Here is a 52182-nt window from a genome sequence, read left to right as displayed (position 1 = left end):
GCGTCGTCGGCGGCGAGCGCGGACAGTTCGCGGCGCAGTTCGTCGAGGGGCCCGCGCAGGGAACGCCCGAGCAGGGTGAGGAGCTGGTCGTGCCGGCCGGCCAGGGCCTCGTACCGGTCCTTCTCGCGCTCCCCGAGGGCGGCGTACCGCTCCTCGCCGGAGGCGATCTCCTCGTCGTGCCGCTCCTGGAGCTCCTCCATCTCGGTGATGTGCTTCTGGCGCAGCGCGGTGAGTTCGGAGGCGTGCTCCTCCTCCAGCCGCTCCAGCTCCTCCGCGTGGGCCTTCTCCGCGGTGGACTTCTCGTCGGCGAGGGCGTCGTAGGGCCGCCGGTCGGTAAAGGTGAGCACGGCGCCGACGAGCTGGTCGCCGTCGCGCACGGGTGCGGTCGTCAGGTCGACCGGGACCTTCTCGCCTTTCTTCGACCACAGCACCTGGCCGCGCACCCGGTGCTTGCGCCCGGAGCGCAGGGTGTCGGCGAGCGGGGACTCCTCGTACGCGAAGGGGGTGCCGTCGCCGCGGGAGTGCAGGATGAGGTCGTGGAGCTCGCGGCCGCCGAGGTCGCTGGCCCGGTAACCCAGTATCTGGGCGGCGGCCGGGTTGACGAGCACGATCCGCCCGTCGGTGTCGGTCCCGACGACACCCTCCGAGGCGGCCCGCAGGATCATCTCGGTCTGCCGCTGCGAACGCGCCAGCTCGGCCTCGGTGTCGACGGTCCCCGTCAGATCCCGTACGACGAGCATGAGCAGTTCGTCGCCGCTGTAGCCGTAACCGTCGTAGGCCTGCTGGCCGTTCTCCAGGTTGGCGCTGGTGACCTCGACGGGGAACTCGGTGCCGTCGGTCCTGCGCGCCACCATCCGGGTCGGCTTGGTTCGCCCGCGCGGGTCCATGTGATCGGGCCGCCGCATGGAGCCCGGGATGAGCCGCGAGTCGAACTGCGGCAGCAGATCGAGCAGCCCCCGCCCCACGAGAGCCGTCCCCGGCGCCTCGAACGCCTCCAGGGCGATGGTGTTGGCGTTGACGACGGTCCCGTTGGCGTTGACCAGCACCAACGCGTCGGGAAGCGCGTCGAGTATGGCTGCGAGGCGAGCAGCGCCTCGGGATGGCCTGCTGCTCACGAGACGCTTCCTCCCTGTTACCGCACCTTGCCGACCGCTCGGGCCATATTGCCAAGGGGCCCGCGACGTGTCACGCGAGGGAGTCTAAGCGCAGCGCCTGCGCGGGGGTGCCGGATGAGAGGGAGGTCGCACGACGAAGTGAAGTAGAACGTGTGACCGCCTCTCGGGGGCTAGGTGCCCATGCTGGGCAGGAGCGGCACGAACCGGTCCCAGCGCGCGGTCTCGCACCCGTTGCTCCGGTCGAACCGGGCGTCCACGGGGCGTCCGGCCCAGGTCCCCGTGACATGGGCGGTCGCGGGACCGCCGTAGAGCATCGTGCAGACGCTGCCCTCGGGGACGGGGGAGAAGGTGTCGCGCCCCCACCGGGTGTTCCGGTCCAGGACGGCGCACGCGCCCGCGGGGTCGGGGTGGGTGCCGCGCGCGGGATGGCAGTCGACCTCGTAGGTCCTTTCGGCCCGGTCGGCGCCGCTGCCCGCGTCGCGGACGGTGACGGTGAGGTGGTCTCCGGTCTCGGTGTACGCCGACGCGGGGACGGGCGCCAGGGCGGCGAGGAACAGGGGGAGCGGGCTCAACCGGGCGAGCCGGCCGATCCGGGTGACGTATGACATGCCCTGACTAACGGCGGACGCGGCCGTACGTTGCGCGGATGCACTTTGCCCTGCGCCCCGCCCGCCTAGTACCGTGGGAACCGATTGGTGGCGCGACCTTCGGCTGTGTCATCATCTGCACGCACCACTCGCGCTCGCGCGGGCGGCTGTGCTGGAGGCGTCGCCTAGTCCGGTCTATGGCGCCGCACTGCTAATGCGGTTTGGGACTTAAATCCCATCGAGGGTTCAAATCCCTCCGCCTCCGCCACCTGACCAGGGAGTTCGGCCCAAACGGGCTGGGCTCCCTGAGTCGTTCTCAGGGCCACTTTTAGCCCCCAGATGGCACGGTGATGGCACCAACCGCGGAAAGGCGATTCTGGCGCGGAATGAAGGCGGCAATTCGGCGCGTGGCGTCCTCGGACAGTTCCTCGGCGACGACCGCGTACACGTCCTTCGTGAAGGACACCGACGCATGGCCGAGCACCTCCGAGACGAACTTGTCGTCGACCCCCGCGGCGATCAGCATCGTTGCCGCACCGTGACGCAGATCGTGGAAGCGGATCGGCGGCAGCGTCAGCCTGAGCGCCACCTCGACGGCCGCCTCGGTCGTCCGGTACTTCCGGGCGATCCGCTCAGCCGGCCACCCCTCGGCGGCGCGGGCGCGGATGTTCGCGTGCCGGGCAAGCATCATCCGGAAGCGGCTCGACAGGTACTCCGTCTTCAGCGCCGTGCCGTCCTCGTAACAGAACACCCGGCCGGCGTCCTTGTACGCCTCACCCCACTGCATCCGCTCCTCCAGCTTCCGCTTCCGCCACGCCTTGAAGACCCGCACGGTCTCGTCGTCGAGGGGGACTTGCCGATAGCCGGCCTCGGACTTGGTGTCGTCGAGCTCGTCATCGGCCTGCGCCTGAAGGATGTGCAGCCGCTTCCGTTCGAGGCTGAGGTCTTTCTCCTCGGCGCCGACTAGCTCGCCGCGCCGCGGCCCGTAGTAGGCGTCCAGATGGAAGGCCGGGTACAGCCGCTCACCCTCGGCCTCGGCGAAGTCGAGGAACGCGCCGCACTGATCGGACGTCCACACCATCACCTTCGCCGGGACGACCCCGGACTTCTCCCACGCCTCGACCCGCTCGGCCGTCCACAGCAGGGGCTTCGCGCGGCCCTGCTTGCGCTTGCCGCCCTTGGACCGCCAGACCCCATCAGCCGGGTTGTCCACCCGGATCTTCGACAGCTTCACCGCGTCCGTCATCGCACCGTGCAGCACGGCGTGCACCCGCTTGATGCGGGACTCGCCGATCGGACGGGAGTGCAGCCGGCGCCCGTCGCGGGTGGCCCGCGCCTCCTTTAGCCGACGCAGGATCTCGGAGCGGTCGCCCTGCTCCGCCTCGCGGTTGAGCTTCCGCATGGCCGCGTACAGCTCACGGAAGTGCTCGTCGGTGAGGTCCACGACCTTGATGTGACCGAGCCCCGGCTTCCCGTACAGGTCGATGGCCTCACGCTCGGCTTCGAGCGTCGACTTGGCCAGGCCCTCGCCGGTCTCTGCCTCCGAGATCCGCCAGGTGTAGCGGCGTTCGAGGTACTCGCCGAACGTGGTTTTCCGCTCGTCGTGCGCCTTCGCGCTGGCCGCGGTGCCGAGCACCTTCGCCAGCTCCTTCTTACACTCCGTCTCGGTGGCGAACGGCCCGATACGAGGCTGCCGCCGGCCGCCCTCCGCGGACTTGGGCGCCTCGTAGCGGGCGTACCAACCGCCGTGACCCTTCTTGCTGATGCTCGGGCACTTCTTGCCGAGGAGCCGCTTCGTCTCGGGATCTCGGCACGAGCAGGACTTGTAGGGCTTCAAGTGGTCTCCCCCTTCGTTTGATCTGGCTCGATGTACTGCGCTGCGGCACCCAGACTGGGCGGGGTCAGGCCGGCGGAAAGCATCTGCTGGCGCAGGAGAGAGATCGCGTTTCCTGCGCCCCGCAACGCGTCCGCCTTGAGCTCGATCATCCGGCGGGTGATGTCCTCGCTGGGCGCCGTACCTGCCTGAAAGTCGTCCAGCCAGACACGGCCTTCGGTCCCGAGACTGATCTCCAAGTCCTTGCGCCTGGTCCACCAGTCAGCGAGCAGCTGGTCATGCTGGCGGTACCACTGGACTGTCTTGGCGTCCTGGGATGCCTCGCTATCGGCAGGGAGCCTGTCGGCCTCCCCTGTGAACCACTTGAGCGCATCCCAGCTGTCCGTGGAGACACCAGGGAGTACCTCGATTGCCTCCTGGCCGCCGAGGTCAAACAGAAGGTCGACGGGCGGAACCCGTAGGGCGCGCGCGAGCACGATCACTTCGCCGACCGTGATGGTCTGCCGCGTCCCCTTCTCCAGCTTCGCGATGACCGTGCGGTCCATCGGCATTCCCAGGCTGGTGCATCGGTCAGCCAATGCTTGAGCAGTGATGCCCGGCTTCTCCTTCTCTCCGGGCGTCTGTGCCCTGTAGTGCGCGACTCTCCGGCCAACCCTTTTGGCGATCTCGGCCGCCCACTCATTCGAGCTAAGTGCCATGACGGCACATTATCGCGACACGAAGCGACTTGACCACCCACGGCGCGACATGGATACTCAGCCCTATCAACCGACCGTGACGCTCGATTGAAGGAGGTAAATCGACTGTGACAGCACACAAGTTGACCAAGCTGCAGACGGCTGAGCTGCTCGAAATCAGCGTCCGCACGCTTGAGCGCTGGGGTCGGGCCGGGTACGGGCCAAAGCCGCAGAAGCACGGCCCTCGCCTAGTCCGCTACGACGCGGACGAGGTCATGGCGTACCGGCGTGAAGGCGAACGGCAGGTGTCGGCCTGATGAGCGACTGGACGCGCGCACAGATCGAGGCCCTCGGCCCGACCACTGACGTCCCCACGACCGCATCGATCTTCGAGGTCGACAAGGACACGATCTACGACGCGATTCGCCGCGACGAGTGGACGATGACGCGCGTCCTGCGCCTCGGTCGGCGCATCAAGATCCCCACCGGGGACCTGATCACGCTTCTGTACGGCTCCGCCGAGGCATACCCGGCAGTGCCATCACAGTGCCAACACGACGTGTCCGCGCAGGTCACAGCGCATCAATCGCAGTCTCAATGCGGTTGCACCCCCACAGTTTCCGGGGTCGTGCACCAGCTGCGGGGCGCATAGAAGCGGCCCCCATCAGGACGGCGCGTCAACGCCGGCCGACAGGGGCCAGGCACCGAAACCCCAGGCATGACGAAACCCCGGGCAATCCGCTCGCCAGCAGACCCGGGGCCACATCACAGAAAGGAACGACGCCAATGACCACAGTGCCACAACCTGGCCAGACGTACACCATCACCGAGCCCCCGCACGATCCCGCCTGCACCGACCAGGGATGCCCGCTCGACCGGCCGGACATGCTCTTCCCCTACATGGACCTGCTCGGCAAGCGCGTCACCGTCACCGAGACCGGCCACACCCTCAACGGACACCCCGCCGCCAAAATCACCTGCGGTCCGGTCGACTGGCACCCGAGCGTCATGGTCACCCTGACCACGGAGCAGGCGGCATCGCTCGGCATCATCCCCACCCCGGCCGCCGGCTACTTCATCGTCGGAAAGATCTGGGCCGCCGACTCCGCCGACATGCCGATCCTGCCCGCCGCGGACATCGACGACTTCCCGATCGAGATCGCCAACCCGGTAGAGATGCCCAAACAGCGCACCGAGATCATCCCCGTCAGCTGCCTGCACGATCCGACGGTCAGCCGCGACGAGAAGCGGCGCGCAGATCGACTCAGGAAGATCGCCAAGACTCGCGGGCTGAAGTTGAAGCGGATGCGCGGCCAGGTCTCCCCGCGCTCGACCGGTCCCTACCTGCTCGTCGACGCCACGTTCGAGATGAGGGCCGTGGCTGGCAGCTGGTTTGGGCGTGCCGGTCTCAACCTCGACGAGATCGAGACCGTCCTGAACAAGCAGCAGGAGCGGCAGCCGTGACCCCGGCCGCGTCCACCCGGGCGCGGCACCAAGACCCATATCGCGAGGCCGCCCTCACCAAGAGGGGGAAGCACCACAACCCGCACCGGTCTCCGTCTCGCGAACGGACCAAGAACATGGCGACACGAGAGAGGGGCCCGGAGCTCGCCCAAGCTCCAGACCCCAACGCAGCACCCGCGAAGGCGCCGACTTCCTCAACCCCGAGTGTAGTGCGGCCCGCGATGCGACTACCGGGCGAACAGCCCGACATGCCCGACGCCATGCACAGCGGGCCCCGGGAGCAGCTGAGCGAGCAGTGGATGCGGGAACGCGCCCGCCGCGAACTCGTCACCGACAGCCTCCGGGCACACCTCGCCGAACAGCCCAACCCGCGCGCAGTACGGGCCTGTGCGCGCCGCTGGTGCACAACCGTCAACTACCTCGCGGACGGCGTCATCGCCGTCCTCAACAGCACGGAGAACGAAGAGTGAGTATCGCCTTCAATCGCCTCGCGGACGTCCTCCGCGACCGTGGCGTCCCGACCCGTTACCAGGGCGGAGCGCTGCGGGCACAGGGCATCTGCCACGACGGCGACTCTCCCGACACTGTTGCGATCCGGCGAGGCAACAACGGCGGCGTGGTGATCTTCTGCCACAAGTGCCAGGGCAACCGGGAGTTCCTCGCCGCGATCGGTTGGACCGAGTCCGACCTGTACGACGAGCCGCTCGAACGGCAGCAGGACCGACCAGCCGACGACACCTGGATCCCCTGCCGGGAACGCGGACACAAGCGGGTCGCCCAGTACCTGTACCGCGACGAGAGGGGCGGCATCGTCCACGGCGTCACAAGGTGCGATCACAAGTGCTTCGCCCAATGGCGGCCCGACAACGGGACCAAGTCAGGGCGCCGCTGGAGCCTCAACGACAAAGAGGGGAACCGACTCGTCCGCGTGGTCCCCTACCGCCTCCCCGACATCCTCAAGGCCATCGCTGCGGACCGTGTCATCTGGATCGCCGAAGGCGAGAAGGACGTGCACGCCCTCGTCGACCACGGGCTACAGGCGACATGCAACGCGGCCGGTGCCGGCAAGTGGACCGACGAACACGCCCAGTTCCTCCGCGGCGCAGACATCACCATCGTCGCCGACCGAGACATCCCCGGCCGTCGGCACGCTGAGCACGTCGTTGAGACCCTCCGCAACGTGGCCCGCTCTGTGTATGTAGTCCAGGCCGCCACCGGCAAAGACGCTGCCGACCACTTCGCAGCCGGACACACCGACGCCGAGTTCCTCAAGGTGTGGACGCCTCTCCCGTACCCGGGAGATACGGCGGCGACCGCATGAACAACAACCCTCAATGGGCGGACGACGTCAAGGCGGAGAGTGACGCCCACGCCGAGGCTGAGGCCAACGACGAAAGCGATGAACTGCCTCAGTCGTTCATGTCCGGCGGCTCGTTCGTCCTCGACGTCCCCGACACCCCGCCCGCCATCTGGGGAGCAGGTGGTGAAGTCCTCTGGGCTGAGGGGGAATCACTGATCATCGCCGCGCCGCAGGGCGTCGGTAAGACGACCGTCGCCTTCCAGCTCGTTCGCGCACGGCTCGGCCTTCAAAGCGATGTCCTTGGCTTCCCCGTAGCGAAGGGGAACCGCGTCCTTTACCTGGCCATGGACAGGCCCGCGCAGGCCCAACGCGCCGCCAACCGACTGTTCGCCAAGGACAGCCGGGAAGTCCTCGACGAGAACCTCGTGGTCTGGAAGGGGCCGCCCCCGTTCGACCTGGCCAAGCGCACGGACATCCTCGCCGCCATGTGCGAGCGCGCCAAAGCCGACACCGTCATCGTCGACAGCCTCAAAGACGCAGCGATCGGCCTGTCTGAGGATCCCGTCGGAGCAGGCTGGAACCGGGCACGGCAACGCGCCCTAGCGGCTGGTGTCCAAGTTCTAGAGCTGCACCACAACCGAAAGGCTGGAACCAACGGCGGCGAGCCGAACACCATCGCCGACGTGTACGGCTCCGTGTGGATCACATCCGGAAGCGGCTCGATCGTCTCCCTCTACGGCGAACCCGGCGATCCCGTCGTCTCCCTTCGCCACCTGAAGCAGCCCATGAACGAGGTCGGCCCGTTCCGTGTCGTACACGACCACCTGACCGGCATCTCGACCGTGCAGCACACGACCGACCTGTTCGACCTCGTTCGCGGCGGAGGCCCCGATGGGCTCACGGCACGGCGCGCAGCCGAGTCCCTGTTCGACACGAACAAGCCGAGCGCAGCACAGGTTGAGAAGGCCCGCCGGAAGCTGGAGACCCTCCGGGAAGCGGGTCACCTGATCCGGCACGACGGCCCGTCGAAGACCAGTCCGGCGACCTACTACCTCCAGTTGCGGCAGGCGTCGTGAAGCGGGCGGGCAGCTTCACGAACTGCTTCACGCGGCCATTTCGGCGTGAAGCCTCACGCACCTCACACGCGCTTCACGCTCAGAACGTTTCCGCAGTTCACAGCTTCACGCCTTCATTCACGCGCTTCACGCTCCCAGCTTCACGTTTCCACCCCCCTCTAAAGAGGGGTGGAACGTGAGCGCACCCCCCACCTCACCTATCCCTGCACGTCCCTTAGACCCACCCCGCCGCTCCATGCCCAACCAGGCTTCCGTCCGCACGACGGATGGAACTGCGACTCCCACCGCAGGAGCCGCAAACGACAGGAGACCCAGTGACCGAAGACCTGCCCCAGTCCCACCGACCGCTCACCCGCATCCGCACGGATGTCGTCGTCCTGCTCGTCGAACGAGCCACCCGCGCACTCGCCGCCGTCGAGCTGGCCCTCGCCGCCACCGCGACCCGCGCCGAACTGCGGGCCGCCGCAGACATCACCGCCCGACTCCTCGACGAGGAACGCGAGCACATCGCCGGCCTGACCCGCATCCGGGAACTCACCGCGCCCTACTTCGCGACGCTGCCCGCCGGGGCGACGTTCGGCGACGTCATGCCGCTGATGACCGACATCGAGCGAACCGAACTCGCCGCCATCACCCGCGACCTGCCCACCGACGGGGACGTCATCGTCCCGCGCACCGCCTGAAGGAGCCCGCAATGACCACCGCAAAGACCGCCCGCCTGGCTTTCACCCGGGCGGCTCGCCTCACCCAGTCGCTCGCCGCACTCCGCGACCTGTACGGCGTGCACCCGCAGATGACCGTCACCCCGGACGCCGTCTTGGTGGCAATCCCGTGGACCGTGGGCCGCGCCGACATGCGTGATGCCCTCGCCGGCGACATCGCCCTGCTGCTCGGCACCGAGCTGACCGTGACCGGCAGCACGGACGCCGACGACGAGTGGATCGGCATGGCCGCCGACGGCGAGTTCAACGGGGCCGCGGTCCGCGTCGTTCTCACCTTCCCGCCCGCACCCATCGAGCCCGCGCACAGCTGACGTCACCAAGGAGAACCAGTGACCACGACCATCGAGCAGCTCGCCGAGTCCATGGAGACCGGCCAGCCCGACGTCATCCTCGTCACCGAGGAGCAGGACATCATCCCGCTCAACCTGCCCGCCAACCCTGAGAACTTCGCCGAGTATGCGGCGGCCGTCCTGCGCTGCAGCCTGGTCGAACACGTAGGCCTGCCTGGTGGCTGGGACCTTTGGTGCGACGAGGAGGCGCTCGGCGAGCGGCCGCACAACGAACTGGCGACCCAGCTCCTGCAGTGCCACACCGACGACCCGCCCACGCTGCACATCCACGGCCCGGTCCTCATCACCGGCAGTCACGGCGGAAAGGTCGAACCGCTCTCAGGCCGCCACTACCTGTTGGCGTCCACGGCGCTCCGGCAGATCGCCCGCACCATCTGACCCGCACAACACCGGCCGGGCCCGCGGGAATCGGGCCCGGCCGCGCCCCGGAACTTTACGGGATCCCGTAAAGACCCAGCTCACAGCGAAGGAACCAGCCATGACCGATCGCACGCTCATCCAAGGCCCGCTCACCGCGCTCGCCGACGACGTTCGGGACCACCAGTACGCCATCCTTCAGACCCGCATCGAGCGGATCCCGGGGCTCATCAGGGGCCTCACCTGCCAGGAGCCTGACGGCTGCACCGAGCCGGCGACCCTCGCCACCCTCGCCGTCGAGAAGGTTGTCGAGGACGACGGGCCGCTCGGCCTCTGCCTGGCGAAAGGCGAGGACGACAACCCGCTGTGCATCGTCGTCTGCGACGAACACCGCAGCGAGGCCAGCCACGACCTGTACCGCGACCTGACCGGCCGCATGCGACCCGACGGCATCCGCGCCTTCGACGCACCCGGCCAGCACCTCAACTGGCACTGACCCGGCTCCCACAGGCATCCGGGACCCCATGCAAGCCCCGCTTTCCCGCCGACCCCATGCACGGTCCTTCCCGCGACCCATGGAAGCCCCCGAAAACAGCCGACCCATGCAAGCCCCGACAACCCCCCACAACAACGTTGAAGGTGAAACGGATGAGCCCACGACGCGGAGGACCAACCCCCTACCTGCGCCTCGACTACACCATCAAGGTCGACCAGGGCGTGGCCGTCATGCAGCTCGTCCTCGGCGACCGCCTCACCTTCCGCCAGGCTGCCACCGCCCTCGACATGAGCCTCAGCACCGCCTGGCGCCGCTTCTGGTTCGTCGTGGACTGCACCACCCCGCAGCGCCACGGCTGCAAGCCCGGCCCGCTCCCCCCGCAACGCGGCACCAAAGCCTGCCCCCGCGGCCGGCCATGGATGCCCACCTACGACGGACGACCGGCCGCCACCCGACCGAAGGGAAGCCCAAGATGAGCGCCACTACCCCCGCGAGCCGCAAGGTTTCCGCGCTGCTGCACCTGGCCGGAGGCCAGTCCAACCGGGTTGCGGCTCAGGCCGCCGAGGTGAGTCCGTCGACCGTGGCCGGCTGGAAGCGGAACCCCGTGTTCGCGTCCGAACTCGCCGCAGTGAAAGCCCTCTACGAAGCCAACCCGCGGGACGCGCAGGCTCTCCTGGCGCGGCTGGACGAAGCCGAGGCGAAGCTCAGGCCGAACGGCCCGGTCGTCGCCGAGGGCGGCACCGTCCGCGTGCAGGTGAGCATCCCGGCCGGCCTGTCGCCTGCGAAGGCGGAGCGGGCGACGGCGTGGGCGATCGCCCGTGGGCTGCGCGTCCTGCGGGAGGGTCGATCGTGACTAGCCATGTCGAGGCCGCGATAGCCGCGCGCATTGCCCGCGTCCGCGCCGAGGAAGAACGCAAGCGGCAGGAGCGCGAGGAACAGGCCACGCGCCGGGCCGCCGGCCTCGCCAAGCGGCACGCCGCGAAACTCCGCGCCCTCGGGCGGCAACTCGCCCCCACCCTCGACCCCTTCACCAACACCAGCCCCGCCGCATCCGGCGCCTGAACACCAGGAGATCCCAATGTCCTTCAACGGCAGCACCGTCCAGATCACCCCGCCCCAGCACTCCCCGCACAGCATCGAGGTGCCGCACGACCGCAGCACCCTGCCGCCGCGCATCCTCGAAGCCCTCGACCAGGCCCTCGACGCGCAGGAGAAGCACCACAAGGCGTTCGCGAAGATCTCCACCAACCGGCCCGCCGTCGAGAAGACCGGCGACGCTCTCACCGAGGCGTGGAACAACCTCACCGACACCGCGTTCGCGACCTCCGAAGCCAACCAGCAGCACCATCGCGAGGCTTACACCTACGCCGCGCGGAAGCTGGAGCGGGCCATCGAGGACGCCAAGGCGGCCGTCCACAGCCTGGGGATTCACGCCCACCTGTACGACACCGCGGCCAACAGTCCCGCCCGTATCGGCATCGACCGCCAGACCCGCGCCAAGGCTGTCGCCATGCTGCGCTGCCTGCAGGAGAGCCTCGACGCCCTGCCGCCTGTGCCGCCCATCGACGCCTGACCGACCGGCCACACCGCAAAGGGGTCCTCACCAATGAGGACCCCTGGCATCCATCCAAGGAGAACCGCATGCCCAGGCCCCTCACCACGATCGGCGTCAGCCGCCCCCTCAACCCGCCGCTGCGCATCGAACTCAACGCCGCACACCTGCCCGACAGCGTCCGCCAGGCGCTCGAAACCCTCGGACAGGCCGCCACCGCCAAGGCGACCATCGACCAGGCGCTGCGCAGCGCAGCCCCCGCCGACAAAACCCGCCTGCAAGACGAGGCCGACCAGGCGCAGGCCGCCATCGACGAAGCGCTCAGCGCCTACGGAAAGATCGGCGGCAGCTCGACGACCGCCATCCGCGACTCGGCCGCCAGCTCCTTCCACAACGCCGTGGAAGCCGCCGCGGCCAGCATCCGCCAAGCCGCCGACCACCTCGCCGAAGCCGGCCAGGCCGCAGCACTCCACGCGTCAACCAAGCCCGGGAAGGCGCCCGTCAGCCTCGACAGCCGCGCCGCCGCCGAGGCCCCCATCAAGCAACAGCTCGCCATGCTCCGCGGCTACCTCCGCGACGCCCTCGACGGCCTGCCCGAAGGCATCGACTAGCCGGCCCGGTACGGGCGCCGCACCACGGCTTCGCGGAGCGCGGGGTCAACGAAAGGGAGATCTGACATGAGTGACTGGGCCGAGAAGGTTCTGGCGGGGATGCGTGAGCGCCAGGAGCGCCGCCGGGAGGCTACGGAGGAGAGGGAGGCCGAGTTGGGTGCGGCGGAGGCGGGCCAGATGACGGCCGCCGAGCGCCGTGAGGCCGCACAGGAGGCGCGGGACCAGGCCGAGCAGGAGCGGGCCGAGCGGATCGCTGCGACCATGCAGAGCGCCCGTGTACGGCGTGCGCAGGCCCGGCCGCCGCTGTCGGAGTACGACCGGCAGATGGCGGCGCAGGCCCTCGGGCCCGAGTGGGAGAAGGGGCACGCGGATGCCTGAGAAGCCGAAGACGAGGAAGGCGACGGCCGCGGAGCGCCTGGCCGCGCGGGCGCTCGGGAAGCCGGAGCCGGATGAGGTCGAGCTGGAGACGCGGTCGGCGGCCGAGCAGCGCCGCGCGCGCCTCCTGGCACGCCAGCAGGCCGCCACGGGCCCGACGACCGCCCCCGGCTGGGGCGGAGAGGACAGCCCGCCCGCGGCCTGAATTCCTCACGCGATGATTTACGCCCGGCCTTCACCCCCACGGAGGCCGGGCGCAGTCATGTGCCCTGAGGGTCCGTCACGGTACGGAAACATCCGCATGCCCCCGTTGCCCGGCTGTCACCGTGTTCGCACGACTACGCACCACCAAAGGGGGGCCCGTGCGCCGCGTCATCATTCCCATCGCCGCCATCCTGCTCGTCAGCGCATGCAGCAGCAGCAAGCCGGAGAGCAGTGAGCAGCCCAGCGCCACCACCTCGGCGCCGAAGCCGGCCGCCAGCAGCAGCGCCCCCAAGGGGCTCACCGGGGGCGTGCCCACACTGTCCGGCCGCCTGGTCGTGGCGATCCCCAAGGAGAAGCTGCCGTACAAGCCGGAGGCCGGCATGCCCGCCCTCGACGACGTGAAGGTCGTGAAGACCGCGTCGGATCCGTGCGGCATCCCGGCGGACGGGTCGGGCCAGCAAGCCCAGTTGCTCGGCGCCGTGACTGGCGGGCCGCGCACCGTCAACGTCACCTACGCGTTCTCGAACCCGTGCGCCAAGCCGGTCGTGTACGAGTACGAGCTGACCGCGGCGATCGGCGGCCCGACGGGCGAGAAGGCCGGTGGCGGTGGAACGGGTACGACGCCGAAGATCGAGCCGGGCCGGACCATCAAGCAGGTGATCCCTGTGGACGTCGACGACGACCTGACTTCCGAGCAGCAGGCGAAGCTGTGGGTGGGCGTGACGAAGATCGGCAAGCAGGATCCGGGCTACTGATCGGCCGTCGTTTCACTCGTCCTGTGCGCGCAGGGCGATGCGGCGCAGCACGTCATCGGATGACACGTCCGTGCGGCCGGAGTCGTGGAGGCCAGCGAGTTCGGCGTAGGCGAAGGCGAATTCGGCCACGACGCGCAGAATCCTCGGCTGCAGTACGTCCATGGCTGCGTTGATGGCTTCCTGCGGGGAGGCGTCGCCGCTGATGTCGAGCTCGGCCCGGAACAGCTCCTTCACGAAGTGCCCGACGGTCCCCGACTCTTCGACGTCCTCGCGGTCGGGGTCCTCACTGAACTTGCGGTGCCACTCGTTCGTCTGGGTGAGAATCCCGACGACGCGCTCTGTGATGTCTGAGTCCCTCATGCCGCGATCGTAGGTGCTTCCCGCAGTCTTCGGGGCACAACCTACTAACCGCATGAGGTATGCGGTGTGAAGGTTCTGACCTGCCGTTTTACGCGGCTGCTGGCACGGTGCTGGCACGCGAGGGGAAGCCGTTCCGGGGTCGGCGCAGGCGGGTGCAGTCGCGGGCTCTCCTTTGAATCAAAGGTTAGAGCGCCTCTGGTCCTACGATTCAAAGGTCAGTTGAAGTAGACTCAACTCAGGCCGCGTGACCGTGATGGGACCGCAAACGAGTGCCCGTGATGGGCGCAGCGCCAGGGCAGTACGAGCAGGCCGCTCACAGTCCGCCCAGGTAGGGCCGTCCATTCCACGTGCCGCTCACCTCGGAGCACCCCCATGGCCCGCGCCTTCAACGGCGCCGCGCTGCGTGATCAGCGCAGGCTCGCCGGCGTCCCCGCCTCGCACCTCGCCGCCCTTGTCGGCCGCACGGAAGATGCCGTCTGGTCATACGAGACCGGCCGCGCCACGCCGCCAGTCGACGTCGCCGCGACCCTCGCCGACGCGCTGCACCTGCGGCTCGATCAGCTGCTCACCAACACCGAGATGGCGGTGGCGTAGTGGCCGGCTCATTTCGCATAGCCGAGGGTTACGTTGAAGTAACCGCCGACGAGAGCGGTTACGACCGGGCGATGCAGCGGCTCCGGCAGTCGAAGAACAAAGCCACCGTCACGCTGGACATCGACGACACGGCAGCCCTGGCGAAGCTGCGCCGGTTCGCGGACCGGCACTCGCGCACGGTCCTGAAGGCGGTCATCGACGCCCAGCTGAGCGACTCGGCGATGCGCCGGGTCAGCGGCCAGTTGGACCGCCTCACTGCCGACCGGGTCGTCCGTATCCGAGCCGACGTCGACACCCGGGTCGCGGCCAACGAGATCCGGAATCTGACGCAGCGCCGCACGGTACGCATCGGTATCGACGTCGATACCCGGGTCGCTGCGGATTCCCTGGCGAACCTGACCCGCCGTCGGCAGATGACCATCCAGGCGAATGCCGACACGGCCGCGGCCCGCGCCCGCCTTGACGCTCTCACCCGCGACCGCAGCGTCGACATCCGGGCCAACGTGACCGGTGGCGGGCTCGGCGGCCTGGGGGGCGGGGCAGGCAGCTCGGTCGCCAGTGTCGGCATCCTGTCGTCGCGGCTCGCGAACCTGGTCGCCCTCGCCGTCGGGGCGCTGCCGACGGTGGCGTCCCTCGGCCAGTCCATCCTCGCCATGGGGCCGGCCGCAGCTATAGCCGCGCCCGCGGTGCTCTCCCTCGGTGCCGCGTTCGCCGCGATCAAGCTGGGCACCTCGGGGATCGGTGACGCGTTCAAGGCAGCGTTCGCCCCGGCTGTCCCCTCGGGGAATGCCGCGGCGGCTTCTGCGCGCCGGGTCGAGGACGCTCAGCGGTCCCTCGCCAAAGCCCAGCAGGGCGTGAAGGACGCCGAGCAGCGCGCGGCCGAAGCCCGGGTACATGCGGCCCGGCAGATCGAAGATGCGCAGCGCAGCCTGAAGTCGACCGTGCAGGACGCCGCTGACGCGAACCGCAGGGCAGCGCAGCAGGTGGCGCAGGCAGAGCGCGACCTCGCTGACGCGCAGAGGGCGGCCCGTAAGGCACAGCAGGACCTCACCTCCGCCCGCAAGGAAGCCGCCCAGGAACTCGAAGACCTGAACAACCGGCTGGAGGACGCCCAACTCGACCAGCGGCAGAAAGTCCTGGACCTTCAGGACGCCGAGCAGGAGCTCGCCGCCGTGAAGGCGAAGGGTGCCGCCGCATCCAAGGAGGACTTGGACAAGGCGCAGCTGGCCTACGACAAGGCTGTGCAGGCCCTCGACGAGCAGAAGACCGAGACGGCCCGCCTTCAGGCGCAGACAGCCGACGCCAACAAGGCGGGCGTCGACGGCTCGAAGACTGTCGTCGATGCTAAGCAGCAGATAGCGGACGCCAACCGGGAGGTCAGCGATAAGAGCCGCGCCCTGGCGGAGGCAGAGCGGGACGCATCGCAGACGCAAGTCGAAGGCGCCCAGAAGGTTGCAGCCGCCGAACGGGACGTCGCCGACGCGAGGGAAGCAGCCCGGAAGGCGGCCGTCGACGGTGCGCGCGACATCAAGGACGCACAGGATGCCGTGGCCGATGCGGCGCGGGCCCTCGCCGATGCCCAGACGGCGGGTTCTGCGGCCGTCAACAAGACCGCGGAGGCGATGGCACGCCTGGCCCCCAACGCGCGGGCCTTCGTGTCCGCGGTCATCGCTCAGGCGGGCGCCTGGCGGGCCCTGAAGCTCGACGTGCAGAACACCCTGTTCGCCGGGCTCGGCCAGAAGTTCACGACCATGTCGACGTCGGTCCTGCCGTCGCTGCGGCAGGGCCTCACCGGTACCGCCAACGTGCTGAACCAGATGGCGAAGAACGCGTTCGATGCGGTCACCAAACTGGGGAAGACGGGGCAGCTGAAGCAGCTGTTCGCGGGCCTGAACGGCGGTCTGAAGCCGCTCGCCCGGATCCCGGGCCAGTTCATCACCGGCCTCACCCAGGTTGGCATCGCGGCGGCACCTGCCTTCAAGCGGATCACCTCAGCTGCCGGCGGGTTCGCCGACCGGCTCAGTCAGCAGCTCACCCAGGCGTTCAAGAACGGGCACCTTGAGAAGGTCATCGACCAGGCCCTCGACGTGGCCGTGCAGTTCGGGCATCTGATCGGCGACGTCTTCGGCACGTTGGGCAACGTCATGAAGGCGGCGGGCGCCGCCGGCGGAGACGCCCTCGGCGGGATCGGCGCGGCCTTCAAGGAACTGCGCCGCATCACCGCCATGCCGGAAGTACAGAAGGCGCTGACGGAGATCTTCAAGGCCGTCAACGCCATCGCGAAGCTGATCGCCACCGGCATCGGAGCGGCCGTGCAGGCGGTGCTGCCGCTGCTCGCCAAGCTCGCCCCGGTCGTGATCGAACTCGCCAACAAGTTCGGGCCGGTACTGGTCGACCTCATCGAGACGCTCGGCAAGGCCCTCGCGCCAATCATCGACGCCCTCCTGCCGGTGGTGTCGGACATCGGTGACATCCTCGTCGGCCTCGTGCGGGGCCTCACGCCACTGCTGGAGCCCCTCGGGAAGCTGATCGGCGCCATCGTCAAGGCGCTCGCCCCGGTGATTTCGGCATTCGGCGCACAGCTGACGCCGGTCATCGCCGCACTGGCGCAGGGGCTCGCCCCGGTGATCGTTGCTCTCGTGCCGGCGGTGCAGTCCCTCGGCCGGTTCATCGGCCAACTGGCGCCGCTGTTCCCGCAACTGATGGTGGCGCTGCTGCCGCTGATCCCGCCACTGACTCAGTTGGCGATCTCGTTCCTCAACCTGGCCATGCAGGTGATCACGCCGTTGATGCCGCTCATCGTGAGCCTCGCCCGGATCCTGTCGGGGCAGCTGACGAAGGGCATCAACGACCTGGTGCCGCCGATCGTGACGGTGATCGGCTGGATGGTGAGGTTCACCGACACGATCACCAAGTTCGTGAAGTGGAACGTCGACCAGTTCCGGATGATGGTGACGAAGACGAAGGAGACGTACACCCAGCTCAAGCAAGCGATCCTCGACCGGTGGAACGCCCTATGGAAGGGTGCCACGGACCGTTGGAGCAACTTCTGGAACCCGCTGCGTAACTCGCTGTCGAACGCGAAGACGTCGATGACCAACTGGGTGTCCGGTGTGAAGACGTCCATCACCGGCTCGTGGTCGTCGATGTGGAGCACCGTCACCTCGAAGACGACGAGTGTCTTCAGCACGCTGCGCTCGAAGATGGGCGAGTTCAAGACGTCGATGCTGAATGCGGTCAAGTCTCTGCGGGACGGCATCGGCAGCCTGTGGTCCGGCATTCAGTCCCGGTTCGCCGGGCCGGTGAAGTGGGTTGTCGGGAACGTCTACAACAACGGCATCCGCAAGATGTGGAATTCGCTGGCCGGGAAAATCAACTCGAAGATCTCGCTTCCGGCGGTCTCGCTGGGCTTCAACCGCGGTGGCGTGGTGCCGGGTACGGGCAACAGCGACACGGTGCCGGCGATGCTCACCCCCGGCGAGCGGATCCTGTCCAACGGCCAGGTGGCTCAGCTCGGCGGGCACCGCGCGATCGACGCGATGCTCGGCCAGGACCGGCCCACGAAGACGGGCGGGAACCCGTCGCAGCAGGTCGAGCGGCGCAGGTATCAGGGGCCGACGCAGCACTTCGCCGACGGCGGGATCATCGGCAAGGTGACGGGCGCCGTGGGTGGCGCGGTGTCCTCGGCGGCCAGCTGGGCGAAGAACGTGGTGGTCGGCGGCCTGAAGGACGCGGCAGCCAAGGCCTTGTCCGCGCTGGTGCGTCCACTGATCAGCCGCATCCCCGGCGGGCCTGCCCTCGGCGGCCTGCTGAAGAACATGGCGAACAAGGCCGTCGACGGAATGATGGGCTGGTTCGGCAACGAGGATAAGAAGGCGCTCGGCGGCCCGGCCGTCCAAAAGGCTCTGGCCTGGGTGAAGACTCAGAATGGGAAGCCGTATCAGTGGGGAGGCAATAACAACCCCAGTTTCGACTGCTCGGGTCTGGTCTCGGCTGTCGAATCGGTGATTCGCGGGGAGCGTCCGCATCGCCGTTGGGCCACTGGCGCGTTCGTCGGGAACTCCGGTCCGGCCGGCTGGGTCCGTAACCTGAAGAGCCCCTTTGAAATCGGGATCACGAATGCGGGTGTCGGCCATACGGCCGGAACTCTGGCCGGCGTGAATGTGGAGTCGCGCGGCGGCGATGGCGTGGTCATCGGCAAGCGGGCCCGCGGAGCCAACGACGGCCTGTTCACCTCGCGCTGGGGGTTCGCTCCGGTCGCCAAGTACGACCAGGGCGGCCTGCTTCAGCCTGGCGCGACCATGGCCGTCAACAGGACCGGCCGCCCGGAGGCGATCCTCACCGCCGATGAGCATCAGATGTTCCGAAGCCTGGTCGCCAGCGGCGCGAGTAGCGGTACGGCGGTGACGGTGAACATGACTGTGAAGAGCCTGACGATGCCGAGCCCGTCCGAGCGTCGAAGGTTCGCGGCTGACATGGCGGCGGACATCAAGGAGGCCCTCCGCAAGTTCGACAAGGAGCGCCGCTGATGAACCTCGACGACCTGACCCCGCAGCAGCAGGAGGATGCGGCGCACGCTGCCGTGTGTAACGCCGGCTTCGCCTTCACGCAGGCCGTGTGGGGCGAGCAGAGCCTCACCAAGGCGTGGCCGCGCATGGACCCGACGCTGCGCCGCTGCATGACGCAGGCGTGGCTGTACGGCCAGGAGGTCACGGCCTACCGGGCAGGCTTCGATCCGGACGACGTCGTCGAGGCGTTCGCCGTCGAGCAGCCGGAGCATCCCCTGTGGTGCGTCTTCGAGGCGTTGCAGCTGCCGGACCTGCTGGAGTGGAAGCCGGGCGCGCACGAGTGGGTGGCGACGGCCCGGCACATCGTCCTCGACTTCGATGTAGAGCTGGTCTACATGGTGCCGCGGCCGGCCGCGGGGGACATCGCGACGGACCTGTCGCGGAACCTGCCGTTGGTGATGCGCTACGACCCGGCGGCAGGCTGGCGGGTGCTGAACTTGCTCAGCGACGGGCGACCTGAGCCGGGCTGGCCGCCCCGCCTGTGAGGCTCAGCACTGCTGCCCGCAGTGGCAGGTGCAGGTGCAGCGGATCGTCATGACCGGCGCCTCCCACGACGGGGCGCCGGTCCGGCGGATGACTCGCGGGCCCGCACACATCAGGTGCTCCCCGAGGCTGCACTCGGGTGTCTTGTCCGTGTCGTTCACGGCTGGTCGGCGAGCGGGACCAGGTCGTACACGTCGCGGCACGGGCGGCAGGCGAACAGGCTGCCGTTCCCGTTGCTGCCCTGCTCGATGACCTGTACGAGGCGCACGCCCCGCGCGTAGTTCTGATGCCAGGCACACCAGCCGTACCCGGAAGGGGTGTTGGTGGCGGGGGCGGTCTGCGTATTCTCCGACATATCGACTCCAACCAGTCGGTCACGCCCGGGGCCGTTAGCGCGGCCGCCGGGGTTTGCACGATCTGACCAGCGTCATGTGACGGATGGTGTCGGTTCGATCCCCCACCGGTAATCTCACTGTGAGATGGCTTTCCATCCCGTTCGCGATACCGGGGGCCGAATCATGGGGACCGCGCTGCAGCCGATCGAACTGCCCGACTGGGCATGGGAGCGCGCCGAGGTCCGCCAGGCCCTCAGAGCCCGGGACATGGGCGCCGTGTTCCGGCATGTGCAGCAGTACGCCGGCGCGAGCCAGGCCCGCATCGCTTCCGCGGCCGGGATGACGCAGGCCCGCGTCAACGAGATCATCAACGGCCGCCGGGAAGTGTCCCGCCTCGACGTGTACGAGCGGATCGCCGATGGCCTCCACATGCCGGACGATGCCCGGCATCTGCTCGGCCTGGCCGCGAGCCGGGAGAAGCGCTCCGGCGGTGCCGCCTTCGACCTCACCGCGTTCCCTGAGGTGGTCCGCGTGTACGCGGCGCAGAACTCGGCGGCCGAGGAGATTCAGCAGCAGGCCCGCGAAGCCGAGGAGTTGGACGTACTCGCTGTGCGCGGCCTCGGCCTGATCGGGCTCAATGACAGCCTGCTGCGCGCCTGTCTGCCGCGCGACCAGGGCGGCAAAGGGCTTCGGGTCCGGGTCGCTCTCCTCGACCCCGACAGCGACGCCCTGGGGCGCCGGGCGGCCGAGATCGGCGAGTCCGCCGAGTCTCTCGCGTCCGGGGTGCTGCTCGCCGAGGCGCGGCTGCGGGAGCTGGCCGATTCCTGCGACATCGGGGTATGGCGGTACGGAATGCTGCCCACCTGGCGGCTGATCCGCACGGACTCCACGATGTTCGTCGGGGCGTTCGACTCGGGGTGGGAGGGGCACGAGTCGGCCACGTACAAGGTGATGGAAACCCCGCACGGTCCGCTGTACCGCGGGTTCCGGCGGATGTTCGAGGCGGTCATCGACGGGGCTGTGCGCACCGTCTGACGGAGAGGGGAGACGGCCGTGATCGAGGCCGAGCTGAAGGCCAGAGTGCACGTGCCGGAGGCCGTGATGCGGCAGCTGGACGAGCGGGCGGCGGCACGTGTCGAGGTCTATCAGGACACCTACTACGACCGGCCGGACGGGTCGCTGGAGAAAGCGGACCAGGAGTTGAGGGTGCGCACCGTGCACGGGCCCGATGGGCTGCGCACGTTGCTCACGTACAAGGATGCGGCGGTCGACGAGGAGTCCGGGTCGAAGCCTGAGCACGAGACGCAGGTCGCCGACTCGGAGGCCGCGCACACCATCTTCCAGGGCCTCGGCTACGTGCCGGTCATCGCCTTCCAGAAGCGGTGCCGCAACTACGACTTCACCGCGCGCGGCCGGCAGATGCTCGCCACCCTGGTCCGTGTCCCCGAGATCGACGGCACCTTCCTGGAAGTCGAGACCCTCGTCGACGAGGACGAGGTGCCTGCGGCCCTCGAAGACATCCGGGCGGTGCTCGCCGAGCTGGGCATCGCCCCCGGGGATCTGACCCGCGAGACGTACACGGGTGCGGTGGCGGCGCAGCGCCGCTGAAACGAAAAAGGGCCCCCGCCTGGCCATGACGACCGGGCGGGGGCCCTTCACTACTACTGCTCCAAGTAGGTCTGCACGGGCGGGTACAGCCCGCGCGGCACGTACTGCAGGATCTCGGCGGGCGGCACCCAGGCGACGGCGGCGACCTCCCGGGGTGAGGCTGCGTGCGCCGTGCCCGTGAGGGGCGTGCACGCCACGTAGGCGATGCGGCGCCCGGTGTCTGGGTGTACCCGCTCCCCGAGCTGCCGGACGGCTTCCACAGTGAGGCCGGTCTCCTCGAAGGCTTCCCGCACAGCCGCCTGTCGGGCGGTCTCGCCCGGCTCGACGATGCCACCCGGAAGCGCCCACAGAAGGTCACCCTCTGCCGCCGCGCGGCGGATCAGTAGGAGACGCCCCTCGTCGACGATGACGGCCATGGCGGCGGCTGTCACAGGTCGGTCCGGCCGCCGAAGCGGGCGGGCAGCTCCTTCCGGAGCGTGCGTTCCACGGCGTCGAACTCTCCGGCATCTGACAGCCGGGTCCGGTGCAAGGCGAACCGCAACCCCCGAATCAGTTCCTCCATCGTCAGCTTGGTGCCGTCTGGCGTGTTGTCCTTCGCCGTCGCCATCAGCTGAGCGAACGAGGAGACGGCCGTGCTGCGCTGGTAGTCCCACAGCCAGGCAAAGACTTCCCCGAACGGGTCTCCCGGGTGGGCCACATGCCCGTCCTTGTAGAAGCGGGCGAGGTCTACGGCAGTGTCGTTTACGAAGCCCGTCAACATGCACTCGAACGGCCGGTACGGAACTACTACGTCGTCCATGCACGAACCCCCTCGTCAGCGAATGACCGAGGCCATCGTGACGAGGGGGCGGCGGCTACACCAGGGCGCCTACGGTGCCTGCTGCACCCAAACGACGAAAGTCCGCCAACTGTCGCCGGACAGCTGCACACGACCCCGCTGCCGGTCCTTGGTGTCGCGGACGAGGACACCGGAGGCGGGCCGCGCCCACTCGACGCACGTGCCGCTGTCCGTGTACGTCGAGGTCTTCCAGATCAGTTGCTCCTGCGGCACAGGGTTCCTCTCGTTCCATCGATCAGGGCCACCGACTCCCGGGCGGACAAAGCCAGGCCGAGGAGCCGGTCCCAGGCGGAAGAGTAGGCGGCGACGTCCTCGGGGCGGGTGCGGATGACGGACTCGGTCAGGGCCTCGACGAACACGGCACGCTTCCCGGCCGCCCGGTACAGGGTGAACGCCCCCGCCAGGCCCGGGTGGGCTTCGCTGCCCTGAGGCAGCACACGGATCGTCAGGGACGGCTGGAGTGCCTCGACGGCGAGCAGGTGCTCCAGTTGGGCGGCGAGCGTGGCGTAGCCGCCCACAGGCCGATACAGGGCCGCCTCGTCGATGATGGCGGTGATGCTGCGGGCGCCGGGCCGGCCGAGGTGGTCGATGCGCTGCTGCCGGAGGTCGGCGCGGTGGTCGACGACGTCGAGCGGCAGGGCCGGGGCGAGGGCGTGAATGGATGCGGCGGCGTAGGCGTGGGTCTGGAGCAGGCCCGGTATCAGCATGGGCTGCCACAGCTGCACGGTGTCGGCTTCGGATTCGATGGCGGCGAGGCGGGCGATGTGCTCGCCGAGCGTCTCCGCCGGGGTCTCGAAGATGGCGGTCACGGTGTCCTTCCGTAGGAGGGGAGGGAGGAACGAGGGGGGAGGCACAGGAGCCGTTTCCAGGGGTTTCGGCGAGGGCGAAACCGTGCCTCCCCGGCCTCCCTGACTGGCCATTTATGCAGGTCATGTACAGGGAGGCGGGGTGGGGAGGCAGGTAGGGAGAACTCCCTCAGTCCTCGATGCCTCCCTCGTCGGGATCGTCATCCTCGCGGCCGGCGATGGCCTCCAAGATGCGGTCCCGGCTGACGTGCTGGCGCCCGCCGTTGGTCTTGTATTCGCCGTGCCCGGCATCGTCGAGGACGCCCCTGAGGTTCCGGAACGTCCAGTCGTTGTACTCGGTCGGGTTGAGGTCTTGCAGCCCGCGCAGAACGTCCTGCGTGAGCATCTTCGGCTCGTGCCCGAGGACGGCCGCGACGTCGGTGAGGTGGTCAACCGGCGTGAACGTGGGCGTGTCCATCGGACTGGTGCCCTCGCGAAGCGCCATCGCCCGCTCGACGACCGGCGTCACCTCGTCGATGCCTGCCTCCTTCCGCACGTAGTACGCGCGGATCAGCCCGGGTGTCTTCCCGAAACCGGCCGCCATCGCGGTGCCCTGGTCCTCACCCGCAACCAGCGTCGTCGCCGAGTAGCCGTTCTTGTGCATGCCGGTACCGAGGATCGCGTCGTTGCCCTGATGGTCGTTGATGGCGAACGCGACCCGGTGGGACACGGTCTTGGAGATCCCGCGCGGCAGGCTCGCTGCATCAGCGTCCGGGGTGATCCACAGCAGCGTGATGGCGGTCTTCCGGGCCTTCTTGGTGACCTTCAGCGCGAGTTCCTTGGCTTCCTTGCCGTGGTCCTTGTGGGTGAACAGCTCGTGGACCTCGTCGAACACGACGATCCGGGGGCGCATCGACGGGTCACGCTCGGCCATCTCACGGGTGACCTTGGTGTCCGTGCCGATGCGCTCCAACTCCTGCCCGCGGCGGGACACCTCGGCGGCCAGAGCGCGCAGCGTGTCCATGGCCGCAACCACATGCTCGGCGTCGTCGCCCTTGACCAGGCTCCGCAGGCGGGGCCGCATCGGGTCGTAGTCGGAGTTGAAGGCCAGGACGTGCACGTCGATCTCGACCAGCGGATCGAGCATCGCACCGAGCAGCAGGGAGACGACTAGCGACGACTTGCCCGAGCCCATGATTCCGGCGATCAGGTAGTTGGAGGCCATCAGCCGGCCGATGACCTGCTCGCTGCGGGCGTTGAGCGCGACGGGCACGCCCTTGAAGAAGTCGGTGGTGCCCTCAGTGAGGAGCGGCCAAGGCGGTACCGCCTTGGTGAGGACGCCGGGGTCGGCGACCCACAGGTCGAGGACACCGGCCTGGTCGCGCGGCTCGGTCGGCCACACCTCGATCGGCTTGCGCATCAGGTTGTGCGCGAGGATCTGCTTCTTGTCGGCGATCATCTCGACGGGCACGCCTTCGGGCAGCTGCAGCTGCGCATGCCAGCCGTTCCCTGACCGGGTCGACGGCTGCACCCAACGCGGCTTCCAGCCCTCCTTGAGGGCCGCATTGAGCGGGGCAATGCCCAACTTGCCCAGGGCCCGCATGATGGCGTTCTCATCAGGCACAACGTCCCGCTCGTCGCCGTCGAGGGGCAGGGCCCAGGTGGGGGCGGTGCGCTGGTTGCGGCCAACGGACCAGACGCCGAGCAGGGCGAGGATGGGCAGGGAGTACAGCAGCGGCTTGAAGATCACGGCGGCGAGAAAAGCAATCCAGCCGACGAACTCGACGGCCGCATTGATCGGGGCGAGCACCTGGTGAACGTCGTGCTGATACCAGGCCAGCATGATGCCCAGCACGAGCAGCAGGCCCGCCCCGGTGATTACACCGGACAGCAGGGCGCGCGGCGCGTTGATGGCCATCTGCAACAGCTCGGTACGGCGGCGGTGGCGGGCGAACCGGTAGACGTGCGCCCGCTGTTCCCACTGCCGGACGAGTTCCTCGTTCCCCGACGCCTCGGCAATCCTGATCATCCGCTGGTGCAGGGATGCGGTACGGGACTCCCAGGCGCGGCGGGTCAGGACGCGGGCGCCGCCCCACGTGTAGGAGCTGTGGCGGACGAGGGTGCGGTACGCGGTGTGCCGGCGGGTCTCGACGACGACCTCGCGCAGCGCTCCGATGCGGAGGCGTCGCGGGGTGTGTTCTGCCTGTTCGGCGGGCTGTTCGGGCTTGGCGAGGGACACCGGTTCGGGTGCCTTGTCGGCCTCGACAGGCGGCCGATTCGTGGTGTCGGTCATGCTGGGGTTCCGTCTCTTTGCGGAGGGATGGGAGGCCCGGGGCGGTCGGACGACTTGGCGGAAGGACGGCCGCCCCGGGGCGCAGCTACTTGCTGTTCTTGCGACGCTCGGCGGTCTTCTCGATGTGCTCGACGCGCTTCTGCAGGTCGCTGAGGTCGACGTTTCCGGTGCCGTTGTCGGCGATACCGCGCTTCCCCATGCGGACGACCAGGCCGGCGATGCGGGCCTTCTCGCCGAGGGTGAAGTCGCGGAAGCTGATGTCCTTGGCCATGGTCAGGCCTCCTTCTCGGGCAGGGCGGCGGCGATGGCGGCGAAGGCGCGGGCGGTGTCCGCCCACCCGGTGGCGGCTGCGGCGTAGCGCGGGATCTCCCGCATGCTGTCGCCGTTGTGGGCGGCGTCCTCGATCCGTTTGGCGAGCGCCTTGGACTGGCGGGCGGCGTCGAGGGCTTCGGTGAGGAGCTGCTGTTGGTTCATCAAGTTCCTCCTGGTCAGCGGCGCTTACGGCCGCGCTCGGTTCGGGTGGCGGGGCGGATCTTGGATGCGGCCCATCCGGCGGCGACGATCGCGCCGACCAGGCTGAAGGTGAGCATCGTGAGGTTCTGGCCGACGGCGCCGATGATCCCCATCAACGTGCCGCCCATCAGGACGACGACCGCGCACACGCAGGCCGTGCAGACGACGACCACCGCCAGGATCAGGAACGTGATCACGATCAGCCGGAACAGGGCCGGCTCCATGCCCTGCTGTACCGGGGCCTGCACCACGAGCGGCGCCGGCGGCTGCCCGATCGTGAAGTGCACGGGGCGGCCCTGCTCGTCGTAGAACACATTCGGCGGCCGGTGGTGCGCGGGCACGCCCTCGACCGGCGGGGTGGCGTAGGGCTTGTACGGCTCGGGGACGTTGCTCATCGGGCCCACCTCCGGGTCAGGTGCGGGCGGGCTACGGCACCGAGGACGAACGCGACGAACAGAGGATGGGTCGCCACGGCGGCGACCGCGGCCACGGCCAGCGGGAGCGCCCCCGGGATGGTCAGGAGCAGGGCGAGCAGGGCGCCGAGGAGAAGCCACTTCATGACCGCTCGCCCCCGACAACCTCACGGCGCAGATCAGTCGCTTCTCGACGCGACAGGCCTAGCTCGTCCTGAAGCGTCTTGATGGTCACCGGCCGGCTCGTCGACCTGACCGCCTCCCGGTTGAGCCTGCGGCCTTCCCGGCGCAGGTCGGACGGGGTGAGGATGATCGGCTCGGTGACCACCTGGCGGCCCTGCTCGGCGGGTACGGCGTTGGTCGTCAGGTCGGTCGGCTCGGTGGCAGTGAGGGCGGGGAACTTGTCCGCCCACGGGCTGACCGCGGCGGCCTCCGGAATGACCAGGCGGGGCTTGGCCGGGGGGAGCGCCGGCGGATCCTGGGGGGCGGCCTCGATGGCGGCCGGGGCGGGCTCGAACGGGGATGGCAGGGTGACCGTCTGCAACGTCATGGCGCCGCGGCGGGCGGCGAGCTGCTGCATCATCACCTCGCGCTGCCCGTCGTCGATACCGACCCCGGAACGGGCGACCGCGGCGGCCAGGCGGGCACGCCCCCAGCGGCGCAGGTGCGGGCGGGCGGCGAGCTGCACGGCGCGGGCGGTGGCCCGGTCCCGGGTGATCTGCTCGGCGCTGCGGTCGCGGACGGCGAGACCGAGCCGCGACAGCAGTCGCTCCCGTAGCTCCCTGCCAATCAGTGCGGGCAGCGAGTTCGAGCCGTCACCGGATCCGTGGCGCAACTCGATGCCCATGGCGAGATGCCACAGCAGGGCAGCCATCACGGGGCCGACGATGGCCCGCACGGTTCCGCCGACCAGGCCCGACTCGGCGTAGGCGGGAATGACCTGCACGCCGGTGATGAGCCACACCAGGGCGCCGGGGGTGCCGGGCGTGCCGAGGGTGCGCAGGTTCTGCCGTGCCATCAGGGCGCAGGCGAACAGGGCGAGCTCGGCGGCGAGGAACATCACGGATCGTTCCTCGACGGCGGTCATGCCGAGGCGGTCCCGGGCGAATCCCCAGCTGGTGTCACCGCTGTATGCGGTACAGACGAGGGCGCCGGCCGCGGCGACGACGACAGCGGCCGGGGTACGGCGGTTGCGGGGTCGGCGGTTGCGCAGCATCGGCAGGAGCAGCGCGGCCAGCAGCAGGACCACACCGCCGACTGCGGCTGCGGGGTGGCTTTCCACCCAGTTCAGTACGGGGTTCATGCGCCCACCTCCGGGGCGTAGTTGGTGCGAGAGAAGGTGGCCCGTGCCCGGTAGGAGGCGGGCACGGGCCGGGAGATCAGCCGAGCCGGGGGTAGGCCCGATCAGCGGCCCGGTAGCAGGCGCGGATGTGCTCACGGGTGACGTCCTCGTGGAAGTCCTCGACGGCCAGCGCCGCCATCGCCTCCCCGGCCCGCTGGAGACCCAGCGCGTCCTCGGAGAGGACCAGGGCCGCCGTGTGCCAGCGGATCTCGTCGATCGTCAGGCTGTCGGCACTGCGGCCGTCGCCGTAGTGCTTGTACACGGCCATGTCGACGGCCGCCGCGACGTGGTCACGGGAGACGACGACGCGCAGACCGATGACGGCATACGGCTCGTCGTAGGGGTCCACCAGGCAGTGCTGACCGGGCGCCGACACAGCCGGCACGTCGATGAGCTGCTCCAGTTCCATCAGGGTCATGACTGCTGCTCCTTCGCATGCAACTGCTGCTGGAGTTCGTTGATGCGGGCCTGCATGAGCGTCATCTCGGCGGCCATCACGACCGGGGAGGCCGCCTCTCGGGGCTGCGCGCAGTGCTGGAGGGCGTGCAGGAAGCGGCGCACCTGCTTCTCGGTGAGCTGCTCGTACAGGGCGTCCAGCGCCTCCTGAATCGGCGTGGAGATCCGGGAGTTCTTCACCTCGCGCCAGCGGGCGACCGTGCGCGAAGCGCACCCCATCTGTTCGGCCATCTGGTCCTGGGTCAGGCGCAGAGTGATCCGCAGGGCGTCGGCGTCACGACCGGTCCACTCGAAGATGAACGGCCTGTCGATCGGCTGCGCGGTCACTGCTCCCACCTCGCGAGGCCGGTGGCCCGGTCGAGGGCGCAGGTGAACAACTGGAGTCCGTGCCGGTCGCCGACCAGGGTGGCGATCAGCTTGCCGGTGAGCAGGTTGGCCGTGGGCGGGAGCTGCTGCCGGTAGGAGTTGGCGCCCTTGGCTGCGGCGCGTTCGGTGGGACGCGGTGCCGTCGTGTTCATGCGATCGCCCCTCGCGGGAGGTCGAACGTGCAGGGCAGGTCGGGGCCGCCGACCCAGCGGAAGCTGTACTGGAGCCATGCCTCGCGGACCGCGTCGAGCGCGGCCCGGTAGGCGTCGGCGTCGTCGCGGGTGCCGTCGAGGAGGCGGGCCCGCCAGTCCGCGAGGGCGACGAGCAGCTGCTCGACGTACTCCTGCGGGGCGTCGCAGTCGGACCGGCCGTCCATTCCGTCCGGGTACTCCAGGGCGAACAGGCGGTCGGCGTCGACGCCGTCGAACCGGGCCGGGAAGTCGATGCTCACGACATCCCCCTGCGGATCCGGTCGAGCTCGTCGGCGGCGCGGTCGACGCGGGTGGCGGCGAGGCGCAGCGCTCGGGCGAGACTGTGCCCGTCGGCAGGGTCGAGGTCTCCGTGACCGTCGAGCTCGACGTACAGGAGCGGGAACGGCTCCGGATGTTCCGTCAGGTGCGGGGCGTGACTGACGTGCATGGTCAGGATCTGCGACGGCCCGTACTTGGCGGTCACGACCGGGGCGGTGGTCTCCGGCCCGTTGTGCGTGATGTCCGTGAAGTGACCGACGGTCTCGCCGTCGTGGCCGGTGCACCAGGCGGGTTCGTCGACGGTGACCTCGCCACGGTCCACGGTGTCGAGGGTGACCGTGCCGTCCCCGTAGCGGGGCCGCTGCACGCGCAGTTCCACAAATGTGGAAGCCGGCGGGTACGCCTCGTCGATGGCGGCGGCGAGCACCTGCATGACGCGCTGCTGCTCGGGCGGGAACTCGCGGGCCTGGTCCCGCTCCATCTGGTCGGCGAGGGCGAAGAACGCCTGCACGGACAGCCACGCCTCGACCTCGTGCCGCACCTCCGCCACGGTCAGCGACTCCGGGTGGCGGTCGCCTGCGATCTCCGCCCAGGCGATCCCGAGCGCCGTCACCAGCTGCTCGCGCGACATCAGGAAGTCGACGCGCACGATCACGTCCGGCTCGTGCTCCTCGTCACCGTGAGGATCGGTGGGCCCGTACACGGGCAGGTCGAGGACGCTCATGCGTTGTCACCTCGCTCGGAGGCGAGGAACGCGGCCACCTCGGGGAAGTGCCTGTCGACAAAGCGGCGGGCCTTCTCGTCCTCGTCCGGCTCGGCGTCGAGGGCGCGGAGGAGGACGCGGAGGGCTTCGGCGAGGCCGCCGTGGGCCTGGGTGTAGTCGAAGATGTTGCCGCTGTCGACGGTGCCGTAGTGGTCGAGCACGTGCCGTCCGACGAGGATGGCGGCGGCGAGCTCGCTGGGCTCGGCGGCGTGCGGGGCACGCGGGCCGGGGATCTTCGGGATGACGGGCTTGTTGTCGTCGGCGTCCCAGGCGTGCGGGGTGGGCTGCTGGTTCATCGGGCACCCGCCTTGCGGATGCTGCCGGTGACGCCGGCCTGGGTGACACGCACGGTGAGGGTCTGTTCCGGGGTGCGGCGGATGACGCCGGCCGCGACGAGGCGGCGGGTGGTGGACTTGGCCGGCCGGCCCGGGGCCTCCGTGAGGAGACCCCGGACCAGCTCCAGCGCTTCGCGCTCGCTCATGCCGTCCACCGCCGTGCGGCGTTGCGGTGGGCCCGCCGGGTGACCGGCTTGCGCGGCAGGGCGGAGGGGAGGCCGAGGATTCCCCAGCCGATGCCCTCGGTGGCGGCCTCGGCCAGGTGGCGGGGCGTGGCCACGTTGCTGTTACGGCGCGGCATCAGGCACCCGCCTCGGTCGCATTGCGGACGGCCTGACGGTCGAACCGGTTGAGCAGGCACCGACGCGTCTCGTCCTCCCGCAGGTGCTGCGGGACATCCGGCAGCACCCGCAGCTCCATCGCCCCCGGCTCCCCGAACAGGGCGAGCACTCCGGGGCGGCCGATCTCCTCGGTCTCAACCGCGGTGATGCCGAACACCTTCACCAGGTAGGCGATCGGCATGGACAGCAGGTCGGTGCGGGTCAGCGACAGCCACGGCTCGCGGCTGCCAGGGCTGCGGCGAGCGTGGTCGTCGGCCTGCGCCTGCGCCAGCCGATCCCCCATCTCGATCAACCGCCGCAGGTGGGCGCGGACTCGCCGGATCTCGTTGTCCAGCTCGAACCGATCGCGGCACATCAGGCTTTCCGCGGTGCTCGCCTCGGGCGTGAGGTCGACGTAGGGCTGACTGTCGCCGTCGGCGGCGAACGGCCACTGCACGAGGCGGGCCGCGAGGATCGTCTCCCGCTCGCCATCGACGTCGTCGAAGCTGAGGGCGATCGGTGCGCCCAGGTGCTGGAGGTCGGCGGGGTCGTTCAGGCCGTGCTCGATCTCGCGGGCGTGGTCGTCGGCGCACCAGTCGGGGCAGGTGTGGACGAGCGACCCCCCGGCCCGCAGCGGGTAGGTGAGGGTGCGGTCCTCGTCGGAGGCCGGCTGCGGCTCGATGAACGTTGCGGGGATGGCTACGGTGTCCTGCATGGTCCTTCTCCTGTGTGTGCAGGGGATCGGCCACAGGCCCCGGCAGGAGTTGCACCTCCTGCCGGGGCCGCCGCGTGTGCGGGGCCGGTGGAACGGTGGTCTGGGGGTCGTTCAGACGCCGACGAGGACGGTCATCGCGAGGACGGCGGCCTTGAACTCCTGCTTCCGGGGCCGGTAGGCGGCTAGGAGGCGGGCGACCTGGCGGAGCGTGTAGCGGAAGACCGTGCGGGTCTTGCGGGCACGGCCACCGTTCACGGTGCGGCGGGTACGGGCCGTCTGCGCCGGGGTGACACCGATCCGCTTGGCGACCGACCGGAGGCCGGAGGCGATCCCGGAGGCGGTGTCGCGGTCGACGCCGGCCGCGATGGCGACCGTGGCGAGGGAGCGGGGGCGGCGCTTGACCGAGGCGACCAGGCGGGTCGCGGCGGTGCGCTGTCGAAGGATCGTGCGGGCCGAGCGGCGCTTGGCGCGGCGCTCGCAGCTACTGGCAAGATGAGCCACAGCGGTCTCCTGTTGGTAGCAGGTAGTCCGTCAGGCCCTCGGTTGGTGTTCCCGCACCTTCCGGGGGCCGCTTGCGTTGTCGGCTGGTTTCCCTGCCAACGACTCCACTCTAGGGAACATCGTGTTCCCTCGTCAAGCACTTAGACCTAGGCGTTCCCCCCGAGTTTGCGTAACATCATGTTCCATGACGACGGATGGAACACTATGTGCCATGGATAAGCGATCGCTGGGGCAGATGGCGCAGCGCTTCAGAGAGGCAGAGACGCGGGCCGAGATCCTGCGGCAGGAGCTGGCGGCAGCGATCAGGCGGGCGGACGCCGACGGCCTTGCGCAGAAGGACATCTGCGAGGTGACGGGGTACACGCGCCAACAAGTTCGCCGCATCGTGCTGGCGGGAGAGTCGGACGGACCGGCGGCCGGCGGCGAAGCGGGCACGACCTGATGGCACGGCGATGGCACCAAGAGGCAGGGAGGGGCTCGGAAGGGACCCGATGGGGTTCGGTGCCCCACCGTCCCTGAGCTGCGTGATCCAGTCTTGAGGGGTTGCCCCCCGTCCTCGTCGGACGGGAGGCAACACACTGCTAATGCGGTTTGGGACTTAAATCCCATCGAGGGTTCAAATCCCTCCGCCTCCGCGCAAGATCACCGAAGCCCCGGTCCGAGCGACCGGGGCTTCGTCGTTCCCGGCCGTTCTCGATCTCGCTCAGATGTACGTTTGCACAGGTCACAATGGGTATGGCAAACGGATTTCACATGCGAGCGGCAGTCATGTAATGTTCTTCCTGTCGCCGCGAGCGGCCCGGAAGGGCAAGAAACGGCGAGAAAACAGAACAAGCACTCGTAGCTTAACGGATAGAGCATCTGACTACGGATCAGAAGGTTGCAGGTTCGAATCCTGCCGAGTGCACAGCAGATCAAAGCCCCCTCGGGATCATCCCGGAGGGGGCTTTGTCGTGTCGTTCGGCGTCGTTCTTGGCTGTCTGCTCGGTGCGGGTGTGGCATGACCTCATGCGGTGCTCGTGGCCAGGCCGTGGAAGGCCTGGGTGGTGCGGGGGTGGGCGAGTTCGTCCAGCAGGTGGCGCCAGTCGGGGTCTGCCGTGGTGGGGTGGGCCTGGTCCCAGGCGGTGAGGAGCGGGGCCAGTTCGCTCTCGGGGGAGGTCTTGACCGGCGGCGTGGAGAGGATCTGGTTCATGGGAGTTCCTTTCGGAGGGGCCGGGAGCTGATGGCTTCTACGATGCCGCCGATCTCGGGGGCGCGACATGGAGCCGTCCGCCCGGTTCGGGGTGGGGCCAGCTGTACCCCCAGGGGGCTGCCAGCCTCCCTCGCGGGGTTGTCGTTGCCCTTCTTCGATCGTGGCCGTCGGCATCCCGGCGGCGCAGCGGTCCGTGAACTCGGCGAGGAGCCAGCGGGGTTCGGGGCGCCGCGTCTTGTCTTCAAGGCGGCTGAACGCTGAACGGCTGCGCATGGGCTGCGCTTCACCTTGTCGAGGAACCCGGAAGCGGTGGGGGCGCCGGGGCCCGGTCAGCAGGCCGTGCTGACCGCCGCTCGCGGCAGGGTCGGGCGGGGCAGCGTGACAACAGGCCCGGACGGGAGCCGGGACTTGTGGGTGCCGGTGAAGACGAACAGGCGCAGGACCAGGAAGCGGCCGATGCCGGCGAGGGCGGAGGCGCTCAGGTAGACCACCTGTTCCGTGAGCAGGCCCGGCGAGGACTGGACTGCGTGCAGGAGGAACATCGCGCCGCAGGTGACGGCGTACGCGGCGGCCGCCGAGCCGGAGGACTGGAGGTGCCGGCGCCACCCGGGACGGCGGCCGGTGCCGAAGGTGAACAGGGCGTGCAGCTCGGTGCACAGGAGCGTGGAGGCCACGGTGACCACCGCGTTGGCCATCGTCCACGGCATGGTCAGTGCCACCAGCGGTACGGCGAAGCTGGAGAGGACGCCGATCCCGCCGCCGCAGACGACGAAGCGCATGAAGGAGGCGAGAGGGCCGGGCGTGGACGGGGACTTGGACGTGGTCCGGTCGGCCGTCTGCGGCTCCATGGGGTTTCCTCCGGCTCGGCGCTGGCGTGTCGATCCGCTGGATCCCGGGTGGACCAGCCGCGATCAACGATGCCGTGGCGGGCTCGCCGAAACGATGGAGTGTGCTACCGGACCGAAGGTAGGGCTGGCTCCACCCCCGGGGTGGGGTGACCCCGGCACTGGCCCCCCACAGCACTGGCCCCCCACAGCACTGGCCCCCCACAGCACTGGCCCCCGACAGCACTGGCCCCCGGCAGAACTCGCCCCCGTCACCCACCCCCCGCGTCCTTCGCCCGCAGCTCCTCGATATAGGCGAGCGCGAGGTTCGTGGACCGGCTGAACCAGTCGTGGAGTACGGCGATCTCGTCGGCGGAGTAGCCCGCGAAGAGGGCGTCGAGGCGGTCGTAGTACGGCTGGTAGAGGGCGACGACCTTGGCCACCGCGTCGGGCAGCGCGGCGACCCGGACGCGGCGGCGGTCGTTGGGGTCGGGCACGCGCGTGACGTAGCCGCCGCGTTCGAGGCGGTTGAGGATGCCGGTGACCGCGCCGGTCGTGACATGGGCGTGCTCGGCGAGGTCGCCCGCGGTGAGGAGGTCCTCGCCGGCCTTCAGGACGCAGGCGAAGCACAGCAGGTCGGTGACGTTGAGGCCCAGCCGCTGGGCCATCTCCTGCTGGCCGAGGTGGGCGGTGGCGATGAAGAAGTCCATCGCCTCCAGTGCCTGGGCCGGAGTGGCGGTGGGGCGGGGCTCGGCGTGCATCGGATTCCTAATTCTCTTAGTACGTAAGAGGTTTCTGCGCTAAATTTCTTAGGAGGTGAGAGAACGGGTCGAGGAGGTCCTGTGAGTGCACATCAGTATGACGAGGGGCACACGGTCGCGGGATGGACCGGAGTCGCCATCGCCACCGTGGGGACGTCCGTGCTGGGGGTGGGGGTTTGCCTGGGGTCCGGTGTGCTGATCGCCGTCGGCCTCGTGATCACCGCGGGGAGCGCCCTCGTCACCTGGGCCCTGCACCTGACCGGCTGGGGCAAGCCACCGGGGCGCCGGCCGCGCGAGCAGTGGGGGATGCGGGTGCGGGACACGGGCGCACGGCAGGGGCACCCGGGGTGCGTCGGGTGCCGGATGGCGGGGCGGGGCGGCCCGCGGACCGAGGTGGTCCAGCTGAGGGCCGCGGTGACGGAGGCAGGAGCCGTGGAGACCTCGGAACCGGTCTCCGCGGATTCGGTGGGCTGAACCGGTCCCGGCCCCGGCGGCCCTGGTGCGGCTCGCCCTCGTGCGGCCGCGTTGTCAGTGGTGCCCCCTACTCTCGTGAGGGATGGCACAGGGATGGAAGTGTTCGGGGTTGTCGTGGTCGGCGGACGGCCCCGTGCTGCGGTGGGAGGGCGGCCGGCGCAGTGCGCTGACCTGGGGGAAGCGGGTGGCCTTCGGGGTGGCGGAGGGGGGTGTGCGGACATGCGTGGGAGCGCGGGGGCACGCGTGTCCGACGCGGGCCGCGGTGTCGGGGCGGAGTACCGGGGCGCGGTGCGAGGAGTGCGCGCGACTGGACCGGGCGCACTCCGTGGCCGCCGACACCCTCGCGGACGACCCCCGGCCGTACCGGGTGTATCTGGCGTGGTTCGGGTCCGGCATGGTCAAGGTCGGCATCACGGCGCACGAGCGGGGTTCCGCGCGCCTGTTGGAGCAGGGCGCCGTCTGCTTCAGCTGGCTCGGCACCGGTCCGCTCATGGCCGCGCGGCGCACCGAGGAGCTGCTGCGGGCGGCGCTCTCGGTGCCGGACCGGATTCCCTACGGCGCCAAGAGGGCCGTACGGTCCGCCCTGCCGGCGTCGGCCGGCGAGCGGGCCGCCGAGCTCGCCGAGCTGCACGCGCGGGCGGGGGGACTGGGCGGCTGGCCGGACTCCCTGGAGCGCGCGCCGTACGAACCGGTCGACCACGTCGAGGTGTTCGGGCTCGCCGGGCTGCCCATTGCCGTGGGCGAGGTGAGCGAGCTCGTCGCGGGCGGGTCGGTGGGCGGGCGGCTCCTCGCGGCCGCCGGACCCGACCTGCACCTGGAGACGGAGCGCGGGGGAGCCGTCGTACTGGACACCCGGCTGATGACGGGGTGGGAACTCGTCCCGGCCGACGGGGCGGAAATCACCGTGCCGGTGAGAGAGTTCAAGGAGGCACCGGGGGTTCAGGACGGGTTGTTCTGACGGGCCTGTCGGGCCCCACGGGTCCGACGAGTCCGACGAGGGGAGGGCCGGGGATGGACGTCACCGTGCAGTGGATACGCACGTCATGGACGAAGCGGTCCCGTGGCGGCGAGGCCGCGACACGGAGGAACGCGGCTCCGGTGGGCTTCGCGTTGCCGCCGTCCGCGGTCGGGCGGGCCGAAGCGCCGTTCGTCCACGCGGTCCGGATGGACGAGCGGGACGACTTCGTGCCGCACGACCAGCAGGGCGACAACCTCAAAGGCGTCGACGTCCAACTCAGTGAGGCGGACGGGCGGTTGCGGGTGCTGCCGAGGGTGGGGCCGATGTTCGGGGTGCCGCCCCGGCCGCGGCGGCGCCCGGGCGTGCGGCTGGAGCCCGGGCAGTGGGTGCGGTGGCGGCTCAACTACCGCTTCAGCAGCGCCGTCGGCCTGCGGGACTGGTCGTACTGGCTGGACACCTTCAACATCGCCTACGGACCGGTCGGCGCCGAGGTGTTCCTCGGGGCACCGACGGTTCATGTGGACGAGCAGGGGCCGGTCCGCTAGCGGTCGGAGCCTCACCCCGATACCTCGGCCCGGATGCCTCGGCCGTCCGTCGGACAAGCAGTTCCCCAGGCCCCCAGACGTTGCCTGAGAGGCGCCTGTGTGTTTCTCAGGAAAATCACAGACTGTCGAAAGGGTGCTCTCAGGGGGTCCCGACAGGGTGTCCAGCATGACCACGACCTCGCCCCAGGGGCGCACCGAACTGCTGAGGCCGGACGGGAGCCCCGTCCGAGTGCTTGTGGTGGACGACGAGCTGTCGATCACCGAACTGCTGTCCATGGCCCTGCGCTACGAGGGATGGCAGATCCGCAGCGCGGGGGACGGCACGGGTGCCGTCCAGACCGCACGGGAGTTCCGGCCCGACGCCGTCGTCCTGGACATGATGCTGCCGGACATGGACGGGCTGGCCGTCCTCGGGCGGCTGCGGCGCGAACTGCCGGACGTGCCCGTGCTGTTCCTGACGGCGAAGGACGCCGTGGAGGACCGGATCGCGGGGCTCACCGCCGGTGGCGACGACTACGTCACCAAGCCGTTCAGCCTCGAAGAGGTCGTGGCCCGGCTGCGCGGTCTCATCCGCCGTTCCGGTGCGGCCGACCGCCGTTCCGACTCCGTGCTGGTAGTCGGTGACCTCACCCTCGACGAGGACAGCCACGAGGTCTCGCGGGCCGGGGAGAACATCCACCTCACCGCGACCGAGTTCGAGCTCCTGCGGTTCCTGATGCGCAATCCCCGGCGGGTGCTCAGCAAGGCGCAGATCCTCGACCGGGTGTGGTCGTACGACTTCGGCGGCCAGGCCAACGTCGTCGAGCTCTACATCTCCTACCTGCGCCGCAAGATAGACGCGGGACGGGAGCCGATGATCCACACCCGGCGCGGCGCCGGCTACCTGATCAAGCCCGCCGCGTCATGAGCGGGCGACGACGGCCGCGGGCGCAGAAGCGGGCAGGGCGGGCAGGAAAGCCGCGCACGCTGCGGACGCGGCTCGTCGTCGCGTCGGTGGTGCTGATCGCCGTCGTCTGCTCGGTGATCGGCACGGTGACGACACTGGCGTTGCGGTCGCATCTGTACGACCAGCTGAGCGGCAAGCTGAACGAGGCCGCGTCACGGGCGGCGCCACGCGACCTCCCGCCCAGGCAACTCGGCAACGGCGACAAGGACGAGAAGAAACCCGTCGGGCAGGGCAACCGGCAGCACACCCCCGCCGATTTCGTCATCGGCCCAGGGCCGGACGGCACGATCGCGGCCAAGGTGGAGAAGGGCGAGATCACCGACGCCAAGCGCGGGGTGAAGTCCGGCTCCGACCAGAACTTCGAGATGACCCCCGAGAGCCTCACGACCGCCCAGATCAAGGTGCTCGCCGCGGTCCCCAAGGACAACAAGCAGCACAAGGTCGAGCTCCCCGGCATCGGCGACTACCTCGTCCGGTACGCCTCCAACGACACCTCCGCCTACTACGTCGCCGTCCCCACCAAGGACGTCGACGCCACCATCGACACCCTGATCCTCGTGGAGATCAGCGTCACCGCCGCCGGCCTCGGCGCAGCCGTCATCGCCGGTTACGTCCTCGTCGGACTCGCCACCCGCCCCCTGCGCAAGGTCGCCAACACCGCCACCCGGGTCTCCGAACTGCCTCTCCACACCGGCGAGGTCAACCTGAGCGAGCGGGTGCCCGAGGCGGAGTGCGACCCGCACACCGAGGTCGGGCAGGTCGGTGCCGCGCTGAACCGGATGCTGAACCACGTGCACGGCGCCCTGCACGCACGCCAGCAGAGCGAGATGCGGGTGCGCCAGTTCGTGGCCGACGCCAGTCATGAGCTGAGAACACCGCTCGCCTCCATCCGCGGGTACGCCGAGCTCACCCGGCGCGGGCGGGAGGAGGTCGGCCCCGACACCCGGCACGCCCTCGGCCGTATCGAGTCCGAGGCGGGCCGGATGACCCTGCTCGTGGAGGACCTGCTGCTGCTCGCGCGTCTGGACGCCGGGCGGCCGCTGCAGTTCGAGCAGACCGACCTCATCCCGCTCGTCGTGGACACCATCAGCGACGCCCGCGCGGCCGGCATGGACCACAACTGGCGCCTCGACCTGCCCGACGAACCCGCCCTCGTCTCCGGTGACGCGGCCCGCCTCCAGCAGGTGCTCATCAACCTGCTCGGCAACGCCCGCAAGCACACCCCGCCGGGTACGACGGTCACCGCGCGCGTGCAGCGCAGCGGCCCGTGGATGTGCGTGGGCGTCGAGGACAACGGCCAGGGCATCCCGTCCGACCTGCTCCCGCACGTCTTCGAACGGTTCGCGCGCGGCGACTCCTCGCGCTCCCGAGCTTCCGGATCCACCGGCCTCGGCCTCGCCATCGTGCAGGCCGTCGCGACCGCGCACGGCGGTGCGGTGACCGTGGACAGCGTTCCGGGGCGGACCGTGTTCACCATGCACCTGCCCGCGGTCGGCCCCGTGGCCCCCCGTCCGGCGCCCGAAACGAACTGGCAATCGCACTCACAGGCACAGCACAGCGCCGCCATATGGGTGCAACAGGGGGCTTGACCAGAGTCGTTCCCATGCGAACCGACTCTTCTCCCGGCACCCTGCCGGCGCGGGAGCACCTCCCGGCCGGCGACGCCGGTACGCCTGTCCTGGACGTAGTGATCCCCGTCTACAACGAGGAGAAGGACCTCCAGCCCTGTGTGCTGAGACTGCACGAGCACCTCGCACGCACGTTCCCGTACGCGTTCCGCATCACCATCGCGGACAACGCGTCGACGGACACCACGCCCCTGGTGTCGCGGCGGCTGGAGGCGGAGATACCGGAGGTCAGGGCCTTCCGGCTGGAGCAGAAGGGCCGCGGCCGGGCGCTCAGGACCGTCTGGTCCGCCTCGGACGCCCCGGTCCTCGCCTACATGGACGTGGACCTGTCCACCGACCTCAACGCCCTGCTGCCGCTGGTGGCCCCGCTGATCTCGGGCCACTCCGACCTGGCGATCGGCTCCCGGCTCGCCCGCAGCTCCCGGGTCGTGCGCGGCCCCAAGCGCGAGTTCATCAGCCGCGCCTACAACCTCATCCTGCGCGGCTCCCTCCAGGCCCGCTTCTCCGACGCGCAGTGCGGCTTCAAGGCCATCCGGCGTGACGTGGCGCAGGTCCTGCTGCCGCTCGTCGAGGACACCGGCTGGTTCTTCGACACCGAGATGCTGGTCATCGCCGAGCGCGCGGGACTCCGTATCCACGAAGTGCCCGTCGACTGGGTCGACGACCCGAACTCCACCGTCCACATCGTGAAGACGGCGACCGAGGACCTCAAGGGCGTGTGGCGGGTGGGCAAGGCCCTGGCGGGCGGATCGCTGCCGCTGGACCGGATCACCCGGCCGTTCGGTGACGACCCGCGCGACCGCGAGATCCAGGACGTGCCGAAGGGGCTGGCCCGCCAGCTCGTCGGGTTCTGTGTCGTCGGCGGTCTGTCGACCCTCTTCTATCTCGTCCTCTACAGCGCCTTCCGGCAGTTCGGCGGCTCCCAGACCGCCAACGCGCTGGCCCTGCTGGTCTCCGCGGTCGCCAACACCGCCGCCAACCGGCGCCTGACCTTCGGGGTGCGCGGGCGGGGCGGCGCCGTCCGCCACCAGGCGCAGGGCCTGGTCGTCTTCGGCATCGGCCTCGCGCTGACCAGCGGCTCCCTCGCCGCGCTCAACGCGGCCGGCAGCGACCCCGCGCACTCCACCGAGCTGGCGGTACTGATCGCCGCCAACCTCGCGGCGACCGTGCTGCGCTTCCTGCTCTTCCGGGCCTGGGTCTTCCCCGACCGCGAGGACGACCAGCCCCTTTCGAAGCAGCCCCTCTCGGACCACCCCCTCTCGAACCAGCCCCGGCCGGACCACCCCCGGTCCGCGGTCGTCGCCACGCACACCCCCGCCGCACCGCAGCAGTCGTACGGACCGCTGCCCCAGCGCCCGACGGCACCCCAGGCACCCCAGTACGCCAGCACGCCGTACAGCCCGTCGTCCTCGTACGACACGACCGAGTTCCGCGCCGGTGAAGCCGCGGAGCAGCGCTCCTGGAAGGACGCCACCATGCGGCTCGACCCGGTGCGCCCGACCGACACCGACCCGAGGAACTCCTGATGACCACGCAGACCGACCGTCCGGCCCAGCAGGGTTCCGGATGGGGTCCGGCGGCGACGGCCCCCGAGGCGCCGGTCGCTCCCCCGGCCCCCGAGTCCGGTGAACCCCAGCAGCCCTTCGTGCGCAGACTGTGGCGCGGCCGCCCCGAGGACCCCCGCTGGGCGCGCCCGGCCTTCCTCGGCCTGCTGGCCGCGACCCTCCTGCTCTACCTGTACGACCTGAGCTCCTCCGGCTACGCCAACTCCTTCTACTCGGCGGCGGTCCAGGCCGGCAGCCAGTCCTGGAAGGCGTTCTTCTTCGGCTCGCTCGACGCGGGCAACGCGATCACCGTCGACAAGCCCCCGGCCTCGCTGTGGCCGATGGAGCTGTCGGTGCGGATCTTCGGCCTGAACTCCTGGGCGATCCTCGCCCCCGAGGTCCTGATGGGTGTCGGCTCTGTCGCCGTCGTCCACGCCTCGGTGCGCCGCCGGTTCAGCCCCGCGGCCGCTCTGATCGCGGGCGCCGTGCTCGCGCTCACCCCCGTCGCGGCGCTGATGTTCCGGTTCAACAACCCCGACGCCATGCTGGCGCTGCTGATGACGCTCGCCTGCTGGTTCGTGGTCCGAGCCCTGGAGGACGGCCGTACGAAGTGGCTGCTGTGGGCCGGTGCCGCGATCGGCTTCGCGTTCCTCGCGAAGACCCTCCAGGCCTTCCTGATCCTGCCGCCGCTGGCGATCGTCTACGCCGTCTGCGCGCCGGTCCCCGTCAGGAAGCGGCTCGGTCAACTGGCCGCGGCCACCGGCGCGTTGGTCGTCTCCGGCGGCTGGTGGGTGGCGATCGTCGAACTGTGGCCCGCCTCCTCCCGCCCCTACATCGGCGGCTCCCAGAACAACTCCTTCCTTGAACTGACCTTCGGCTACAACGGCTTCGGCCGCCTCAGCGGCGACGAGACCGGCTCGGTCGGCGGCGGCGGTGGCGCAGGCGGCACCGGGCAGTGGGGTGCGACCGGCTGGGACCGGATGTTCAACTCCGAGATCGGCGGCCAGATCTCCTGGCTGCTGCCGGCCGCCCTGATCCTGCTCGCCGCCGGCCTGGTGGCGACCCGAAAGCTCAAGCGCACCAGCGTCACCCGCGGTTCGTTCCTGGTCTGGGGCGGCTCGCTGCTGATGACCATGGTCGTCTTCAGCTACATGGCGGGCATCTTCCACCAGTACTACACGGTGGCCCTCGCTCCCTACATCGCGGCCGTGATCGGCATGGGCGCGGGCGTCCTGTGGGAGAAGCGCGCCGAACTGTGGGCATCGATCACCCTCGCGGCCTCGGTCGTGGCGGCGGGGTCCTGGAGCTACCTCCTGCTCAACCGCACCTCCGACTATCTGCCCTGGCTGAAGTACCTGGTCCTGATCGGCGGGTTGGTCGCCGCGCTGGGCCTGGTCTTCGCGGGCCGCGTGAGCCGCCAACTCGCCCTCGCGGCCGCCTCCCTGGGCCTGGTGGCCGCCCTGGCCGGCCCGACGGCGTACACGATCAGCACCCTCCAGGAGGGCCACACCGGGTCCATCGTGACGGCGGGTCCGGCGGGCGCGTCCATGATGGGCGGTGGCGGCGGCCCCGGCGGTGGCGGCGCCGGCCGGGGCGGCTTCGGTGGCGGTATGCCCGGGCAGAACGGCAACGGCAACACCCAGAACCAGCAGGGCGGCGGCACGGGCGGCTTCCCCGGCGGGGGCATGCCCGGCCGGAACCAGCAGAACGGCAACGGCGGCACCCAGGGTCAGCAGGGCGGCCCCGGCGGCCAGACGGGCGACGGCGGCGGCATGGGCGGCGGCGGTGGTGTCGGCGGCCTGCTGAACGGCGCGAGCGTCACCTCCGCGGCCAAGAAGCTGCTGGAGACCGACTCGTCGAAGTACACCTGGGTGGCGGCGGCCATCGGCGCCCAGAACGCGGCGAGCTACCAGCTCTCCACCGGCGACCCGGTGATGGCGATCGGCGGCTTCAACGGCACCGACCCGTCCCCGACGCTGGCCCAGTTCAAGAAGTACGTGGAAGACGGCCGGGTCCACTACTTCATCTCCAGCGGCTCCGGCGGCGGCATGGGCGGCGGCAGCAGCGGTACGTCCTCGCAGATCACCTCGTGGGTCGAGGCCAACTTCAAGAAGGTCACGGTCGGTTCGGCCACCTTCTACGACCTCACCCAGAAGGCGAGCGGCTGACGGTTCCCCTCAGCGGAAGGGCGGTGACTTCGGTCACCGCCCTTCTCGTCGTACGGCGCGAAAGTGCGTTGTACGCCGTATAGGAACTGTTCTACGGTGTACAACATGACCGCTCCCGCTCCCGCTCCCGTCGCCACCGTCTCCCGGGGCCATCCCCAGCGCTGGCTGATACTCGGCGTCATCTGTCTCGCGCAGCTGACCGTGCTGCTCGACAACACGATCCTGAACGTGGCCATCCCCTCCCTCACCAGCGAACTGGGCGCCGCCACCTCCGACATCCAGTGGATGATCAACGCGTACTCGCTGGTGCAGTCGGGGCTGCTGCTCACCGCGGGCAGCGCGGCCGACCGCTACGGCCGAAAGAGGATGCTCGCCGCGGGACTGGTGCTGTTCGGCGTCGGGTCGCTGGTCGCGGGTCTCGCCGACTCCACCGCCCAGCTGATCGCGGCCCGGGCCGGGATGGGCGTGGGGGGCGCGCTGCTGATGACCACCACGCTCGCGGTGGCGATGCAGATCTTCGCGCCGGAGGAACAACCGAAGGCGATCGGCATCTGGGCGGCGGTCAACTCCCTGGGCTTCGCGGCCGGGCCCCTCCTGGGCGGCTTCATGCTGAACCACTTCTGGTGGGGCGCGATCTTCCTGATCAACCTGCCGGTCGCCGCGCTCGCCCTGGTCGCGGTCGTGATCCTGGTCCCCGAGTCCAAGAACCCCCGGGGGGACCGGCCCGACCTCCTTGGCGCCCTGCTGTCCACGACCGGCATGGCCTCCCTGGTGTTCGCGATCATCTCCGGCCCCGAGCACGGCTGGACGTCCGGCCGGGTGCTGGGCCCCGCGGCCGTGGCGGTCGTGGTCCTCGCCGGGTTCGCGCACTGGGAGAGCCGGATCCCGCATCCCATGCTCGACATGCACTTCTTCCGCGACCGCCGGTTCACGGGAGCGGTGGCCGGGGCGGTCCTGATCACCTTCGGCATGGGCGGCTCGCTCTTCCTGCTCACCCAGCACATGCAGTTCGTCCTCGGGTACGGCCCCCTGGAGGCGGGGCTGCGGACGGCCCCCCTCGCGCTGATGATCGTGGCCCTCAACTTCACGGGCCTCGCGGCGAAGTGGTCGACGAGGCTCGGGACGCCGCTCTCCATCGGCCTCGGCATGGCGGTGATGGCCGCGGGCCTCCTCTCCATCGCCACGCTCACCGACCACGGCTATCCGGGCACCCTGCTGGGGCTGGTGCTGATCGGGGCGGGGGCGGCGGTCGCCAGTCCCGCGATGGCACACGCGATCATGAGCGCGATCCCGCCGGAGAAGGCCGGGGTCGGCGCGGGGATCAACGGCACGGTGGCGGAGTTGGGGCAGGGGCTGGGGGTCGCGGTCCTGGGCGCGGTGCTGAACGCGCGGTTCGCGGCGGGGATTTCGGTGGCCGCGGTGTCCCTGCCGGCGGCGTTGGCACAGGCGGGGTCGGTGGCGGAGCGGGCGCGGATCACGGAGGCGTTCGCCTCCGGCCTGGAGAGCAGTCAAATGGTGGGGGCGGTGGCTGTTCTGCTGGGCGGGGTGGTCGCTGGGATGTTGTTGCGGAGGGCGGAGCGGAGGGAAGTCGCCTGAGGGGGGTGGGGGTCCTGTTCGTCGGCGGCTGCGGGCTGGTCGTGGCTGTTCGCGCAGTTCCCCGCGCCCCTTAGGTTGGAAGGCATCTGGCATCTTTGCCGGTGAACGGACTTTTCTGAAAGGTGCGCCATGGCTGACGCAGGCCAGAAGGCCCCCGGTCGGACCAGTGTCTGGCTGGACGGCAAGGTGCGCCGCGGTGGCCGAGGCGGCGGGCAGCCGTCCGGCCTTGACCGGGACCGGATCACCGAGGTGACGGTCCGTCTCCTGGACGCCGAGGGGCTGGCCAAGTTCTCCATGCGGCGCCTGGCCGCCGAGCTGAACGTGACCGCGATGTCCGTCTACTGGTACGTCGCCACCAAGGACGACCTCCTCGAACTCGCTCTGGACGCGGCCTTCGGCGAGCTGGAGCTGCCGGACCCGGACGCCGACGAGGACTGGCGGGACCACCTGCGCACGGTGGCCGGGGGGTACCGGGGCCTGCTGGTCCGTCATCCCTGGGTCTCACCGCTGGCCGGCGCCTTCCTCAACATCGGCCCGAACTCCCTGGCCCTGTCCCGGACCGTGCACCGGGTCGTGCGCAGGACCGGCCTGCCCGACCATGGCATCACCGGCGCGATCTCCGCCGTTTTCCAGTTCGTCTACGGCTTCGGCACCATCGAGGGCCACTTCATCACCCGCTCCGCCCAGGCCGGCATGACCCAGGAGGACTACTTCCGGCACGCCATGACAGCGGCGACCCGGTCCCCCGGCGCCGTGGAGATCCTCAGGGAGAACGAGGAGATCATGAAGGCACGCGGCGGCGACACGGTGGAGGAGATGCGGGACAGGGACTTCGAGTTCGCCCTCGACCTGCTTGTCAAAGGAATCGAGGCGATGGTCGAGCGCCCTTAGGGGCGCGGGAGACTGCGCGAGCAGGCGCTCACTCCGGCGAAGCCAGCCGCGCGGGAAATCCACCGGTGGCCACGGGGCCCCACCGCACCGGAGTGACCCGGATGATCGACTTCCCCTGCTTCACCATCGCCGCCCGGTACTCGTCCCAGTCGGGGTGCTCCCCGGAGATGTTCCGGAAGTACTCCACCAACGGCTCCACGGACTCCGGCGAGTCGATGACCTCCGCGGTTCCGTCGACCTGGACCCACGGCCCGTCCCAGTCGTCGCTCAGTACGATCACGCTGACCTGGGAATCCCGCTTCGCGTTCCGCGTCTTCGCCCGCTCGGGGTACGTCGACACGACGATCCGCCCCGAGTCGTCGACCCCGCAGGTCAACGGAGAGGCCTGCGGGGACCCGTCCGCCCGCCGGGTCAGCAGGATCGCCCGGTGCCGGGGCCGTACGAAGTCCAGCAGCTCATCCAGGGAGACGGACTTGTTGGTCGCAATGTTCGGTGCCATGGAATCAGCCTAGTTGGAGCGCCACGGCGTGCCCGTGCACGGCGTCACGGCCGAGCCGGTCGACGCCCTTGGCCACGGTCCGCAGCAGCCTCAGCCCCGCACGGGCCCCCTGTTCGGCGACCTCCTCCGGCCGGATGTAGAACACCCGCCGGTCCGACGTCCAGCACCCGCCCGGGCGCCTCGGGCAGCAGATCCAGCAGCGCCCCCGTGCACGTCCTCGGACACGACGCCCTCGACGCGCCCCGAACCGTCCGACCCGCCACTGACAACGGCCCACGCCCTCAGGCCTGCGGCAGCGACTCCCCCTGCACCGCCTGCACATCGAGCTCGACCTTCAGCGTCGTACCGATCGCCGCGATCCCCGCCTGCACGACCTGGTTGTAGTTCATGGCGAAGTCCTCCCGCCGCAGCTGGGTCGTCGCCCGGAAGGCCGCGCGGGTGCCGCCCCAGGGGTCGGCGCCGGTGCCCAGGTACGACAGGTCCAGGTCCACCGGCCGTACGACACCGCGCATGGCGAGTTCGCCCCGCACGGTCCACCGATCCGTGCCGGCCACCGTCAGCCCCGTCGACCGGTAGGTGATCTCCGGGTACCGCTCGACGTCCAGGAAGTCCGCCGACCTCAGGTGCTCGTCCCGCATCGCGTTCCCCGTGTCGATCGAGGCGGCCCGGATCACCGCCTCCACCCGGGACTTGGTCACGTCGTCCGGAGCGACCTCGATCGCCGCCGTGAAGTCGGTGAAGCGGCCGTGCACACTGGAGATGCCCAGGTGCTGGGCGACCGCGCCCACACTGGAGTGGGCCAGGTCCACGGTCCAGGGCCCCGGCGGCGGGAGTTCCGCGCCGCCGATGCGGGCCAGGGTGACCGTGCCGACCTCGGCCCGGCTGCTCGCGGTGACGATCGCGCTCGACGCGGCGGGCGCGTAGCCGACGGCCGTCACAATGACGGTGTACGGCCCCGGCTCCAGCGGAGTCGCGTCCCGTACGGCGCCCTCCGGGTCCGCCTCCGCGCGCAGCACCTGCGTACCGGTCATGTCGGTCACCGTGACGACCGCGTGCGACACGGCCCAGCCGTCCCGGGTTCGGATCCTCGCGGTCAGTCCCATGTCATGTACCTCCTCGAAGAAGACCGGCCCGTGGCGGGCGCGCGCCTCCGCTCGGAGCGCGCGCTCCCTGCCACGGGCCGGAGCGGTCGAACTACTCGCCGGGGTGGGCGAGTTCGATGTCGTGGCCGTCGACCGCGGGGCCGCTGACCGTCAGGGCCGTCGCCTGCGGCGGGTAGCCCGTGGCGATGACCGTGTACTCGCCGCCGTCCAGGTCGGTGAAGGCGTACGCCCCGTCCGACCCGGTGGTGGCGGTGCCGACCACGTTGCCGGCCGCGTCCACGAGGGTGACCCGCGCGTCGGCCAGCGGACCGTGCGGCGCCCGTACGACACCCTGGAGGCGGGCGCCCGAGTCGAGGTCGACCTCGATCCGGGTGACGCCGGTGCCGCCGACCTCGACGGGCAGGGCGCGCGGCCGGAACCCGACGGCGTTCACCGCGACGGTCACCGCACCCGGCACCAGCTCGCCGAAGGCGAACTCGCCCTGCTCACCGGTGGTCCCGGTGGCCAGCAGGTCGCCGCGCACATCGGTGACGATCACCATCGCGTCCTTGACCGGCTCCCCGTTCTGCGCGGCCCGCACGAGCCCGTTCAGCCCGCTGGTGCCGCTGAGGAGGATGTCGTAGGCCACCGGCTCGCCGCCCACCAGGACGGTGGACGCCTGCGGCTGGAAGCCGTCCGCGGAGGCGATCAGGACGTACGACCCCACGCTCGGCGCCTCGACGGCGTAGGAACCGTCGGCCTGCGTGACCGAGCGGCCCAGCTGCCGTCCCGCGAGCGAGATCAGCGTGACCGCGGCCTGGGGGACAGGCGCGCTCTCGGCGCCGCGCACGAAGCCGCGGACCGGGATGCCGCCGGAGCCTGCCGGGGACTCCTCGGGACGGGCGAGGGTGGCCACGGCGGACAACCGCTGGGTGCCCTCGGGGGCGGTCTCGGTGTCCGAGGTGGTCGTGGCCCAGCTCGGGGTGTGCCCGGCAGCCGGGGCTTCGGCCGCTTCCGCGGACACCTCGGCCGCTTCCGTGGGCGCCTCGGCCGGCGAGTCGTCCGCCGCGGCCTGCGCCAGCCCGCCCTTGGTCCGCAACGGAACCTCCTTGATGAACAGGGTGATCAGGAACGCGACGGCCGCGAGGGCGCCGGCGATCAGGAACACGTCGGCGATGCCATGGCCGTAGGAGCTCTCCATCAGCGTGCGCACCGGGGCCGGGAGCTTGGCCAGGTCCGGAATGCTGTCGGTGGAGGAGCCGGAACCGGCCAGGGCGGCCTGGTACTTGGGGTCGAGAGCGGCGATGCCGTCCGACACGTAGTGCGTGATCCGGTGGGACATGACCGCGCCGAGGGCGGAGACGCCGACCGCACCACCGAGGGAACGGAAGAAGGTGACCGTCGAGCTGGCGGAGCCGAGGTCGCTCGGGTCGACCTGGTTCTGGGTGCACAGCACCAGGTTCTGCATCATCATGCCGATGCCGAGACCCAGCAGGGCCATGAAGATCGACATCTTCCAGTAGGCCGTGTCGTACCGGATGGTGCCCAGCAGACCGAGACCGGCCGTCACCAGCACACCACCGCTGACCAGCCACGCCTTCCAGCGCCCGGTGCGGGTGATGAACTGCCCGGAGACGGTGGAGGAGATGAACAGTCCGCCGATCATCGGGATCGTCATGACGCCCGACATCGTGGGGGACTTGTCGCGGGCCAGCTGGAAGTACTGGCTGAAGAAGACCGTGCCGGTGAACATCGCGACACCGACGAACAGCGAGGCCAGCGAGGCCAGGGTGATCGTGCGGTTCTTGAACAGCCGCAGCGGGATGATCGGCTCGCGCACCTTGGACTCGACCAGCACGAAGATCAGACCGAGGACGATCGAACCGCCGACCATCGCGTACGTCTGCCAGGAGATCCAGTCGTACTTGTCACCGGCGAAGGTGACCCAGACGAGCAGCAGCGAGACAGCGGCGGCGATGAAGAACGCGCCGCCCCAGTCGACCTTCACGTCCCGCTTCACGACGGGCAGGTGCAGGGTCTTCTGCAGCACGATCAGCGCGATGACGGCGAAGGGGACGCCGACGTAGAAGCACCAGCGCCAGCCCAGCCACGAGGTGTCGGTGATGACACCGCCGAGCAGCGGGCCGCCTACGGTGGCGACGGCGAAGGTCGCGCCGAGGTAGCCGGAGTAACGGCCGCGCTCACGCGGGGAGATCATCGCGGCCATGACGATCTGCGCCAGGGCGGACAGACCGCCGACGCCGATGCCCTGGACGACTCGGCAGGCGATCAGCATGCCGGCGTTCTGCGAGAGACCGGCGGCCGCGGAGCCCAGGACGTAGATGACCAGGGCTATCTGGACGAGCGCCTTCTTGCTGTACAGGTCGGCGAGCTTGCCCCACAGGGGGGTGGCCGCGGTCATCGACAGCAGAGCGGCGGTGACGACCCAGGTGTAGGCGGACTGGCCGCCGCCGAGGTCGCTGATGATGTGCGGGAGCGCATTGGTGACGATCGTGGACGACAGGATCGCCACGAACATGCCGAGCAGCAGGCCGGAGATGGCCTCCATGATCTGCCGGTGCGTCATCGGGGCGTACTCGGCGGAGCCTCCCCCGTGCTTGGCGTGAGCCCGCACACCGGCTGGTGTGGTCGTTGCCATGGGCTTCCTTCTCTTACTGGGTGATCGCGGGTGTACGGGTGGTCTGTTCGAGTACGGGGGGTGCGGGCGGCCGGGGTTCGGGGCGGTGGGGTTCGCGGCCATGGGTGTCGTGAGCGCGGGTGTCGTCGAAGCTCGCCCGCAGGCGGGCCATCAGCCTGGTCAGCTGGGCCACCTCGTCGTCGCTCCAGTCGCTCAATCGCTCGGCGAGCATGTGGCAGGTCCGGCGGGACAGCTGGTCGAGGAGGGACCGACCGGCGGGCGTCAGCCGCAGGATGCGGGAACGCTTGTCCGCCGGGTCGGGGGAGCGCTCGATCCAGCCGCGCTCGGCGACGTGCGCCACGTGGCGGCTGGTGACCGACATGTCCACGGCGAGCAGCTCGGAGAGCTTGCTCATGCGCATGTCCCCGTAGCGCCCGAGGAGGGTCAGCACGGCGGCGGAACCCGAGGGGCACTCGGACGGCATCATCCGTCCCATCTCCCTCTTCACGGCTCCGAAGGCGCTGAACTGGCGGATCAGCTCTTCGTATCGCGCCTGCTCGGCCATCACACCTCCCGTATTCGTTGCTTAGGGCAACCATAGGCGTGCTTGGTTGCTACAGGCAAATAAAACGGTGTAGGTGCGGTATAAAAAGTTGGCAAAGGCAAGTATTGCGAACGTAAACCGGCATGTGGGGCCTGCTGAAGCCCGGGTGCGCCCCGCACTTGGGCCCGGCTCCCTGATTCGCTAGGGTCTCGGGGCATGGCTGACAACCAGGGCCCCCAGGGCAACTACGACCCCGCCGGCAGCACTCAGATGTTCCGCGCGTTCGTCGACGAGGGACCGCAGGGCGGCCGGCAGCAGGCCGCACCCGCCGCATCGGGCGGGCCGCGCATCGGCCTCATCATCGGCGTGGTGATCGCGGTGGCGGTCGTGGCGGGGGTGGCTTGGCTGGCCCTCGGGTAACGCCGCGGCGGTCTGGTGCGGGTGCGTGGGGGCGGGCGTTTTTGCGCAGTTCCCCGCGCCCCTGGATGCCTGCGGCGCAGCTGCGGCCTCGGTGGGGGCGTGTGTAGCGCGTGCGGTTCGGTGGGTGGGTCGGGGCCGGGGTGGGGGGTATCCGTCCTCGGTCCGGCGGTTGCTGCTGCTTAAACGGTGCCCTGTAACGGACGCCGGCCGCTGCGGGCGGACACCCCCCACCCCGTCCCCTTGCCGCCGTACGCGGCTACCGGCCCGTGGTGGCGCGCGGTCGCGGCGGAGGAGATGGGGAACGGTCCGTCGTGGCGCCGGTGACTGTAGCTCCCTAGGGGCGCGGGGAACTGCGCGACCAGCCACATCCCACCCGCAGCCGCCCGACGACATCGCGAGGCAACTTAATAGGCGCCCCGCTCAAGCCCAGCGCAGCGCCCCGGGACCATACTGAGTGCGCCAGACCCCGCCGCCCAGGGAGCCCCGTGACCACCCACCCCCTGCTCACCGAGCTCACCTTCAGAGCGAGAAGCGCGGCTCACCCCGGCGAGGAGAAGGCGTGCGGCTGCGGTGCGGCGACGCTCGCCGACCGCCCCGACGCCACCGTCGTCCGGCACGCCGACACCGTCGCGAAGGCGCACGCCCCCGGTACGGCCCCCGCCGACCTGGCCCCCCGCCTCGCCATGGCCGCCCGCCTCCCCGGCATCCTTCTGCCCCCACTCGGCGAGACCTCCGTCGGCCTGCACGGCAGGCTCGTCACCTTCTGGCCGTACGGCGAACCCGTGGACCCGGAGCACCCCGATGCCGCCCCATGGGAACCGGCCGCCACTCTCCTCGCCCACCTCCACCGCACTCCCGCCCCGCCAGGTCTGCCCCCCATGCGCGGCCCGGCCAAGGCGGCCCTCGCCGTTGGCCGGCTCCTCGCCACCACTCGCCGGGGGCACGCCCTTCCTGTGCTGCGCGCCTGGCTCACCCTCCCGGCCTGGGCCCGCGCCGAGACCCCCATGTCCGGCACCACGACCCTCTGCCACGGCGACCTGCACCTCGGCCAGCTCGTCCGCCACCCCGCTCCCGACGGTCCCTGGCGTCTCATCGACGTCGACGACCTCGGCGTGGGGGAACCCGCCTGGGACCTCGCCCGTCCCGCCGCCTGGTACGCCTGCGGCCTGCTGCCGCCCGACGACTGGTCCCGCTTCCTCGGTGCCTACCGGGCGGCCGGCGGCCCCGCGGTTCCGGCCGGTGGCGACCCCTGGCCGGCCCTGGACGTCCCCGCCCGCGCCCTCACCGTGCAGACCGCGGCCCGGGCGATCGTCAAGGCGATCGAGGCGGGCCGCGCGCTGGACGACGTGGAGCAGGCGGTCGTCGACGCCTGTGACCGAATGGGTTCCGCCCCGCCGCAGTTGGCGGACGGTTTCGCGAAGTAGGGTGCAACCGACCAGAGCCGGACAGAGTCTGTCCTGGCGTAACGCTAAGCAGGATCAACCGGCGAGGAGTTGAGCCGACGATGCAGTGTCCGAAGTGCCACGCCCCGATGCACACGTACAACCGCAACGGTGTCCAGATCGAGCAGTGCAGCGGCTGCCGCGGGATCTTTCTCGACTACGGCGAGCTGGAGGCGCTGACCCGGCTGGAGGGCCAGTGGGGCGGCGGCCCCGCCGTTCCGCCGCCGCCGGCCGCTCCGCAGTACCCGGCCCAGCCCAGCGCACCGGCCTGGGGCGCCCCGCAGCACGGCGGCGGTCACTACGGCGGCCACGGCGGTCATCACGGCGGCCACCACCGCAACCGCGGCTTCGGCCACATGCTGTTCTCCAGCTGACCGGGAGACGAAGAAGCCCCCGGCCGCAGGGCCGGGGGCTTCGGTGTGTGCGCGATACTGGGATTGAACCAGTGACCTCTTCCGTGTCAGGGAAGCGCTCTCCCGCTGAGCTAATCGCGCGGG

General features: G+C 70.1%; 71 protein-coding genes and 3 tRNA genes (1 of these 74 running past the window's edge). 38 read left to right on the top strand and 36 right to left on the bottom strand.

Annotation, left to right across the window (positions count from 1 at the left end):
* Positions 1 to 1115 carry the 5' portion of a PAS domain-containing protein gene (locus tag H293_RS0109225; RefSeq protein ID WP_078612548.1) on the bottom strand. Its footprint begins 3343 nt before the window's first position, so the window shows 1115 of its 4458 coding nt (coding positions 1-1115); it begins with the start codon at positions 1113 to 1115; its stop codon lies beyond the left edge, outside the window.
* Between the two features lie 170 nt (positions 1116 to 1285).
* On the bottom strand, positions 1286 to 1723 hold the full coding sequence (locus H293_RS0109220) for an SSI family serine proteinase inhibitor (protein WP_020117582.1): 438 nt from the start codon (positions 1721 to 1723) through the stop codon (positions 1286 to 1288).
* A 153-nt stretch (positions 1724 to 1876) separates the two neighbouring features.
* On the opposite strand from H293_RS0109220, the gene H293_RS0109215 reads away from it, so the two are divergent.
* A tRNA-Ser gene (locus H293_RS0109215) sits at positions 1877 to 1970 on the top strand.
* Between the two features lie 60 nt (positions 1971 to 2030).
* Here H293_RS0109215 and H293_RS0109210 read toward each other — a convergent pair.
* Positions 2031 to 3539, bottom strand: a complete 1509-nt coding sequence (locus H293_RS0109210; protein ID WP_020117581.1) for a site-specific integrase — start codon at positions 3537 to 3539, stop codon at positions 2031 to 2033.
* Entirely contained in the window at positions 3536 to 4234 is a 699-nt protein-coding gene (locus tag H293_RS53705; protein ID WP_106968283.1) for a helix-turn-helix domain-containing protein, read from the bottom strand. The genes H293_RS0109210 and H293_RS53705 overlap by 4 nt, the downstream gene beginning before the upstream one ends.
* A gap of 107 nt (positions 4235 to 4341) precedes the next feature.
* Between H293_RS53705 and H293_RS0109200 the strand changes: the two genes are divergently transcribed.
* From H293_RS0109200 to H293_RS0109115, 18 genes are all read left to right on the top strand, one after another.
* Entirely contained in the window at positions 4342 to 4530 is a 189-nt protein-coding gene (locus H293_RS0109200) for a helix-turn-helix transcriptional regulator (protein WP_020117579.1), read from the top strand.
* Positions 4530 to 4865, top strand: a complete 336-nt coding sequence (locus tag H293_RS0109195) for a hypothetical protein (RefSeq protein ID WP_020117578.1) — start codon at positions 4530 to 4532, stop codon at positions 4863 to 4865. Before H293_RS0109200 ends, H293_RS0109195 begins: the two co-directional genes overlap by 1 nt.
* Positions 4866 to 4999: 134 nt before the next feature.
* Entirely contained in the window at positions 5000 to 5677 is a 678-nt protein-coding gene (locus tag H293_RS0109190; RefSeq protein WP_020117577.1) for a hypothetical protein, read from the top strand.
* Positions 5678 to 5925: 248 nt separating this feature from the next.
* The gene (locus H293_RS49265; protein ID WP_020117576.1) at positions 5926 to 6147 is read left to right on the top strand and encodes a hypothetical protein; all 222 of its coding nucleotides are present in this window, start codon (positions 5926 to 5928) and stop codon (positions 6145 to 6147) included.
* Entirely contained in the window at positions 6144 to 6998 is an 855-nt protein-coding gene (locus H293_RS0109180; protein WP_020117575.1) for a toprim domain-containing protein, read from the top strand. Before H293_RS49265 ends, H293_RS0109180 begins: the two co-directional genes overlap by 4 nt.
* The gene (locus H293_RS0109175) at positions 6995 to 8053 is read left to right on the top strand and encodes an AAA family ATPase (RefSeq protein WP_020117574.1); all 1059 of its coding nucleotides are present in this window, start codon (positions 6995 to 6997) and stop codon (positions 8051 to 8053) included. Before H293_RS0109180 ends, H293_RS0109175 begins: the two co-directional genes overlap by 4 nt.
* 314 nt (positions 8054 to 8367) lie before the next feature.
* Positions 8368 to 8736: a hypothetical protein gene (locus H293_RS0109170; RefSeq protein WP_020117573.1), complete on the top strand. Its 369-nt coding sequence runs from the start codon at positions 8368 to 8370 to the stop codon at positions 8734 to 8736.
* 11 nt (positions 8737 to 8747) lie between these two features.
* Positions 8748 to 9086 carry a hypothetical protein gene (locus tag H293_RS0109165; protein ID WP_020117572.1) on the top strand — a complete coding sequence of 113 codons (339 nt, stop codon included), beginning with the start codon at positions 8748 to 8750 and terminating at the stop codon, positions 9084 to 9086.
* 18 nt (positions 9087 to 9104) lie between these two features.
* Positions 9105 to 9503: a hypothetical protein gene (locus H293_RS0109160; RefSeq protein ID WP_020117571.1), complete on the top strand. Its 399-nt coding sequence runs from the start codon at positions 9105 to 9107 to the stop codon at positions 9501 to 9503.
* Between the two features lie 100 nt (positions 9504 to 9603).
* Positions 9604 to 9978 carry a hypothetical protein gene (locus H293_RS0109155; protein ID WP_020117570.1) on the top strand — a complete coding sequence of 125 codons (375 nt, stop codon included), beginning with the start codon at positions 9604 to 9606 and terminating at the stop codon, positions 9976 to 9978.
* 152 nt (positions 9979 to 10130) lie between these two features.
* Positions 10131 to 10454, top strand: a complete 324-nt coding sequence (locus H293_RS0109150; RefSeq protein WP_020117569.1) for a hypothetical protein — start codon at positions 10131 to 10133, stop codon at positions 10452 to 10454.
* Positions 10451 to 10831 (top strand): hypothetical protein, encoded by a 381-nt coding sequence (locus H293_RS0109145; RefSeq protein ID WP_020117568.1) that lies wholly within the window; start codon positions 10451 to 10453, stop codon positions 10829 to 10831. The genes H293_RS0109150 and H293_RS0109145 overlap by 4 nt, the downstream gene beginning before the upstream one ends.
* Positions 10828 to 11040, top strand: coding sequence for a hypothetical protein (locus H293_RS0109140; RefSeq protein ID WP_020117567.1), 213 nt, complete (start codon positions 10828 to 10830; stop codon positions 11038 to 11040). The genes H293_RS0109145 and H293_RS0109140 overlap by 4 nt, the downstream gene beginning before the upstream one ends.
* Before the next feature lie 16 nt (positions 11041 to 11056).
* Complete coding sequence (locus tag H293_RS0109135; protein WP_020117566.1) at positions 11057 to 11551, top strand: hypothetical protein; 495 nt, start codon at positions 11057 to 11059, stop codon at positions 11549 to 11551.
* Between the two features lie 68 nt (positions 11552 to 11619).
* Entirely contained in the window at positions 11620 to 12141 is a 522-nt protein-coding gene (locus H293_RS0109130; protein WP_020117565.1) for a hypothetical protein, read from the top strand.
* 66 nt (positions 12142 to 12207) lie between these two features.
* Positions 12208 to 12519 (top strand): hypothetical protein, encoded by a 312-nt coding sequence (locus tag H293_RS58395; RefSeq protein WP_020117564.1) that lies wholly within the window; start codon positions 12208 to 12210, stop codon positions 12517 to 12519.
* Positions 12512 to 12721: a hypothetical protein gene (locus H293_RS0109120; protein WP_020117563.1), complete on the top strand. Its 210-nt coding sequence runs from the start codon at positions 12512 to 12514 to the stop codon at positions 12719 to 12721. The genes H293_RS58395 and H293_RS0109120 overlap by 8 nt, the downstream gene beginning before the upstream one ends.
* 157 nt (positions 12722 to 12878) lie before the next feature.
* Positions 12879 to 13475 carry a hypothetical protein gene (locus H293_RS0109115; protein WP_020117562.1) on the top strand — a complete coding sequence of 199 codons (597 nt, stop codon included), beginning with the start codon at positions 12879 to 12881 and terminating at the stop codon, positions 13473 to 13475.
* Positions 13476 to 13487: 12 nt separating this feature from the next.
* Here the strand turns inward: H293_RS0109115 and H293_RS0109110 are convergent, their stop codons facing one another.
* Positions 13488 to 13835, bottom strand: a complete 348-nt coding sequence (locus H293_RS0109110; protein ID WP_020117561.1) for a hypothetical protein — start codon at positions 13833 to 13835, stop codon at positions 13488 to 13490.
* Positions 13836 to 14207: 372 nt separating this feature from the next.
* Between H293_RS0109110 and H293_RS0109105 the strand changes: the two genes are divergently transcribed.
* Complete coding sequence (locus H293_RS0109105; protein ID WP_020117560.1) at positions 14208 to 14429, top strand: helix-turn-helix domain-containing protein; 222 nt, start codon at positions 14208 to 14210, stop codon at positions 14427 to 14429.
* 8 nt (positions 14430 to 14437) lie between these two features.
* Here H293_RS0109105 and H293_RS59980 read toward each other — a convergent pair whose 3' ends face one another.
* Complete coding sequence (locus H293_RS59980) at positions 14438 to 15325, bottom strand: hypothetical protein (protein WP_259294446.1); 888 nt, start codon at positions 15323 to 15325, stop codon at positions 14438 to 14440.
* Between H293_RS59980 and H293_RS0109100 the strand changes: the two genes are divergently transcribed.
* Positions 15284 to 18958, top strand: a complete 3675-nt coding sequence (locus H293_RS0109100; protein ID WP_259294445.1) for an NlpC/P60 family protein — start codon at positions 15284 to 15286, stop codon at positions 18956 to 18958. The two genes, H293_RS59980 and H293_RS0109100, sit on opposite strands and share 42 nt — an antisense overlap.
* Complete coding sequence (locus H293_RS0109095; protein ID WP_020117558.1) at positions 18958 to 19482, top strand: hypothetical protein; 525 nt, start codon at positions 18958 to 18960, stop codon at positions 19480 to 19482. The genes H293_RS0109100 and H293_RS0109095 overlap by 1 nt, the downstream gene beginning before the upstream one ends.
* 155 nt (positions 19483 to 19637) lie before the next feature.
* Here H293_RS0109095 and H293_RS0109090 read toward each other — a convergent pair whose 3' ends face one another.
* Complete coding sequence (locus H293_RS0109090; protein ID WP_020117557.1) at positions 19638 to 19835, bottom strand: hypothetical protein; 198 nt, start codon at positions 19833 to 19835, stop codon at positions 19638 to 19640.
* A gap of 163 nt (positions 19836 to 19998) precedes the next feature.
* On the opposite strand from H293_RS0109090, the gene H293_RS0109085 reads away from it, so the two are divergent.
* Positions 19999 to 20850, top strand: a complete 852-nt coding sequence (locus H293_RS0109085) for a helix-turn-helix domain-containing protein (RefSeq protein ID WP_020117556.1) — start codon at positions 19999 to 20001, stop codon at positions 20848 to 20850.
* 18 nt (positions 20851 to 20868) lie between these two features.
* The gene (gene cyaB / locus H293_RS0109080; protein WP_020117555.1) at positions 20869 to 21423 is read left to right on the top strand and encodes a class IV adenylate cyclase; all 555 of its coding nucleotides are present in this window, start codon (positions 20869 to 20871) and stop codon (positions 21421 to 21423) included.
* A gap of 53 nt (positions 21424 to 21476) precedes the next feature.
* On the opposite strand, the gene H293_RS0109075 is transcribed toward cyaB, so the two are convergent.
* The 20 genes from H293_RS0109075 to H293_RS0108980 form a co-directional block, all read right to left on the bottom strand.
* On the bottom strand, positions 21477 to 21839 hold the full coding sequence (locus H293_RS0109075) for an NUDIX hydrolase (protein ID WP_051138076.1): 363 nt from the start codon (positions 21837 to 21839) through the stop codon (positions 21477 to 21479).
* A gap of 11 nt (positions 21840 to 21850) precedes the next feature.
* A complete protein-coding gene (locus H293_RS0109070) occupies positions 21851 to 22222 on the bottom strand; it encodes a hypothetical protein (protein WP_020117553.1) in 372 nt (123 codons plus the stop codon).
* Between the two features lie 69 nt (positions 22223 to 22291).
* On the bottom strand, positions 22292 to 22474 hold the full coding sequence (locus tag H293_RS0109065; protein WP_020117552.1) for a DUF397 domain-containing protein: 183 nt from the start codon (positions 22472 to 22474) through the stop codon (positions 22292 to 22294).
* Positions 22456 to 23070, bottom strand: a complete 615-nt coding sequence (locus H293_RS0109060) for a DUF5753 domain-containing protein (protein WP_020117551.1) — start codon at positions 23068 to 23070, stop codon at positions 22456 to 22458. Before H293_RS0109060 ends, H293_RS0109065 begins: the two co-directional genes overlap by 19 nt.
* A 166-nt stretch (positions 23071 to 23236) precedes the next feature.
* The gene (locus tag H293_RS0109055; protein ID WP_020117550.1) at positions 23237 to 25339 is read right to left on the bottom strand and encodes an FtsK/SpoIIIE domain-containing protein; all 2103 of its coding nucleotides are present in this window, start codon (positions 25337 to 25339) and stop codon (positions 23237 to 23239) included.
* Between the two features lie 85 nt (positions 25340 to 25424).
* On the bottom strand, positions 25425 to 25610 hold the full coding sequence (locus H293_RS0109050; protein ID WP_020117549.1) for a DUF6257 family protein: 186 nt from the start codon (positions 25608 to 25610) through the stop codon (positions 25425 to 25427).
* Between the two features lie 2 nt (positions 25611 to 25612).
* Entirely contained in the window at positions 25613 to 25813 is a 201-nt protein-coding gene (locus H293_RS0109045; protein ID WP_020117548.1) for a hypothetical protein, read from the bottom strand.
* A gap of 14 nt (positions 25814 to 25827) precedes the next feature.
* Positions 25828 to 26247 carry a hypothetical protein gene (locus H293_RS58390; protein WP_020117547.1) on the bottom strand — a complete coding sequence of 140 codons (420 nt, stop codon included), beginning with the start codon at positions 26245 to 26247 and terminating at the stop codon, positions 25828 to 25830.
* A complete protein-coding gene (locus H293_RS59125) occupies positions 26244 to 26411 on the bottom strand; it encodes a hypothetical protein (RefSeq protein WP_020117546.1) in 168 nt (55 codons plus the stop codon). Before H293_RS59125 ends, H293_RS58390 begins: the two co-directional genes overlap by 4 nt.
* Positions 26408 to 27568 (bottom strand): hypothetical protein, encoded by a 1161-nt coding sequence (locus H293_RS0109030; protein WP_028807685.1) that lies wholly within the window; start codon positions 27566 to 27568, stop codon positions 26408 to 26410. The genes H293_RS59125 and H293_RS0109030 overlap by 4 nt, the downstream gene beginning before the upstream one ends.
* 76 nt (positions 27569 to 27644) lie before the next feature.
* On the bottom strand, positions 27645 to 28025 hold the full coding sequence (locus H293_RS0109025) for a hypothetical protein (protein ID WP_020117545.1): 381 nt from the start codon (positions 28023 to 28025) through the stop codon (positions 27645 to 27647).
* Entirely contained in the window at positions 28022 to 28390 is a 369-nt protein-coding gene (locus H293_RS49260; RefSeq protein WP_020117544.1) for a hypothetical protein, read from the bottom strand. The genes H293_RS0109025 and H293_RS49260 overlap by 4 nt, the downstream gene beginning before the upstream one ends.
* Entirely contained in the window at positions 28387 to 28581 is a 195-nt protein-coding gene (locus tag H293_RS0109015; RefSeq protein WP_020117543.1) for a hypothetical protein, read from the bottom strand. The genes H293_RS49260 and H293_RS0109015 overlap by 4 nt, the downstream gene beginning before the upstream one ends.
* Complete coding sequence (locus H293_RS0109010) at positions 28578 to 28880, bottom strand: hypothetical protein (RefSeq protein WP_020117542.1); 303 nt, start codon at positions 28878 to 28880, stop codon at positions 28578 to 28580. The genes H293_RS0109015 and H293_RS0109010 overlap by 4 nt, the downstream gene beginning before the upstream one ends.
* Positions 28877 to 29623: a DUF6907 domain-containing protein gene (locus H293_RS0109005; protein WP_020117541.1), complete on the bottom strand. Its 747-nt coding sequence runs from the start codon at positions 29621 to 29623 to the stop codon at positions 28877 to 28879. Before H293_RS0109005 ends, H293_RS0109010 begins: the two co-directional genes overlap by 4 nt.
* Complete coding sequence (locus H293_RS53700) at positions 29620 to 29958, bottom strand: hypothetical protein (RefSeq protein ID WP_020117540.1); 339 nt, start codon at positions 29956 to 29958, stop codon at positions 29620 to 29622. The genes H293_RS0109005 and H293_RS53700 overlap by 4 nt, the downstream gene beginning before the upstream one ends.
* Positions 29955 to 30143 (bottom strand): hypothetical protein, encoded by a 189-nt coding sequence (locus H293_RS0108995; RefSeq protein WP_020117539.1) that lies wholly within the window; start codon positions 30141 to 30143, stop codon positions 29955 to 29957. Before H293_RS0108995 ends, H293_RS53700 begins: the two co-directional genes overlap by 4 nt.
* Complete coding sequence (locus H293_RS58385; protein ID WP_020117538.1) at positions 30140 to 30298, bottom strand: hypothetical protein; 159 nt, start codon at positions 30296 to 30298, stop codon at positions 30140 to 30142. The genes H293_RS0108995 and H293_RS58385 overlap by 4 nt, the downstream gene beginning before the upstream one ends.
* Positions 30298 to 31032, bottom strand: coding sequence for a DUF6907 domain-containing protein (locus tag H293_RS0108985; protein WP_020117537.1), 735 nt, complete (start codon positions 31030 to 31032; stop codon positions 30298 to 30300). Before H293_RS0108985 ends, H293_RS58385 begins: the two co-directional genes overlap by 1 nt.
* A 111-nt stretch (positions 31033 to 31143) precedes the next feature.
* Positions 31144 to 31533: a hypothetical protein gene (locus H293_RS0108980; protein WP_020117536.1), complete on the bottom strand. Its 390-nt coding sequence runs from the start codon at positions 31531 to 31533 to the stop codon at positions 31144 to 31146.
* A 211-nt stretch (positions 31534 to 31744) separates the two neighbouring features.
* On the opposite strand from H293_RS0108980, the gene H293_RS0108975 reads away from it, so the two are divergent.
* Together H293_RS0108975 and H293_RS0108970 are read left to right on the top strand one after the other, a co-directional pair.
* Positions 31745 to 31975 (top strand): hypothetical protein, encoded by a 231-nt coding sequence (locus H293_RS0108975; RefSeq protein ID WP_020117535.1) that lies wholly within the window; start codon positions 31745 to 31747, stop codon positions 31973 to 31975.
* 392 nt (positions 31976 to 32367) lie between these two features.
* Positions 32368 to 32440: transfer RNA gene (locus H293_RS0108970), tRNA-Arg, on the top strand.
* A gap of 99 nt (positions 32441 to 32539) precedes the next feature.
* Here the strand turns inward: H293_RS0108970 and H293_RS0108965 are convergent.
* From H293_RS0108965 to H293_RS0108955, 3 genes are all read right to left on the bottom strand, one after another.
* Positions 32540 to 32725, bottom strand: a complete 186-nt coding sequence (locus H293_RS0108965; RefSeq protein WP_020117534.1) for a hypothetical protein — start codon at positions 32723 to 32725, stop codon at positions 32540 to 32542.
* A gap of 329 nt (positions 32726 to 33054) precedes the next feature.
* Complete coding sequence (locus tag H293_RS0108960; protein WP_020117533.1) at positions 33055 to 33573, bottom strand: GtrA family protein; 519 nt, start codon at positions 33571 to 33573, stop codon at positions 33055 to 33057.
* Between the two features lie 248 nt (positions 33574 to 33821).
* On the bottom strand, positions 33822 to 34310 hold the full coding sequence (locus H293_RS0108955) for a MarR family winged helix-turn-helix transcriptional regulator (protein ID WP_020117532.1): 489 nt from the start codon (positions 34308 to 34310) through the stop codon (positions 33822 to 33824).
* 81 nt (positions 34311 to 34391) lie between these two features.
* Between H293_RS0108955 and H293_RS0108950 the strand changes: the two genes are divergently transcribed.
* The 9 genes from H293_RS0108950 (at position 34392) to H293_RS0108910 (ending at position 45060) form a co-directional block, all read left to right on the top strand.
* Positions 34392 to 34784, top strand: a complete 393-nt coding sequence (locus H293_RS0108950) for an HGxxPAAW family protein (protein ID WP_020117531.1) — start codon at positions 34392 to 34394, stop codon at positions 34782 to 34784.
* A gap of 82 nt (positions 34785 to 34866) precedes the next feature.
* The gene (locus H293_RS0108945) at positions 34867 to 35742 is read left to right on the top strand and encodes a DUF2797 domain-containing protein (RefSeq protein ID WP_078612547.1); all 876 of its coding nucleotides are present in this window, start codon (positions 34867 to 34869) and stop codon (positions 35740 to 35742) included.
* 53 nt (positions 35743 to 35795) lie between these two features.
* A complete protein-coding gene (locus H293_RS0108940) occupies positions 35796 to 36287 on the top strand; it encodes a hypothetical protein (protein ID WP_020117529.1) in 492 nt (163 codons plus the stop codon).
* A gap of 166 nt (positions 36288 to 36453) precedes the next feature.
* Positions 36454 to 37194 (top strand): response regulator transcription factor, encoded by a 741-nt coding sequence (locus H293_RS0108935; protein ID WP_020117528.1) that lies wholly within the window; start codon positions 36454 to 36456, stop codon positions 37192 to 37194.
* Positions 37191 to 38822, top strand: coding sequence for a sensor histidine kinase (locus H293_RS0108930; RefSeq protein ID WP_028807683.1), 1632 nt, complete (start codon positions 37191 to 37193; stop codon positions 38820 to 38822). Before H293_RS0108935 ends, H293_RS0108930 begins: the two co-directional genes overlap by 4 nt.
* A 14-nt stretch (positions 38823 to 38836) precedes the next feature.
* Entirely contained in the window at positions 38837 to 40387 is a 1551-nt protein-coding gene (locus H293_RS0108925; protein WP_020117526.1) for a bifunctional glycosyltransferase family 2/GtrA family protein, read from the top strand.
* Positions 40387 to 42573, top strand: coding sequence for an ArnT family glycosyltransferase (locus H293_RS0108920; RefSeq protein WP_020117525.1), 2187 nt, complete (start codon positions 40387 to 40389; stop codon positions 42571 to 42573). The genes H293_RS0108925 and H293_RS0108920 overlap by 1 nt, the downstream gene beginning before the upstream one ends.
* A gap of 105 nt (positions 42574 to 42678) precedes the next feature.
* On the top strand, positions 42679 to 44169 hold the full coding sequence (locus H293_RS0108915) for an MFS transporter (RefSeq protein WP_106968288.1): 1491 nt from the start codon (positions 42679 to 42681) through the stop codon (positions 44167 to 44169).
* A gap of 129 nt (positions 44170 to 44298) precedes the next feature.
* Complete coding sequence (locus H293_RS0108910) at positions 44299 to 45060, top strand: TetR/AcrR family transcriptional regulator (RefSeq protein ID WP_020117523.1); 762 nt, start codon at positions 44299 to 44301, stop codon at positions 45058 to 45060.
* Between the two features lie 28 nt (positions 45061 to 45088).
* On the opposite strand, the gene H293_RS0108905 is transcribed toward H293_RS0108910, so the two are convergent.
* The 5 genes from H293_RS0108905 to H293_RS0108885 form a co-directional block, all read right to left on the bottom strand.
* Entirely contained in the window at positions 45089 to 45559 is a 471-nt protein-coding gene (locus H293_RS0108905) for a PPOX class F420-dependent oxidoreductase (RefSeq protein WP_020117522.1), read from the bottom strand.
* Positions 45560 to 45563: 4 nt separating this feature from the next.
* A complete protein-coding gene (locus H293_RS54630; RefSeq protein ID WP_020117521.1) occupies positions 45564 to 45704 on the bottom strand; it encodes a hypothetical protein in 141 nt (46 codons plus the stop codon).
* A gap of 136 nt (positions 45705 to 45840) precedes the next feature.
* Positions 45841 to 46662 carry a YceI family protein gene (locus tag H293_RS0108895; RefSeq protein WP_020117520.1) on the bottom strand — a complete coding sequence of 274 codons (822 nt, stop codon included), beginning with the start codon at positions 46660 to 46662 and terminating at the stop codon, positions 45841 to 45843.
* Positions 46663 to 46753: 91 nt separating this feature from the next.
* Entirely contained in the window at positions 46754 to 49228 is a 2475-nt protein-coding gene (locus tag H293_RS0108890) for an MFS transporter (protein WP_033415335.1), read from the bottom strand.
* 85 nt (positions 49229 to 49313) lie between these two features.
* Positions 49314 to 49844 (bottom strand): MarR family winged helix-turn-helix transcriptional regulator, encoded by a 531-nt coding sequence (locus H293_RS0108885; protein WP_020117518.1) that lies wholly within the window; start codon positions 49842 to 49844, stop codon positions 49314 to 49316.
* 195 nt (positions 49845 to 50039) lie between these two features.
* Between H293_RS0108885 and H293_RS0108880 the strand changes: the two genes are divergently transcribed.
* From H293_RS0108880 to H293_RS0108870, 3 genes are all read left to right on the top strand, one after another.
* Complete coding sequence (locus tag H293_RS0108880; protein WP_020117517.1) at positions 50040 to 50243, top strand: hypothetical protein; 204 nt, start codon at positions 50040 to 50042, stop codon at positions 50241 to 50243.
* A gap of 485 nt (positions 50244 to 50728) precedes the next feature.
* A complete protein-coding gene (locus tag H293_RS0108875) occupies positions 50729 to 51667 on the top strand; it encodes a phosphotransferase family protein (RefSeq protein ID WP_020117516.1) in 939 nt (312 codons plus the stop codon).
* An 80-nt stretch (positions 51668 to 51747) separates the two neighbouring features.
* Positions 51748 to 52059 (top strand): TFIIB-type zinc ribbon-containing protein, encoded by a 312-nt coding sequence (locus H293_RS0108870; protein ID WP_020117515.1) that lies wholly within the window; start codon positions 51748 to 51750, stop codon positions 52057 to 52059.
* A 48-nt stretch (positions 52060 to 52107) separates the two neighbouring features.
* Here the strand turns inward: H293_RS0108870 and H293_RS0108865 are convergent.
* Positions 52108 to 52179 (bottom strand) — tRNA-Val (locus tag H293_RS0108865).
* Between the last annotated feature and the right edge of the window lie 3 nt (positions 52180 to 52182).

Origin of the sequence: Streptomyces canus 299MFChir4.1 (assembly GCF_000383615.1) — a bacterium.
Taxonomy (GTDB): Bacteria; Actinomycetota; Actinomycetes; order Streptomycetales; family Streptomycetaceae; genus Streptomyces; species Streptomyces canus_C.
Note: the sequence above shows the minus strand (reverse complement) of the source record. Positions and strands in the feature narration are given on the sequence as shown.

What these genes read in the sequence shown, in the direction of transcription:
- H293_RS0109220 (WP_020117582.1), bottom strand. Translation starts at nt 1,723, where the DNA reads ATGTCATACGTCACCCGGATCGGCCGGCTCGCCCGGTTGAGCCCGCTC.
- H293_RS53705 (WP_106968283.1), bottom strand. Translation starts at nt 4,234, where the DNA reads ATGGCACTTAGCTCGAATGAGTGGGCGGCCGAGATCGCCAAAAGGGTT.
- H293_RS0109195 (WP_020117578.1), top strand. Translation starts at nt 4,530, where the DNA reads ATGAGCGACTGGACGCGCGCACAGATCGAGGCCCTCGGCCCGACCACT.
- H293_RS0109190 (WP_020117577.1), top strand. Translation starts at nt 5,000, where the DNA reads ATGACCACAGTGCCACAACCTGGCCAGACGTACACCATCACCGAGCCC.
- H293_RS49265 (WP_020117576.1), top strand. Translation starts at nt 5,926, where the DNA reads ATGCCCGACGCCATGCACAGCGGGCCCCGGGAGCAGCTGAGCGAGCAG.
- H293_RS0109175 (WP_020117574.1), top strand. Translation starts at nt 6,995, where the DNA reads ATGAACAACAACCCTCAATGGGCGGACGACGTCAAGGCGGAGAGTGAC.
- H293_RS0109165 (WP_020117572.1), top strand. Translation starts at nt 8,748, where the DNA reads ATGACCACCGCAAAGACCGCCCGCCTGGCTTTCACCCGGGCGGCTCGC.
- H293_RS0109155 (WP_020117570.1), top strand. Translation starts at nt 9,604, where the DNA reads ATGACCGATCGCACGCTCATCCAAGGCCCGCTCACCGCGCTCGCCGAC.
- H293_RS0109150 (WP_020117569.1), top strand. Translation starts at nt 10,131, where the DNA reads ATGAGCCCACGACGCGGAGGACCAACCCCCTACCTGCGCCTCGACTAC.
- H293_RS0109145 (WP_020117568.1), top strand. Translation starts at nt 10,451, where the DNA reads ATGAGCGCCACTACCCCCGCGAGCCGCAAGGTTTCCGCGCTGCTGCAC.
- H293_RS0109135 (WP_020117566.1), top strand. Translation starts at nt 11,057, where the DNA reads ATGTCCTTCAACGGCAGCACCGTCCAGATCACCCCGCCCCAGCACTCC.
- H293_RS0109130 (WP_020117565.1), top strand. Translation starts at nt 11,620, where the DNA reads ATGCCCAGGCCCCTCACCACGATCGGCGTCAGCCGCCCCCTCAACCCG.
- H293_RS58395 (WP_020117564.1), top strand. Translation starts at nt 12,208, where the DNA reads ATGAGTGACTGGGCCGAGAAGGTTCTGGCGGGGATGCGTGAGCGCCAG.
- H293_RS0109120 (WP_020117563.1), top strand. Translation starts at nt 12,512, where the DNA reads ATGCCTGAGAAGCCGAAGACGAGGAAGGCGACGGCCGCGGAGCGCCTG.
- H293_RS0109110 (WP_020117561.1), bottom strand. Translation starts at nt 13,835, where the DNA reads ATGAGGGACTCAGACATCACAGAGCGCGTCGTCGGGATTCTCACCCAG.
- H293_RS0109105 (WP_020117560.1), top strand. Translation starts at nt 14,208, where the DNA reads ATGGCCCGCGCCTTCAACGGCGCCGCGCTGCGTGATCAGCGCAGGCTC.
- H293_RS59980 (WP_259294446.1), bottom strand. Translation starts at nt 15,325, where the DNA reads ATGTACCCGGGCTTCGGCCGCGCGCTGCTCGGCGTCCTTCACGCCCTG.
- H293_RS0109095 (WP_020117558.1), top strand. Translation starts at nt 18,958, where the DNA reads ATGAACCTCGACGACCTGACCCCGCAGCAGCAGGAGGATGCGGCGCAC.
- H293_RS0109090 (WP_020117557.1), bottom strand. Translation starts at nt 19,835, where the DNA reads ATGTCGGAGAATACGCAGACCGCCCCCGCCACCAACACCCCTTCCGGG.
- H293_RS0109085 (WP_020117556.1), top strand. Translation starts at nt 19,999, where the DNA reads ATGGGGACCGCGCTGCAGCCGATCGAACTGCCCGACTGGGCATGGGAG.
- H293_RS0109075 (WP_051138076.1), bottom strand. Translation starts at nt 21,839, where the DNA reads ATGGCCGTCATCGTCGACGAGGGGCGTCTCCTACTGATCCGCCGCGCG.
- H293_RS0109070 (WP_020117553.1), bottom strand. Translation starts at nt 22,222, where the DNA reads ATGGACGACGTAGTAGTTCCGTACCGGCCGTTCGAGTGCATGTTGACG.
- H293_RS0109055 (WP_020117550.1), bottom strand. Translation starts at nt 25,339, where the DNA reads ATGACCGACACCACGAATCGGCCGCCTGTCGAGGCCGACAAGGCACCC.
- H293_RS0109050 (WP_020117549.1), bottom strand. Translation starts at nt 25,610, where the DNA reads ATGGCCAAGGACATCAGCTTCCGCGACTTCACCCTCGGCGAGAAGGCC.
- H293_RS0109045 (WP_020117548.1), bottom strand. Translation starts at nt 25,813, where the DNA reads ATGAACCAACAGCAGCTCCTCACCGAAGCCCTCGACGCCGCCCGCCAG.
- H293_RS58390 (WP_020117547.1), bottom strand. Translation starts at nt 26,247, where the DNA reads ATGAGCAACGTCCCCGAGCCGTACAAGCCCTACGCCACCCCGCCGGTC.
- H293_RS59125 (WP_020117546.1), bottom strand. Translation starts at nt 26,411, where the DNA reads ATGAAGTGGCTTCTCCTCGGCGCCCTGCTCGCCCTGCTCCTGACCATC.
- H293_RS0109030 (WP_028807685.1), bottom strand. Translation starts at nt 27,568, where the DNA reads ATGAACCCCGTACTGAACTGGGTGGAAAGCCACCCCGCAGCCGCAGTC.
- H293_RS0109025 (WP_020117545.1), bottom strand. Translation starts at nt 28,025, where the DNA reads ATGACCCTGATGGAACTGGAGCAGCTCATCGACGTGCCGGCTGTGTCG.
- H293_RS0109015 (WP_020117543.1), bottom strand. Translation starts at nt 28,581, where the DNA reads ATGAACACGACGGCACCGCGTCCCACCGAACGCGCCGCAGCCAAGGGC.
- H293_RS0109005 (WP_020117541.1), bottom strand. Translation starts at nt 29,623, where the DNA reads ATGAGCGTCCTCGACCTGCCCGTGTACGGGCCCACCGATCCTCACGGT.
- H293_RS53700 (WP_020117540.1), bottom strand. Translation starts at nt 29,958, where the DNA reads ATGAACCAGCAGCCCACCCCGCACGCCTGGGACGCCGACGACAACAAG.
- H293_RS0108995 (WP_020117539.1), bottom strand. Translation starts at nt 30,143, where the DNA reads ATGAGCGAGCGCGAAGCGCTGGAGCTGGTCCGGGGTCTCCTCACGGAG.
- H293_RS58385 (WP_020117538.1), bottom strand. Translation starts at nt 30,298, where the DNA reads ATGCCGCGCCGTAACAGCAACGTGGCCACGCCCCGCCACCTGGCCGAG.
- H293_RS0108985 (WP_020117537.1), bottom strand. Translation starts at nt 31,032, where the DNA reads ATGCAGGACACCGTAGCCATCCCCGCAACGTTCATCGAGCCGCAGCCG.
- H293_RS0108975 (WP_020117535.1), top strand. Translation starts at nt 31,745, where the DNA reads ATGGATAAGCGATCGCTGGGGCAGATGGCGCAGCGCTTCAGAGAGGCA.
- H293_RS0108965 (WP_020117534.1), bottom strand. Translation starts at nt 32,725, where the DNA reads ATGAACCAGATCCTCTCCACGCCGCCGGTCAAGACCTCCCCCGAGAGC.
- H293_RS0108960 (WP_020117533.1), bottom strand. Translation starts at nt 33,573, where the DNA reads ATGGAGCCGCAGACGGCCGACCGGACCACGTCCAAGTCCCCGTCCACG.
- H293_RS0108955 (WP_020117532.1), bottom strand. Translation starts at nt 34,310, where the DNA reads ATGCACGCCGAGCCCCGCCCCACCGCCACTCCGGCCCAGGCACTGGAG.
- H293_RS0108945 (WP_078612547.1), top strand. Translation starts at nt 34,867, where the DNA reads ATGGCACAGGGATGGAAGTGTTCGGGGTTGTCGTGGTCGGCGGACGGC.
- H293_RS0108940 (WP_020117529.1), top strand. Translation starts at nt 35,796, where the DNA reads ATGGACGTCACCGTGCAGTGGATACGCACGTCATGGACGAAGCGGTCC.
- H293_RS0108935 (WP_020117528.1), top strand. Translation starts at nt 36,454, where the DNA reads ATGACCACGACCTCGCCCCAGGGGCGCACCGAACTGCTGAGGCCGGAC.
- H293_RS0108930 (WP_028807683.1), top strand. Translation starts at nt 37,191, where the DNA reads ATGAGCGGGCGACGACGGCCGCGGGCGCAGAAGCGGGCAGGGCGGGCA.
- H293_RS0108925 (WP_020117526.1), top strand. Translation starts at nt 38,837, where the DNA reads ATGCGAACCGACTCTTCTCCCGGCACCCTGCCGGCGCGGGAGCACCTC.
- H293_RS0108920 (WP_020117525.1), top strand. Translation starts at nt 40,387, where the DNA reads ATGACCACGCAGACCGACCGTCCGGCCCAGCAGGGTTCCGGATGGGGT.
- H293_RS0108915 (WP_106968288.1), top strand. Translation starts at nt 42,679, where the DNA reads ATGACCGCTCCCGCTCCCGCTCCCGTCGCCACCGTCTCCCGGGGCCAT.
- H293_RS0108910 (WP_020117523.1), top strand. Translation starts at nt 44,299, where the DNA reads ATGGCTGACGCAGGCCAGAAGGCCCCCGGTCGGACCAGTGTCTGGCTG.
- H293_RS0108905 (WP_020117522.1), bottom strand. Translation starts at nt 45,559, where the DNA reads ATGGCACCGAACATTGCGACCAACAAGTCCGTCTCCCTGGATGAGCTG.
- H293_RS0108895 (WP_020117520.1), bottom strand. Translation starts at nt 46,662, where the DNA reads ATGGGACTGACCGCGAGGATCCGAACCCGGGACGGCTGGGCCGTGTCG.
- H293_RS0108890 (WP_033415335.1), bottom strand. Translation starts at nt 49,228, where the DNA reads ATGACGCACCGGCAGATCATGGAGGCCATCTCCGGCCTGCTGCTCGGC.
- H293_RS0108885 (WP_020117518.1), bottom strand. Translation starts at nt 49,844, where the DNA reads ATGGCCGAGCAGGCGCGATACGAAGAGCTGATCCGCCAGTTCAGCGCC.
- H293_RS0108880 (WP_020117517.1), top strand. Translation starts at nt 50,040, where the DNA reads ATGGCTGACAACCAGGGCCCCCAGGGCAACTACGACCCCGCCGGCAGC.
- H293_RS0108870 (WP_020117515.1), top strand. Translation starts at nt 51,748, where the DNA reads ATGCAGTGTCCGAAGTGCCACGCCCCGATGCACACGTACAACCGCAAC.